Origin of the sequence: Pseudomonas sp. 91RF (assembly GCF_003576265.1) — a bacterium.
GTDB classification, from domain to species: Bacteria; Pseudomonadota; Gammaproteobacteria; order Pseudomonadales; family Pseudomonadaceae; genus Aquipseudomonas; species Aquipseudomonas kribbensis.
In genome coordinates this window covers 1-56,970 of record NZ_QWFC01000028.1, presented here as the reverse complement: position 1 = coordinate 56,970, position 56,970 = coordinate 1, and the positions used below count along the sequence as shown (strand labels likewise).

Genomic DNA, 56,970 nt, shown 5'->3' with positions numbered 1-56,970 from the left:
CGGTTGGCTCGATTGGGCGCGAGCAGTCCTGCAGGCGTTCGATACGTTCCAGTTACTGTGCGCCGTGCGCAAAGGGCCGTGGGGTGTCGAGGGGCTGAACCTGCGAATCACCGAAGCACTGCTCAAGGCACGGCTGATCGACAGCGACCAGCAGTGGTATGAAGGCCGTCCGGTCTTGATGACCCGCAATGACTATGGCCTGGGGCTGATGAACGGTGATATCGGTATCGCTCTCAAACTGCCCGAACGAGATGGACCGAACGCCGGTGAACCGGTGCTGCGGGTGGCGTTCCCGCGTAACGATGGGCGCGGTGGGGTGCGGTTTGTGTTGCCGAGCCGGCTCAATGATGTTGAAACCGTGTACGCCATGACGGTGCACAAGTCGCAAGGCTCGGAATTTGCCCATACCGCGTTGATCCTTCCCGACGCTCTGAATCCGGTGTTGACCAAAGAACTGATCTACACCGGCATTACCCGAGCCAAACACTGGTTCACCTTGATCGAACCGCGAGCCGGGGTATTCGAGGAAGCGGTGCAGCGCAAGGTGAAGCGCTTGAGCGGTTTGATGCTGGAACTGGAGGAGGGCGCGGCGCTTCGAGGGTGAAGTTGCCAGTGATTGCCGGCGTTATCTGACCGACCGGTCAGAGGGGGCTGTATCGCTGGCGTTCCAACGCTGTGCTATCGTTGCGGCATCATTTCGTAACGATCCAAGAGAATCCCTGCATGAAGCTGGCTGTCTGGGCGACAGAGCGCGTAGTTGGCAGCAAGCGAGCGTTGCTTGCCGTTCTGCTCTGTTTGCTCACAGGCGGGGTTGCTGCCCAGCCGCAAACACCGGTCGGGATGGCTGAACAACGGGCCAAATCCGTCACTCAGGTAGTCCTTGGCATCCTCAGTTATGCCCGTTGGCCGGTCGAGCCTGCCCAATTGCGCCTGTGCATCGTCGGTCCCACCGAATACACCGATGATCTGCTGAAAGGCACGACCCAGGCTACGGGCCGGCCTGTCACGGTGCGTCGCCTCCTGGCCGACAACCTGTCCATCGTCAGCGAGTGCGATGCGGTGTATATCGGCAAGCTCACCGCCGATGAGCGCAGCCGATTGTTCGCTTCGCTGATCGGTCACCCGGTATTGAGCATCAGCGAGGGCGGCGATCAATGCACGGTCGGCAGTCTGTTCTGCCTGCGGGTCGGTGATGAGCAGGTGTCGTTCGAGGTCAATCTCGACTCCGTCGCCCGCAGCGGCGTGCGCATTCATCCTAGCGTGCTGCAGTTGTCGCGCCGCAAGCCGGCGGCTCCATGAGACGCGACAAATCCACAGGGCGTCCGACCCTGGGTTCGGTCATCGGCCGCGGGCACTTGATCGTGGCGCTGGTTGCCGTGGCGATGGCCAGTGTGTCCCTGACCCTGCTGGGCGTGCTGGCGCTGCGGGTCTATGCCGATCACAACCTGCACCTGATCGCTCGTTCGATCAGTTACACCGTGGAAGCGGCGGTGGTGTTCAACGACAAGCCTGCCGCGACGGAGGCGCTGGCGTTGATCGCCTCGACCGAAGAGGTGGCGGACGCGCAGGTGCTGGACAGTCAGGGTCAGTTGCTGGCGCGATGGCAGCGACCGGAAAACGGTTTGTTTTCCGGGTTGGAAATGCAGATCACGCGGATAGTGCTGGAAAAACCGATCAGCCTGCCGATCCTGCATCAGGATCGCGAGATCGGCCGGATCCTGTTGATCGGTCACGGCGGCAGCCTGATGCAGTTTCTGTTGAGCGGTCTGGCGGGCATCATTCTCTGCACGGCGATCAGCGCCTGGGTGGCGCTCTTTCTGGCGCGCCGTCAGTTGCGCGGGATCATCGGCCCGCTGCACAGCCTGGCGGGAGTGGCCCACGCCGCCCGCAGTGAACGGGCACTGGACCGGCGGGTCCCACCGGCGAAAATCGCCGAACTCGACAACCTCGGCAACGACTTCAACGCTCTGCTCGATGAGCTTGAGTCGTGGCAGACCCACCTGCAAAACGAGAACGAAACCCTTGCCCACCAGGCCACTCACGACAGCCTCACGGGACTGCCCAACCGGGCGTTTTTCGAAGGGCGCCTGATTCGTGCATTGCGCAGTGCCAACAAACTCAACGAGCGCGTGGCGGTGCTGTTTCTCGACAGTGATCGTTTCAAGGAGATCAATGACAATTTTGGCCATGCGGCCGGCGATGCGGTGTTGGTGGCTGTAGCGAACCGGGTGCGCGCGCAGTTGCGCGAAGAGGACCTGGTAGCGCGTCTGGGCGGCGATGAATTTGCCGTGCTGTTGACGCCGTTGCACAAGACCGAAGACGCCGAGCGCATTGCCGACAAGATTCTCGCCAGCATGGACACCCCGATTGCATTGCCGGGCGACACCAGTGTGGTGACCTCGCTCAGTATCGGCATTGCGGTTTACCCCGACCATGGCGCCACGCCCGGCACCTTGCTCGATGCGGCCGACGCCGCGATGTATCAAGCCAAACGCCTGTCCCGCGGCGCCCAATTCACGGCCGGGTCGGAGCACCCGGTCGATCCCGTTCAAACCAGGAGCTGATGCCCGTGTTCTCACTTTCCTTTCGACTGATTTCCACCCTGTTACTGACCGCCATGCTGGCCCTTACCGGTTGCCAGACCGCTCCGCAAAAAGGCCTGACACCGGCGCAGATTGCCGTGCTCAAGCAGCAGGGCTTTGAACTGACCGACGACGGCTGGGAGTTCGGCCTGTCGGGCAAAGTGTTGTTTGGCAGCGACATCGAAAGCCTGAACAAGCAAAGTACCGAAATCGTCGAGCGTATCGGCAAGGCCTTGTTGGGTGTAGGCATCGAGCGGGTTCGCGTGGATGGCCACACCGATGCCTTGGGCAAGGAAGCCTACAACCAGCAGCTGTCGCTACGCCGAGCGAAGAGTGTGGGCAAAGTGCTGACCACGGTCGGCATGAAGGAAGAGAACATCCAGCTGCAAGGCCTCGGTAGCCGCGAGCCGGTAGCCTCCAACGACACCGCCGCCGGCCGCACCGAAAACCGCCGGGTGTCGATCGTGGTCAGCGCCGACTAGTCGGCGAACTGCATCTCCCGGGTCTGTCCCATCAACAGCGCCTGATTGCGCTCGGTCACTTCGCGGATGTAATCCCACAACAGGGTGATCCGCTTCAACTTGCGCAGGTCCTCCCGGCAGTACATCCAGAACTGCCGGGTGATGTCGATTTCCTCCGGCAACACCGGCAACAGGCGCGGGTCCTGGGCCGCGAGGAAACACGGCAGAATCGCCAGTGAACGCCCCTGCTGCGCCGCCACGAATTGCGCGATCACGCTGGTACTGCGCAAGTTCGCGCTGGCGCCGGGCACCACGTTCGCCAGATACAGCAGCTCCGAGCTGAACGCCAGATCATCCACATAACTGATGAATTGATGCTTGCCCAAGTCGGCGGGGCGGCGGATCGGTGGGTGTTTGTCGAGGTATTCCTGGGTCGCGTAGAGCTGCAGGCGGTAGTCGCAGAGTTTGCAGCACACGTACGGCCCGTGCTCCGGGCGTTCGAGGGCGATGACGATGTCGGCTTCGCGTTTGGACAGGCTGATGAAGTGCGGCAACGGCAGGATGTCCACCGAAATTGCCGGGTAGGCATCGACGAAGTGGCTCAGTTGCGGGGTGATGAAGAAGCTGCCGAAACCCTCGGTGCAGCCCATGCGCACATGCCCGGACAGCGCGACGCCGGAGCCGGACACCTGCTCGCAGGCCATGTGCAGCGTACTTTCGATCGACTCGGCGTAACTCAGCAGACGCTGGCCTTCGGCGGTCAGCACGAAACCGCTGGTGCGGGATTTCTCGAACAGCAATGTGCCCAATGCCGCTTCCAGCGAACTGATTCTGCGCGACACGGTTGTGTAGTCCACCGCCAGACGTTTGGCCGCGGTGCTGGCCTTGCGGGTACGGGCGACTTCGAGGAAAAACTTGAGGTCGTCCCAGTTCAGCGAGCCTAAAGACGTGATGTTTTTTTGCATGATGGACGGGCTTATATGTGCGTTCTTATTAGAAGTTTGCACATCTATACTCCAAAAACAGTCCGACAACCAATTCGCGACACACGCCTCATCTCAAGGCGAACCTTTCGCCTTGGCTCCCAAGATAAAAACAATTTCTGGAGACCAGCATGAACGCATCGCTTACGCCCAACGAAACCACGATCCAGAAGGTCAAGCTGCTGATCGACGGTGAGTGGGTCGAGTCGCAGACCACCGAGTGGCACGACATCGTCAATCCGGCGACCCAGCAGGTGCTGGCCAAAGTCCCGTTTGCCACCGCCGCTGAAGTCGACGCTGCCGTCAGCGCCGCCCAGCGCGCTTTCCAGACCTGGAAGCTGACCCCGATCGGCGCACGCATGCGCATCATGCTCAAGCTGCAAGCGCTGATCCGCGAACACTCCAAACGCATCGCCGTTGTACTGAGCGCCGAGCAGGGCAAGACCATTGCCGATGCCGAGGGCGATATTTTCCGCGGCCTGGAAGTGGTTGAGCACGCGTGCTCCATCGGCAGCCTGCAGATGGGCGAGTTCGCCGAAAACGTCGCCGGTGGCGTCGACACTTACACACTGCGCCAGCCGATCGGCGTTTGCGCCGGCATCACGCCGTTCAACTTCCCGGCAATGATTCCGCTGTGGATGTTCCCGATGGCCATCGCCTGCGGCAATACCTTCGTGCTCAAGCCGTCCGAACAGGATCCGCTGTCGACCATGCTGCTGGTGGAACTGGCCATCGAAGCCGGTATTCCGGCCGGCGTATTGAACGTGGTCCACGGTGGCAAGGACGTGGTTGATGGCCTGTGCACCCACAAGGACATCAAAGCGGTTTCGTTCGTTGGTTCGACCGCGGTCGGCACCCACGTTTATGACCTGGCCGGCAAGCACGGCAAGCGTGTGCAATCGATGATGGGCGCGAAGAACCATGCCGTGGTGCTGCCGGACGCCAATCGCGAGCAAGCGCTCAATGCCCTGGTCGGCGCCGGTTTCGGTGCGGCCGGTCAGCGTTGCATGGCCACTTCGGTGGTGGTGCTGGTGGGCGCGGCCAAACAGTGGCTGCCGGATCTGAAAGCGCTGGCGCAGAAACTCAAGGTCAACGCCGGCAACGAGCCGGGCACCGATGTCGGCCCGGTCATTTCGAAAAAGGCCAAGGCTCGGATTCTCGATCTGATCGAAAGTGGCATCAAGGAAGGCGCCAAGCTTGAGCTGGACGGTCGCGACATCAGCGTTCCGGGCTACGAGAAAGGCAACTTCGTCGGCCCGACCCTGTTCTCCGGGGTGACCACCGACATGCAGATCTACACCCAGGAAATCTTCGGCCCGGTGCTGGTGGTGCTGGAAGTCGACACCCTCGATCAGGCCATCGCGCTGGTCAACGCCAACCCGTTCGGCAACGGCACCGGCCTGTTCACCCAGAGCGGCGCGGCGGCGCGTAAATTCCAGACTGAAATCGACGTTGGCCAGGTTGGTATCAACATCCCGATTCCGGTGCCGGTACCGTTCTTCAGCTTCACCGGTTCGCGCGGTTCGAAACTCGGCGACCTCGGCCCGTACGGCAAGCAAGTGGTGCAGTTCTACACCCAGACCAAAACGGTCACCGCGCGCTGGTTCGATGACGACAGCGTCAACGACGGCGTGAACACCACCATCAACCTGCGCTGAGGAATGGCCATGAAAATCGCATTTATCGGTCTGGGCAACATGGGCGCGCCGATGGCGCGCAACCTGATCAAGGCCGGGCATTCGCTGAATCTGGTGGATCTGAACAAGACCGTGCTGGCGGAACTGGAGCAACTGGGCGGCACCATCCGCGCCTCGGCCCGTGAGGCCGCCGAAGACGCAGAGCTGGTGATCACCATGTTGCCGGCCGCCGTGCATGTGCGCAGCGTCTGGCTCGGTGAAGACGGTGTGCTGGCCGGGATCGGCAAAGGTGTGCCGGCGGTGGATTGCAGCACCATCGATCCGCAGACTGCGCGCGACGTGGCAGCCGCCGCTGCCAAGCAAGGCGTGGCGATGGCCGATGCACCGGTGTCCGGCGGCACCGGCGGCGCCACCGCAGGTACGTTGACCTTCATGGTCGGCGCCACTCCGGAACTGTTCGCCACCCTGCAACCGGTGCTGGCGCAGATGGGCCGTAACATTGTGCATTGCGGTGAAGTCGGCACCGGGCAGATCGCCAAGATCTGCAACAACCTGTTGCTCGCTATTTCGATGGTCGGTGTCAGCGAGGCGATGGCCCTCGGCGATGCGCTGGGGATCGATACCGGTGTGCTCGCCGGGATCATCAACAGCTCGACCGGTCGTTGCTGGAGTTCGGAAATGTACAACCCGTGGCCGGGCATCGTCGAAACGGCGCCGGCCTCCCGTGGTTACACCGGTGGCTTCGGCGCCGAGCTGATGCTCAAGGATCTGGGGCTGGCCACTGAAGCGGCGCGTCAGGCTCATCAGCCGGTGGTGCTCGGCGCGGTGGCGCAGCAGTTGTATCAGGCGATGAGTCAGCGCGGGGAAGGGGGCAAGGACTTCTCGGCGATCATCAACAGCTATCGCAAGCCGCAGTAATCGTCGTCAGGCCTGTGCTCGGCACAGGTCTGTATTGCCGGGAAATCACGTCGGGTGGTTTCCCGGCTTTTTTGTATCAGGCGAACACGAAATACTTGCGCACGGTCTCGACCACTTCCCAGGTGCCTTTCATGCCCGGCTCGACCACGAAGATGTCCCCGGCACGCAGATGGATAGGCTCCATGCCGTCCGGGGTGATGACGCAGTAGCCTTCCTGGAAATGGCAGTACTCCCACTTCACGTAGTCCACGCGCCACTTGCCTGGCGTGCAGATCCAGGTGCCCATGATCTTGCTGCCGTCTTCGCTGGTGTAGGCGTTGAGATTGACGGTGTGCGGGTCGCCCTCGAGCTTCTCCCATTTGCAGGCGTCGAGTACGGGCAGCGGGTGGGTGTCGCGCAGAACGGTGATAGGTGCGGGCATGACGGCTCCAGGTCAAAGGCAGTTTGAGTCGCCACCGTAACGTGGGTGAACACCGTCGGAATGTCTGGGTTCGACCTCCAGATGCCCGTTAGCGCTGAGCGGAAAAACCCGATAAAGCCGTAATTTGCACCAATGCTGTGCATATATGACGGTTTTAATACAAGCGCGCACCATAAAAGTTCAATAAATTTTTAGACCAAAACGAGATAACCATTCTGACACCTATTGCAAAACAAAATCGTCTGTACTATAACATTCGTACTAAAGGACAATCCCACCCTGATGGAGCTACGCGAGAGTCACGGACAGACTTGAATCGGCTTTTCTTCACATGTAACTGACTTGGCCTTCGGCACAAGCGTGAACGTCTACCTGTTGTTAATGAATAACGACAATTGAATGAACCGGTCAGTTAATAAGTTGCGCAGACGCAATGTCGTGCGTGCTTTGAATGGAAGCCCTAAATAAACAGTTAATTATTATTTGTGCTGCGGCGGAATTATATCTGCGGGATGCGCACGCCTATCGAATTTTTATGTGCCCGGCATCAATGGAATGAGGCTTTATTGTGGACGACATAAATGTAGTTGAAGTTTCGACGACCGTGAATGACGCGAGTGAGTTGGGCCGGCATGTCTGGATTCGTGCTGGCAGCCGCCTGCAAAACGTTCAGGTCGCCGATGATTGTTTCATCGGATTCAAGTGTGATCTGCAGTTCACTTCAGTTGGCGCGTCCAGCATGTTTGCCACTGGCGCACGTTGCCTGGGAACGGCGCAAGCACCGGTGCAGATTGCCGAAAACGTCTGGCTGGGCGCCAAGGCCACCGTGACCGCCGGGGTTTCCATCGGTGCGGGAGCGGTGATCGCAGCCGGGGCGCTGGTGACGGCGGATGTGCCGGCCGATGCCATCGTGGTCGGTCGCCCGGCGCGGGTCATCGCCCAGCGCACGGTCGTCGAGGACGGTCTGCCGAGCCCGGCACCTGTGCTGGCCAAAGTCCGGGACCGGGCGCGTCAGGGCTTGCCGTCGATGCTCGATCGTTCCACGCAGTCGGTGTCGCGCCTCAAGGCGTTGAACCCCGACACCGCGACCTGGGACATCAGCGACGAAGCCCTGATCGATGCCGAATTGCGCGGCGGTGCTTCGGTGGAAATCGCCCGGGACTGCATTCTGATCGGGCGCAGCAGCCGTCAGGGCGGCATGTCGCAACTGGGCGGCATCGAACTGGGCTCCGGCGCCCGACTGGCGCCGGGCGTGGTTATCGAAGCGGCTGGCGGAGTGACCATCGGTGCCTTCAGCGAGCTGGCCGAAGGCGTCACGATTGTTGCGTCCACTCATGATCATTCGTTCCGCTCACTGCCTTGGGAGGAGGCACCTGTGCGCATTGGAAGTCGTTGCGTAATTGGCGAGGGCGCCATCTTGGTAGGTCCACTGAATATCGGTGACGGTGCAGTTATCAAACCGTACTCAGTGGTGATAAGGGATGTATTGGAAAACACTGTGGTTCATGGCGTTGTTCAACTAATGGAGATTCAAGAATGATTTTATTTGCCCCTAATCCAACCGGTTCAGGCCACAACATGCGCGCGCTTTCAATCGCTCAGGCGATTAAAAAGCAACGTCCGGACATGCCATTGACCGTGGCACTGGCTTCTTTGCAGCCGACTTTTACGCCGATGTTCGAAAAGTCCGGCGTTGAAGTGGTGGATATTGCCGGCCGTCTGGTCGACTACTCGAAAAAGAGCAACTTGTCGAAAGAACTCGACTGGAATAATTACATCGGCGGTTATATCGCCAATACCTTCCTGTCTGGCGAGCGGATTCTGTCTTACCTGGCCCTGATTGACGAGTACAAGCCGACCGCCCTGGTGTCCGACTACAACATGGCCGCCTGCCTGGCCGCGATTTTCAGCGGCACGCCGCTGGTGTTCGTGACCGAGCGTTATGACTTCACCCTCTGCCAGCTGCAGGATCACGACCTGGCCGACGGCGGTTTCGAGGTCAACTCGCTGGAAATGGCCCGGGCCCGCACCGCGCTGCACAGCCAGTTCAACTGGATGATCAATCAGAGCCAACTGGTGCTGACCGACAAGCCGTACGTGGCTTCACTCGATCAGGGTACGCCGGTGGCCGAAGCACTGAACAGTGGCAAGGCGCATTTTGTCGGGCCGATGATCCGCGACATCAATGTGCAGACCGGCTTGAACGTACGTGAGCAATTGAACCTCGGCGATGCGCCGTTCGTGGTTGCCTCGATCAGCGGCACCACCATGTTTGCGCAGAACAAGGACGCGCTGCTCGCCGCCTACCTCGACAGCTTCAAGGTCCTGCGCGAACGCAATCCGGAACTGAAGCTGGTGTTGCTCGGCCGTCAGGATATCCAGGCCCAGGACGGCGTGGTTTGCGTGCCGTACTACCCGGACTGGATGGGCCTGCTGCGTGAAGCCAGTCTGCTGATTTCGGCGCCGGGCTGGATCACCGTGACGGAAATCGCCGCACTGCAGATTCCGACCCTATTCGTGCTGCCGTCCAAATCCGAGTACCACGAACTCGAAGCCCTGCGCCGTCTGGAGTTGCTCGGTTTCCCGACGCATCTGGGTCACGATCGCGACGCCATCGTCGAGCTGATTCAGGGCGAACTGGAGAAGGACACCCGCGCTTCGGCCTATTACGCGCCTCATCGCCAGGTGGCCGCACCGGACGGCGAAGGTGCCGCCCGCGCCGCGACGCGCATCATCGAGTTGTGCCAGGGCAGCGTTGTGTCGCTGACCGCAAGCAAAGCCGCTTAACCTCAAGGAAGAGGGATTTACCATGCCGCTGCATCCGCAGTTTGTATTTGATCAAGGCCTCAAGGACATTGAGTACGGCGGTTTTTTTGCTGTCACCGATGCCAGTGGCGAAGTCGCGATTTCCACTGACAAACAGTTGCAGGACCAGGTCGCGGCCACGCTCTACCAGGCCGACTACGGTGACGATGTTCAACTGCGTTTTGCCCACGACGGGCTGATGCGTTTGTACGATGCGCCGAACGCCGGTTTCCACGAGCTCGCTGACCGCTACTGGACGCCCCACGGTTCGGGGCGTTGCCGGACGCTGGCGCTGCAACTGGACGCATTGGCTGCGCTGATTGCCTATCAGCGTCGAGTGCCGCAGGACGCGGCGAACGATGCGGTGATCCACGGCATGCTGGAAAAGGTCGAAGCGCTTTACGCCCGTTCCACGGTTGCGGGTCTGTACAGCAGCGACTGGTCGACGCCGCTGGAGCTGGCGACCTCGATCGATCTCGACATCAGCGCCACGGCCTTGCTGGGGCGCATCGGCAACGAGCCGTTGGGTCTGGGGCTGGTCGGGCACTTGCAGATTCACGCAGAAAACCTTATCGGTCGCGTGGCCGGCAGTGACAGTGCATCCTGTGTCGATGTGTCCCTGACCCGCTGCGCCGTGCGCGCTCAGGTCAGCCTGGTGCTGGCGCGTCTGGCCGATGCGCGGGACGACAACGCGCTGTCGAACCTGGCTCGTTCATTCCTGCTGCAAACCCTGGCGCTGTTCCGCGATCCGGCCTACGGCGGCTACTGGGACCGGGTCGGGATCAACGGCAAAGTGCGTTGCGACTGGCACACCTCGTACAAAAATCACGAGTCGCCATTCCCGATCAAGACCGCCTACGACGTCGCGTTGCTGTTGCAGGCCATTCAGGCTTTGCCGTCCGGCGCGAGCGACGCTGATCGCGCTTCGGTGACGGCTGCTTTGCTGGAGTTTCACGACGCCCGCAATGGCGGACTGTTCATGGGCAAGGGCTACTTCTGGTCGACGCCGGATGACCCGACCGTGCCGTTCATCCGGCAGTTCTGGGCGCCGCCGCGTCAGTTGGGGATCTTCAGTATCGGCAACCTGACGTACCTGCCGTTGCACTTGAAGAGCCTGAAAACCCAGCTTGCCGCTGCCCACGCCTTGCAGGCCATCGCGCCGGCCGCTGCCGTTGCTCATCATGACGATGCGGCGTTGGTAAACCGTGAGCTGCAAGTGATCGATGGCGGTGGCGACGTCCAGCGCATTCACCCGAATGGCGTGCCGAGCATCAATGTCGATCTGCAGCGTTATCTCGCCTGGCTGGCCAAGGCCCGGGCGTCGAACGAAACGCCTTACGGGCTGACCGCCGAAACAGCGCCGCTGGGCTTCCGGGCCGACAAGACCTGGCAGGTGTTTTCCGGGCTGCACGTGATTTCGGACTTGCACGCCCTGGGCCTGCAAATCGAAAACAAGGCCAGCCTGATCGACTGCATCAGGGCTTCACAAAACACCGACGGCGGATTCGCCGAGCAGCCGGGGCATTTGAGCGATGTGTTCGCGACCTACTGCGCGGTGTTGTCGCTGCGAGTGCTGGGCGCGCTGCCGAACGATATCGGCGGTTGCGTGCGTTACCTGCAAGCGTGCCAGAACCCCGATGGCGGGTTCGGCGATGTGCCGGGTTTCGGCTCGGACATCTGGCACACCAACCTGGCAGTGCTGTCGCTGCATGCGCTGGAAGCCAAGGCGCCGGACGAGCAGGGCGTGATGGCGTTTGCCCTGCGCTGCCGCTCCACCGACGGCGGTTTCGCCAACAAGCCCGGATATCCTCCAGACGCGTTTTCGGTGTACCGCGTGGTGTCGACGCTGTTCATTCTTAACCGACGCATCGTCGATGCCGAACAGACCGTCGCCTGGCTGCAAAAGCTGCAACTGGCCAACGGTTCGTTCCATTACCGGCCGGGCAAAGCAGTCAGTCTGGTGGGCACTTACATGGCCATCGCGGCGATGTTTCTGCTCGACGCCCAGCCGACGTATTTGCAGGAATCGAAAGACTGGATCGCTTCCCATCAGAAGCAGGACGGTGGATTCGGCCCGCTCAACGCAACCTCGGCGACCACTGACGAAAGCTTCGTCTGCATCCAGACGCTGCTGATTCTCGAGCAAGGGCTGTCGCAATACTGGGTGGCATTGTTGAACTGACCCGCACATGACGGCGGGCAGCATCGAAGGACGTTAAATCATCATTCTGCCAGGGGAGGCGCTGATGAAAATTTTAGTGACAGGGGGCGCGGGCTTCATTGGCTCGGCCGTGGTGCGGTTTCTGATCGAAGAGACCGAATGCGAAGTGATCAACGTCGACAAACTGACCTACGCCGGCAATCTCGAGTCGCTGGCCGATGTGTCCGACTCGCCGCGTTATCGGTTCTGTCAGGTGGACATCTGCGACAAGCCGGCGCTGGACGAACTGTTCGCACGGCTGCAACCGGATGCGGTGATGCACCTGGCCGCCGAGTCCCACGTGGACCGCTCGATCGATGGCCCGCAGGCCTTCATCGAAACCAACATCGTCGGCACCTACACGATGCTCGAAGCGGCGCGTGGTTACTGGAACCGGCTGGACGCGACGCGTCAGGTGGCGTTCCGTTTCCATCACATTTCCACTGACGAAGTGTATGGCGACCTGGAACCCGAAGATCCGGCGTTCACAGAACGCACGCCGTATGCGCCAAGCTCGCCGTATTCGGCGACCAAGGCAGGTTCCGATCATCTGGTCCGCGCCTGGCATCGCACCTATGGTTTGCCGGTGGTGATGAGCAATTGCTCGAACAATTACGGGCCTTATCACTTCCCGGAAAAACTGATTCCTCACGTCATTCTCAATGCGCTGCAAGGCAAGCCGCTGCCGGTGTACGGCGATGGCGCACAGATCCGCGACTGGCTGTTCGTCGAGGACCACGCCCGTGCCCTGTATGCGGTGGTGACGCGCGGTGAGGTCGGGCAGACCTACAACATCGGCGGCCACAACGAGAAGACCAACCTGGAAGTCGTGCAAACCCTGTGCGATCTGCTCGAAGCGCGCGGTGCGGAAAAACCGGCAGGTATCGCGCACTTCCGTGACCTGATCACCTTCGTCAAGGATCGTCCGGGCCACGACAAACGTTACGCCGTCGATGCTGGGAAAATCCACGCGACGCTGGGCTGGACGCCGCAGGAAACCTTCGAAAGCGGCATGAAGAAAACCGTCGACTGGTATCTGGATAACCGCGCCTGGTGGGTGCGGGTGATGTCCGGTGCCTACGCGCTGGAGCGCCTCGGCGAGCAACGCAACGAAGCCCTCGTGGCCTGAACACTCAGTCATTCAAATCTCACTGCTTGAAAGGAAAAAAGCATGGCCAAGTACAAAGGAATTCTGCTGGCGGGCGGCGCCGGTTCGCGTCTGCACCCGATCACCCTGGGCGTCTCGAAACAGTCGCTGCCGGTGTATGACAAACCGATGATCTACTACCCGCTGTCGGTGCTGATGCTGGCAGAGATCCGCGAGATCCTGATCATCTCCACCCCGGAAGATCTGCCGGGCTTCCAGCGCATGCTCGGCGACGGCAGCCAGTTGGGTCTGAGCCTCAGTTACGCGGTTCAGCCGAGCCCGGACGGCCTCGCCCAGGCGTTCATCATCGGTCGTGAGTTCGTCGGTGAAGACAACGTTTGTCTGGTGCTCGGCGACAACATTTTCTACGGCGCCGGTTTCGGTGAGACCTTGCTGCAAGCCGCGTCTCGCGACGAGGGCGCCACGGTGTTCGGCTACTACGTGGCCGACCCCGAGCGCTTTGGCGTGGTGGAATTCGATGCCGCCGGCAAGGCCCTGAGCATCTGCGAGAAACCGAGCGATCCGAAGTCCAACTACGCGGTCACCGGCCTGTATTTCTACGACAACGAAGTGCTGCAGATTGCCGCCGACATCAAGCCGTCGCCGCGTGGTGAGCTGGAAATTACCGACGTCAACAACGTCTACCTGCAACGTGGCAAGTTGAACGTGTCGGTGATGGGCCGTGGCATGGCCTGGCTCGATACCGGCACCCACGATGCGTTGATGGAAGCCGGTAATTTCGTGCAGGCCATCGAGAAGCGTCAGGGCCTGAAAATCGCCTGCCTCGAAGAGATCGCCTACAACAAGGGCTGGATCGACGATGCGCAGTTGCTGGTGCACGCGGGCAGCATGAGCAAGACCGGTTACGGTCAGTATCTGGCGCGGCTGATCAACGATGATGTGGTGGTTTCGATGGACGCGCAGCGCCCGCTGAAAGGCGCTGCCTGACCAAATGTGGGAGCGAGCCTGCTCGCGACAGCGGTAGTTCAGTCAACTTTATTGTTGAGTGTATTGCCGTCATCGCGAGCAGGCTCGCTCCCACAGTGTCAGTGGCCGGTCACGCTATCGAGTTGGGCAGCTTTGACCGTGGCGCTCGGTTCGGTCGACAGGGACTGCAAACGAGCCAGGCGATTGGCGTGAGTCGGCGCGTCGGCCGCCAGTGGCGAGCGGCGTTTGCGGGTTTCCTCACGCAGCACCGGCAAGACCTCCTTGCCGAACATGTCGAGTTGTTCCAGCACGGTCTTCAGCGGAATACCGCCGTGGTCGAACAGGAACAGCTGGCGCTGATAGTCGCCGAAGTGCTCGCGGAAGGTCAGGGTCTTGTCGATGATTTCCTGAGGGCTGCCAACCGCCAGCGGGGTCATCTCCATGAACTCTTCCAGGGATGGACCGCGACCATACACCGGCGCGTTATCGAAGTAAGGACGGAACTCCCGACGCGCATCCTGGGAGTTGCGGCGCATGAAGATGTGCCCGCCGAGGCCGACGATCGCCTGCTCCGGTGTGCCATGGCCGTAATGGGCAAAACGCGTGCGGTAGAACTCGACCAGCGCCATGAAATGTTCCCGGGGCCAGAGGATGTGGCTGGCGAAAAAGCCGTCGCCGTAATAGGCCGCCTGCTCGGCGATTTCCGGGGTGCGGATCGACCCGTGCCAGACGAAGGGCGGCAGGTCGTCCAGCGGTCGCGGGATCGATGTGAAGTGGTTCAGCGGCGTGCGAAAGCGTCCGCTCCAGTTGATGTCTTCCTCGCGCCAGAGCCGGTGCAGCAGGCGATAGTTTTCCATCGCCAGGGGCAGGGCGTCGGCGATGCTCTTGCCGAACCAGGGATAGACCGGCGCGGTGTTGCCACGGCCGAGCATCAGGTCCATGCGACCGCCGCAGAGGTTTTGCAGCAGCGAATATTCTTCGGCCAGACGCACAGGATCGTTGGTGCTGATCAGGGTGGTGGATGTCGAAAGAATGATGCGTCGGGTCTTCGCTGCAATGTACGCAAGCAGCGTGGTGGGAGAGGAGGTGATGAACGGGGGATTGTGGTGCTCGCCGGTGGCGAACACGTCCAGTCCGATGTCTTCGGCCTTCTGCGCAATTTGCAGGGTGGCCTGGATGCGCTCGGATTCACTGGGGGTACGGGCGTTGGTAGGGTCCTGTGTGACGTCGCCAACGGTGTAGATCCCGAATTGCATAAAGCCTCCTTGCCTTGGGTAAAGGTACGTTTGAAACCCTTGCCGCGAAGAATGAATCAACGTGGCACTTGAAATGTACGCCTGTACACGTACAATCGCAATCGTGGGTCATTTTACAAACGGATTTGAAGACCTCATCGAGAGAGGAGCGCGACATGGAACTGGGATTTATCGGTCTGGGCACGATGGGTGCGCCGATGGTGCTGAACCTGCTGAAGGCCGGGCATCGGGTGCGCGTGTGGAATCGCTCGTCGGCACCGCTTGAAGCACTGATCACTGCCGGTGCTGAAGCTGTCGACACCCCCGAGCTGGCAGCGCAGGCCGAGGTGCTGATTTCGATGCTCGGTGATGACTCGGCGATCCGCTCGGTGTTTCTCGACGCCAAGGCGCTGGATGGTCTGCCGGCCGGTAGCGTTCACATCAACATGTCCACTGTTTCCGTGGCACTGGCCCGGGAGCTGTCGGCACTGCATGAATCCCGCGGCGTCGGTTACGTCTCGGCTCCGGTACTGGGGCGAGTCGATGTGGCGGCCGCCGGCAATCTGAATATCCTCGCCTCCGGGCCTGCCGAAGCATTGGCCAGGGTGCAGCCGCTGTTCGATGTGCTGGGACGCAAGACCTGGCACTTCGGTGAGGCCGCAGACGTGGCGTGCGCCGCCAAACTGTCGGCCAACCTGATGGTCGCTTCGGCGATCGAATCCCTGGCCGAAGCCTCGACCCTGGCCGGTGGCTACGGCATCAGCCGTGCGGCATTCATCGACATGATCACCTCGACCCTGTTCCCCGTTCCGGTCTATCAGGGTTACGGCAAGCAGATGGCCGATGACACATTCGAGCCGGCCGGCTTCAAATTGTCGTTGGGATTGAAGGACGTCCGTCTGGTGCTGGAGGCCGGGGAGGCTGCCCAGGTACCGCTGCCGTTTGCCAGTGTGTTGAAGGACAACTTGCTGGACGGCATGGCCCATGGTCAGGCTGATCAGGATTGGGCATCGCTGTCGCGGGTCAGTGACCGGCGTGCCGGTGTGAAGTAATTAAAAGATTCGAACAACGTAACTTGTTTGCAAGTTACGTTGGTCTCTTGCGCCTTGCGTTATTGTCGGACAGCGATTGCACTTTCATAGGAAAGTGAAAGAAGTCTGATAATAGTGCTTGTCAAATGTACGACTGTAGACGTACATTTTTATCGGGGTTTAACAACAATAAAAGTTCGTCTGTTTTTTCGTCTGCTGATCGTAAATAAATAATAGCTAGGAGCCGTTATGAAAAATCTAATGCAATGGAACAGCCTTCCCTCCGAATCCAATGAATGGCTCGAGAAGGTGCGTGCACTGAATCCGCTGATTGTTCAGCACCGCGATTACAGCGAGCAGACCAATGCGACGCACAAGGATGTGATGTCCAAGTTCTTCAAGGACGGTTTTGGCCGTACGTCGGTGTCCCGAGCGTTCGGTGGCTCCCAGGTCGATATCCAGACCACCTCCGCGCTGGTGCTGGAATTTGCCCGGTACGACGCTTCGCTGTCCTGGCAACTGGCGGTTCAGGTGGCGATGGGGCGCCTCTCGGACTACCTGCCGGAAGCCACTTCCGAAGCGATCTATAACCACTGCGACGGTTTTGTGATCGGCGCCATCCACTCTGGCGGCGAAGCGCTGCCAATGGGTGATGACTATCTGCTGAGCGGCAAATGGGCGTTCGCCAGTGGCTCGGCCCACGCCGACTGGCTGGTCTGCACCGCCACCGTCAAAGGCACCGAAAACAACACCACCCCGGAAGTGCGGATGTTCTTCGTCCCAGCCAGCCAGTGCACCGTTCTGCCGACCTGGGACACCCTGGGCATGCGCGGTACCGGCAGCCATCACTTCCAGTGCTCGAACGTCATCGTCCACAAGTCGTACTCGCTGGACGTCGAAACCCTGAAGAAATCCCCCGAAGCGCGCAGCTCCCGGGCCTACGCCACCGGCTACTACGAGTTCGGCACCCTCGCGGCGATGTCCACCGTGCTGGGCGTGGCCCGGGCGGCGGTGGATCACTTCCGCAACGACCGTGCGGTCAACACCGACCCGGGTCTGGAAGGGGTGATTTTCGAGAAGACCGGTCGCGCCATCTCCTCGGTGCACACCGCGCAATTGCTGCTGGAAGATGCGATTCACCAGGTGATCAGCCGTGGTGAAACCATCGGCGAACCGGTCAGCGCCCGTGTCGGTCTGGCAGCCTCGGTGCTGACTGAAAACTCGGTCAATGCGGTCAATCAGCTCTACTCGATGGCAGGCTCCAAAGCCGTCTACAAGTCGCACTTCCTGGAGCGTTGCTTCCGCGATATTCATACCGGTTCGAAGCACTTCACCCTGTCGCCTTTGAACTTGCACGGTATCGGCAAGTATTACCTGGATAAAACCAACGTACTGGCCGCGGCGTAATAGCCGGTAAATAAAAAACGGGTGCGTTATCAGTGAATGTTCACAGGGATCAATAACGCACCCGTTTCAAGTTGCACCTTTATTTTCTTAAATCTCAAACTTTTGTGCTCGCAGCAAAGAGTCAAGGGAGTGCCACATGCTTGCTCGAAATATTATCAAGTCGCTGATCTTTATTGTTCTGGTGGTGGTTCTTTCCGCCGCGCTGGGCTGGCGTTTCTGGTCGCCGCCACCGGCCGCGGCCGAGCAACGGATCCCCAGCACCCGGGTCGGTCTGGCCGTGGTCAAGAAACAACCCTACACCTACTACCTCGAAGCCATCGGCAAACTCGAGGCGCAGCGTCAGGTGCTGGTCTCGGCCGAAGTCAGCGGCAAAGTGGTGGACATCGATTTCGAGTCCGGCGATGAAGTGAAGGCGGGGCAGGTGCTGCTCAAGCTCAACGATGCGCCGGAGCAAGGTGAACTGGTGCGCCTGAAAGGCGAGTACGAATCGGCCAAGGCGCAGTTTGCCCGGGTCCAGGAGCTGGCCAAGACCGGCGCCGAAAGCCGTCGCGCCTTCGACAGTGCCCGCGCTCAATACGACGCGGCCAAGGGCGACATGGAACGCATGCAGGCGCAGATCGCGCAACGGCACATTCGTGCGCCGTTCGCCGGCACCCTCGGCATTCGCCAGGCGCACCTTGGCCAATACCTGCAAGCCGGCAGCGCGGTGGCGACCCTGACGGATCCGGGCCTGCTGCGCGTCAACTTCACCCTCGCCGAGCGCGATGGCTCGCAAGTGCAACTGGGCCAGACCGTACAGGCCAAGGTCGATGCCTGGGGTGACGTGACCTTCGCCGGCAAGATCGTCGCGGTCGATCCGCAGATCAACCAGTCCCACACCATCAACGTGCAAGCGGTCATCACCGACACGCAAAAACGCCTGCGTCCCGGCATGTATGCACGGGTCTCGGTGACCCTGCCGCAGACCGCCGAGCTGCTGATCCCGGAAACCGCGATCACTTACAACGCCTACGGCGAGAGCGTGTTCTCGGTGTACACCGACGAGACCGGCGTGCAGAAGGTCAAGCGTGAAAGCATCAAGGTCGGCGAGCGTCGCAATGGCTGGGCGGTGGTCGACAAGGGCCTGATCGAAGGCGTGCAGGTGGTGACTTCCGGTCAGCTCAAGCTCCACGACGGTGTGGCGGTGGAAGGCGTGCCGGACACGATTGCTCTTAAACTCAGTGGGCTGGAAAAATGAATTTCACCGACCTCTTTCTTCGCCGCCCGGTGCTGGCCGTGGTGGTCAGCACGCTGATCCTGCTGTTCGGGGTGCGTGCGCTGATGAACCTGCCGATCCGCCAGTACCCGATGCTGGAAACGTCGACCATCACGGTCACCACCCAGTATCCCGGCGCCTCCTCGGAGCTGATGCAGGGCTTCGTCACCCAACCGATCAGCCAGGCCGTGGCCTCGGTCGAGGGCATCGACTATCTGTCGTCGGCCTCGACCCAGGGGCGCAGCCAGGTGACGATCCGCATGGCACTGAACAGTGACTCCATCGCGGCGCTGACCGAGGTCATGGCCAAGGTCAACCAGATCAAATACCGCTTGCCCAAGGACGCTTACGACCCGGTGGTGGAACGTACTTCCGGCGGTTTCACCAGCGTGGCCTACGTCGCGTTTGCCAGTTCCAACCTGACCATCCCGGAGATGTCCGACTACATCTCCCGTGTCGTCGAACCGATGTTCGCCGGCATCGAAGGCGTGGCCAAGATCAACATCATGGGCGAGCAGAAACTGTCCATGCGCCTGTGGCTCGATCCGCAGCGTCTGGCCGGTTACGGCATGACCGGGCAGGACGTTTCGGCGGCCATCGAAGGCAACAACTTCCAGGCGGCACCGGGTCAGGTCAAAGGCCTGTACGTGGTCAGCAACCTGCGGGTGAACACTGACCTGAACAGCGTCGAAGACTTCCGCGACATGGTGCTGCGCAACGATAACGGCCACATCATCCGTGTACGTGACGTCGGCACTGTGGAACTGAACGCAGCCTCCACCGACACCAGCGGCGCGATGAGCGACGTACCGGCGTTGTTCCTCGGTCTGGACGCGGCACCGACCGGCAACCCGTTGGTCATCGTCAAACGCGTGCGCGAATTGCTGCCGCAGCTCCAGGAAACCCTGCCACCGGGCGTGACCGTGCAGATCCCGTTCGAAGTGGCGCACTTCATTCAGTCGTCGATAGACGAGGTGAGCTACACCCTGCTCGAAGCTCTGGTGATCGTGGTGCTGGTGATTTACCTGTGCCTGGGCACGTTCCGCACTGTGCTGATTCCGCTGGTGACGATTCCGCTGTCGATGCTAGGCGCGGCGATGCTGATGCAGATGTTCGGCTTCAGCCTCAACCTGCTGACGCTGCTCGCCATGGTGCTCGCCATCGGGTTGGTGGTGGACGACGCCATCGTCGTGGTGGAAAACGTCCACCGTCACATCGAAGAGGGCAAGAGCCCGTTCGAAGCAGCGCTGATCGGCGCCCGGGAAGTGGCCGGGCCGGTGGTGGCGATGACTTTCACTCTGGCGGCGGTGTACGCGCCGATCGGTCTGATGGGCGGCCTCACCGGCACGCTGTTCAAGGAGTTCGCACTGACCCTGGCCGGCGCCGTGGTGATTTCCGGCATCGTCGCCCTGACCCTGTCGCCGATCATGAGTACCCGTCTGCTGGACGCGAAAACCAGCGAAGGCTTCATGGCGGTCAAGGCGGATCGTTTCTTCCAGTACCTGTCCCGTCGTTATGGCGCGCTGCTCGGCGGTTCGCTGTCGCGTCGCTGGATCAGCCTCAGCGTGGCGCTGGTGATCTTCTTCAGCCTGCCGTTCCTCTATCGCTCGGCGCAGACCGAACTGGCGCCGCTGGAAGACCAGAACATCCTGCTGACCGCGATCAAGGCACCGCAACACGCCAACCTGAATTACCTCGAGGCCTACGCCCACGAGCTGTACAAGACCTTCAACGAAATCCCCGAGGGCTACAGCAACTGGGTGGCGAACGGTTCCGACGGCCTGTCCAACAGCGTCGGCGGGATCAACCTGGTGGACTGGGAAAAACGTGGCCGCGATGCCAACACCATCCAGCCTGACCTGCAGGCACGGGTGAACCAGATCGAAGGCACGAGCATTTTCGTGTTTCAGATGCCGCCGCTGCCGGGCTCCACCGGTGGTCTGCCGGTGCAGATGGTGATCCGCAGCGATCAGGATTATCTGGCGCTGTACAACGTGATGGATCAGCTCAAGCAAGCGGCGCAGGCCAGCGGTCTGTTCGCGGTGGTCGACAGTGATCTGGACTTCAACAACCCGGTGGTGGAAATCCAGGTCGACCGCGCCAAGGCCAACGCCCTCGGCATCCGCATGCAGGACATCGGCGAGACGCTCAACAGCCTGATCGGCGAGAAGTACGTCAACCGGTTCTCGTTCCACGGTCGTTCCTATGACGTGATCCCGCAGTCGGTGTCGGCGGATCGCCTGACCCCGGAAACCCTGAAGCTGTATTACGTGAAGGACCAAAAGGGCAATCCGGTGCCGCTGTCGACGCTGGCTACCCTCAGCGTCAAGGTCGAGCCGAATCGCCTGACCCAGTTCAACCAGCAGAACTCCGCCACGTTCCAGGCCATTCCGGCACCGGGCGTGACCCTGGGTGATGCAGTGGGCTTCCTGCAGAAGCAATCGGAAGGTTTCCCGGCCGGCTTCAGTTTCGACTGGCAGTCCGACGCCCGCCAATACGTGCAGGAAGGCAACAGCCTGGCGTTCACCTTCGGCCTGGCCCTGGTGATTATCTACCTGGTGCTGAGCGTGCAATATGAGAGCTTCCGTGACCCGTTCATCATTCTGATCAGCGTGCCGCTGTCGATCTGCGGGGCTTTGGTGCCGCTGGCGCTGGGCATGACTTCGATGAACATCTACACCCAGATCGGCCTGATCACGCTGATCGGTCTGATCAGTAAGCACGGGATCCTGATGGTCGCGTTCGCCAACGAGTTGCAGCGCCAGCAAGGCATGGACCGCGTGCAAGCGATCCAGCACGCCGCGCAGGTGCGTCTGCGGCCGATCCTGATGACCACTGCAGCGATGGTGGTCGGCCTCGCGCCGCTGTTGTTCGCCAGCGGTGCCGGCGCCAACAGCCGCTTCGGCCTGGGCCTGGTGATTGTGGTGGGGATGCTGATCGGCACCTTGTTCACCCTGTTCATTCTGCCGTCGGTGTACACGCTGCTCAGTTCGATCAAGCAACCGAGCCACGCACCCGAAGCCGAACCGGCCGGTGTGCCGCAACCCATCCTGTGAGGACGTGACATGTATTCGATTACACGTTTGATGCTGGCGCCCCTGGCGGCGTCCATCCTGTTGGCGGCGGGTTGTGTGAACTACGCCGGGATCGATCATCAGGGCAAATTGCTGGTGGTCGGCGATGCGCCATCCGACAGCCTGAAAGACAAGTTGCCACCGGCCCAATGGCCCCGTGCGGACTGGTGGACATCGCTGGGTGATCCGCGTCTGGGCGCGTTGATCGAAGAGGCGTATGCCAGCAACCCGGACTTGCAGGAAGTCGCTGCCCGGGTCGCCAAGGCCAACGCCTTTCTCGACCTGCGCGATGCCGAGCGTTACCCGGAAATGGACGCGTCGGCGGGTGTCACTCGCGGTCGGCTGTCGCGCTTCGAGGACTACAGCGGCGAGGGTGAAAAGTACTTCACCGCACGCAATCTGGCGGTGAATTTCAGCTACACCTTCGACCTCTGGGGCGGCCAGCGTGCCGCCTGGGAATCGGCGCTCAACAGCGCGAGAGCGGCGGAAGTCGATCTGCAATCGTCGCGACTGATTCTGGCGGTCAACGTGGCCAAGGCCTACAACCAGCTGGCGTATGCCTGGCAGGTGTCGGAGCTGAATCAGCGCGATCTGGAACGCTTGAGCAAACTGGTGGAACTGACGGATTCGCGCTACGGCTCGGGGCTCGACAACCTGTCGCAACTCAAGCAGGTGCAGAGCCTCAAGGCGCGTTCGGAATCGACGCTGATCGGCGCCAACGAAGACATCGAAATCGCCCGGCTGCAATTGTCGGCGCTGATCGGCAAGGGCGTCGATCGTGCGCACACACTCGAGCGGCCATCGAATCTGCAAGCCAGCGTGGTGGCTTTGCCGGCGCAGTTGCCAGCCCAGTTGCTTGGCCGTCGTCCTGATATCGTCGCTGCGCGCTGGCGGGTGGAGGCCGAGACCAAAAACGTCGCGGCGGTGAAGACCACGTTCTACCCGAATATCAACCTGGTGGCGGCGGCAGGTTCCCATGCCTTGATCGGTGATGCGATGTTCGCCGGGGTCAGCAAATTCTGGAACGTGGCGCCGACGGTGTCGCTGCCGATCTTCGATGCCGGGCGTCTGCGCTCGGATCTGAAGGCCGGCAATGCCGAGCTCGACAGCTCCATCGCCCAGTACAACCGGGTGTTGAATTCGGCGCTGCATGAGGTGGCGATTTCGGTGACGCAGCTGCGTTCTTTCGAGCAGCAGATCGTCGTGCAGCGCGATGCCTGTTCGATTGCCCAGTCGTCTTACGATCTGTCGCAGTCGCGCTACAAGGCCGGGGAAGACACGTTCCTCGATGCGCTGAACATCGAGCAACAATTGATTCAGGACGAAATGCGCCTGGCCTTCCTCAACAGCAAGCACATCGACAGCTCGGTTTCGTTGATGGCAGCGCTGGGCGGCGGGTTCCAGGCCCCCGCGCTGGAGACGGCACAGAGCAGTGCTCTGTAGTGTTTTCCGGGACGCCGCCTTCGGGGCGGCTGTCGCGGGAAAAAAGCATCTTGTGTATAGTCTTACTGTTCTCGTATAGACGAATACAAGACGGATTTTTCCCGCCTATATCATCAAGGGTACCTACCTATGAACGTCCCGAATCATCCCAATCAGGATCAGATCCTTCTGGAAAATGTGCTGAACGCATTGGGAAGCCCGCTACGCCTGACCGTGTTGAAAGTGTTGTCCGATGGCCAGGAACATCCATGCGGCCGGATCCTCAAGGGCGCATCGAAGTCGACCATGACCCACCACTGGCGGGTTCTGCGTGACAGCGGTCTGATTTGGCAACGCCCCTACGGTCGGGAAAACCTGCTGTCCTTGCGTCGTGAAGACATGGACGTGCGTTTCCCTGGCCTGCTCGACTCGCTGCTGTCGGCGGTCAAGACCGATGAACAGACCATCAGCGTGATCAGCAAACACGAAGTGACCGAAGAAAACGGAACCGAGTGACAGACACCGCCGGTGAAGGGTTGGCCTTCCACGGCAACCAATCAATTCACCATCACCAGGAAGGTGTGTGCGGGTATGGATACAAGTCATTACTGGTCGTCGCGACCCCTGTCGGATTTGACCGGCTCCGAGCATCACTGGCTGTTTTTGCCCGGGGCCCTGACCCCGCGTCTGAAAGCCATGGGCGACTATTCAATTGAAGTGGTCGAGCAGTCCCATGGCCCGCTCAATCCAGAAGAAGCGCAAGCGCTGAACGTGCCGCCGATGACCATCGGCTGGGTGCGCGAGGTGGTGATGAAACTGGATGGCGAGGCCTGCGTCACTGCGCGCAGCCTGACCAGCGTGCCGGCGCTGAACGGCGACTGGGCGGATCTGAACGGCTACGGTCATCGACCGCTGGCCGAAATTCTCTACACCTCGGAGCAGACGCTGCGCGAGCCCTTCCAGTGCGCCGTGCTGCCCCCCGGCGCACCGTTGGCGGCGCTGTCCCAGCGCTACGCGCCGCAGGCCAAACGTCTGCTGGCCCGGCGTTCGCGCTTCACCCGCAATGGCTCGGCGCTGCTGGTCAGCGAGTGCTTCCTGCCGGCGTTCTGGGCCCGGGTCGAGTACGCTCAGGCGCGCAAATCGGCCTGACAAAATAAAACCTGCGGGAGCGAGCGCCCGCAGGTTTTATTTCGCCGGTTTTTCAGAGCCGGATGACCGCTTCGATCTGCTTGATTGCCGGCGTCAGCGCCTGCGCCAGTTCCTCGGCTTTCGAGGTCGGGCGCATGGTTCGGGATGAACGCAAAAACAGAGGATCATCGAACCGCTTGCGCAGCCGTGCCAGCGATCCACTGATGGCGGGTTGTTTGACGTGCAGGCGCTCGGCCGTGCGTGACACGCTGCGTTCGCGGAACAGCACCAGGAAAATGATGATCAGGTTCAGGTCGATATCCGCGAAGTTGTCTTCATTGAATAGCATGGTTACATCCCTGTCATGACCCGCCGGCTGGCGTCAGCCGAGGCCGGCGGGTGTCTGGATCACTGCTCGGGTGCCAGGCGCAGTTCGTCGTTCAGACGGTAGTAACTGCGGTTGAAATAGACCAGGCCTTCCGTGGCCTCGCTGTGTTGCTGCAGCTCGAGGATTTCACAGTAGAAAATGCTGTGAGTGCCAACCTCGTCGACCTTGCTGACCCGGCAATCGAGGCTGACCAGCGCTTCTTCGATCACTGGCGAACCGGTCTTCAATGTCTGGCAGTTCACGCTGGAAAAACGCTCCTGCATGCTTAACTGCCGATTGGCGAATGCCCCTGATGTCGACTGGTGATCGCCGGTCAGGACGTTCACGCACAGCACGCCATTGGTCTTGAAATGCTCGTGATTGGACGACGAGCGATTGACGCACACCAGCAGCGTCGGCGGTGAATCCGTCACGCTGCACACCGCCGACGCGGTAAAGCCGAAACGCCCCGCAGGGCCATCGGTCGTGACGATGGTGACGGCACTCCCCAGCATCGCCATTGCATTACGAAACTCCGTTGAATCAACCATCGCGTCACCTCATTCCATGTAGGTTTAATGGAGCCGATCCGTTCTTCCTTGTCCGTTGTCGTTGTGCGAAAACGGGTATCGGGCAACACGTTCGCTCTGGCGATATAGTACGTATGTATTCGTACCTTGAAAACTATTCCGTGTGCTTATTTTGCAGTCGGTACGCTCGACAGGCATTGCTGTTGCGCGTGTTCAAGGCTGGCCTCCAGCGCGCTCAGTTGCTCTTGCTGTCGGGTGAGTGTGAGGAGTTGCGCTGCGATCTCCTGCTGCTTGCCGGCAATCGCGCGGCGGGCCTTTTCGTAGGGCGACAATTCTGGTTGGCCGGCAAAAATCGCCTGCAATTCCCTGAGGCGAAAACCCAGCGCCTGCGCGCATTTGATAAAGCTCAGCAGCTCGACTGTCTGCGGATCGTAAACCCGGTATTTGCCCTGGCGCCGGGCCTCGGGCAGCAGGCCGATCGACTCGTAATGGCGGATGGTCTTGATCGTGGTTCCCGAACGTTGTGCGGCCTGGCCGATGTACATGTGCAAATCCCTTTTCTCCGTCAGCGGGCATGCGCACAAATAGCGGAAAACTCAATGGCGGGCAATCGATCCGGCCTGCTTCAGCCAGGTTTCACGCTGATGGTCGCTGGCGCCGAGCACTGGTCCGAAGGTCAGCGTCCGGCGGGGTTCGATACCGCAGAACGCCAGTGTGTTCTTGCGCACCTCGTGCAGGCCGGGCATGCGATAGATCCAGCGGTAATACCAGGGCGGCGTGTCCATGGTCACCAGCAAATGGGCGCTGCGACCGCGCAGGAGTTTGTCGGGAAACGCTTTGCCCTGGCGGTATTTGAAAGCGAAACCGGGTAGCAGGACCCGGTCGAAAAAACCTTTGAGCAGCGCCGGAATCCCGCCCCACCAGATCGGGTACACCAGCGTCAGGTGTTCGGCCCACAGGATGTCGGCCTGGGCCTGGAGCAGATCCGGTTCAAGGGCCTGAACCTGGCGGTATCCTTCCCGCAGGATCGGGTCGAAATCGATCTGGCCGAGGGACAGTTGCCGCACCTCGTGCCCGGCCTCGCTGGCTGATTCCAAGTAACGTCCGGCCAGTGCCGCACAAAAACTTTCGCTGGATGGATGGCCGAGAATCAACAAAATCCGCTTGCCCATCATGACTGCCCCTGAGGAAGAAACCCCAAGGGTAAAGTCTGCCCCTCAGGGCAGAGTCAAGGCGTCGAGCAACGCGCGGGCATAGGCGGGGAGGGCGGCGAAGTTGCGGGCGCACAGCAACAGTTTGCGCCTGGCCCACGCTTCATTCATCGGCAGGGTCTTGAAGGTTTGCGGCGCGGCACGCTGAACCGCCGCCAGCGGCACGATACCCAGACCGGCACCCCGAGCGACCATGCGCATCACGCCGTCGAAGCCATCGGCGCGGATACGGATCTGCATCCGCGAGCCGCTGTGCAGGGCCTGTTCTTCCAGGTACACCGCCAGCGCGCTGTCGGCATGCAGACCGACGAAGTCATGGCGCAGGGCGTCGCTGAAACTGACTTCAGTCGCGTCAGACAGCGGATGTTCCAGCGGCAGAATCAGCACCAGCGGATCATCGCGAAAGGCTCGGGTCTGCAAGTCGGTGGTGTCGATCGCGTCGGACACAATGCCCAGATCCGCCGCCCCCTGGCGCAAGGCATGGGTGATGCGGGCGCTGGGCCATTCCTGCAAATCAATGTCGAGATTGGGATGCTCACGCAGGAAATCCGCCAGCACCTCCGGCAGGTATTCGCTGAGTGCCGTGGTGTTGCACAGCAGACGCACCTGGCCTTTGACGCCCCGGGCGTATTCGGCCAGATCCTGTTGCAGGCGTTCGGCCTGTTGCAACAACACACGCGCATGTTGCGCCAACGCTTTACCGGCTGGTGTCGGCGTAACGCCACGGCGCCCGCGCTCCAGAAACTCGGTGCCCAGCGACGCCTCCATGGCCCGGATCCGCGCACTGGCCGCCGCCAGCGACAGATGACTGCGCGCGGCGCCGGCGGTGATGTTGCCGCTGTCGAGGATGTGCAGGTACAGGCGCAGGTCTGTGAGGTCGAAGTGCATGGCGGGTGACTCTTGCTGAAAGAGAGGCTGCCTCAGTGTATGACAGATTTTCAGTTCATCCGCGCAGGCGCACAGTATCGCCATGAACGCACTCGCAGATTTCTATCAGAACCTCGGTCTGGCCCTGTCTTTGCTGGTGCTGATGACCTTCGTCCTCGCCGGTCTGGTGAAAGGCGTGATCGGCCTCGGCCTGCCCACTGTCGCCATGGGCTTGCTCGGTCTGGCTATGGTGCCGTCGCAGGCTGCGGCGTTGCTGATCATTCCGGCGACCTTGACCAACATCTGGCAACTGGCGTTCGGCGGGCATTTGCGCGGGCTGGTGAAACGGCTGTGGCCGATGCTGCTGGCGATCTTTCTCGGCACGGCCATCGGCACGTTGTGGATCGGCATGGCGGGTGGGCATTGGGTGGTGCGCGGGCTCGGCGCGGCGTTGTTGCTCTATGCGCTGAGCGGATTGTTCCTGCCGACGCAGAGTGTCAGTCGCCGCCATGAGGCGTGGCTGGGGCCGCTGTGTGGGGTGATCACCGGCGTCATCACTTCGGCCACCGGTGTATTCGTGATTCCGGCGGTACCGTATCTGCAGGCACTGGGTTTGAGCCGCGATGAACTGGTGCAGGCGCTGGGCCTGTCCTTCACCGTATCGACCCTGGCGCTGGCCGGTGGATTGCTCTGGCGCGGGTCACTCGGCGGCGCGGAATTGAGCGCTTCGCTGCTGGCGCTGATCCCGGCGATGCTTGGCATGCTGCTCGGGCAATGGCTGCGTCAGCGCATCAGCGCCGTGCTGTTCAAGCGCGTTTTCTTCATCGGTCTGGGCGCGCTCGGCGCCCATATCTTGATCAGCGGCTAGCGGACGAATCGCTGAGCATCTCGATCGGGCGGATGTCGAAATCCCGCTCCAGATACTCCATGCGCTGCGCGAGAAACTGCTGCATGTGCGGCAGGTTCGAGTGCACGTCCAGATGCGCCTGGCTTTCCCAGATCTCGTAGAAGATGAACAGGGTCGGGTCTTCCTTGTCGCGCAGCATGTGGTACTCGATGCAGCCGGGTTCTGCGCGGCTCGGCTCGACGTACGCGCGGAAAAACGCTTCGAAGGCCTCGGCTTTTTCCGGGCGGGTCTTGGCGTGCAGGATGAAACCCTGGCGTTCGCTCATCGCAAAAAACTCCTCAGATTCAGATGGCGGCCAATCCTACGGCAACAATCTGCACTCGATTCGTGCGTTTTACTCAAATGAATTTTGCGCAACCGCGGCTTATTCCGCGCGAGGCGCATCGTTAATCTGCCGCCATCCAATTTCTCCCCTTGTCCATCCGGCGCTTTGCGCTGTGCATCGGCATCCGATCGAGGCTGTCTCATGAAAAAAGTACTGTTGCTCAACGGCGGCAAAAAATTCGCCCACTCCGACGGTCGCTACAACACCACCCTGCACGAAGCGGCGCTGAGCGTGCTGGATCGCGGCGGTGTCGACGTCAAGACCACCTTCATTGACGAGGGTTACGACATCGCCGAAGAAGTCGCCAAATTCCTCTGGGCCGACGTGATCATTTATCAGATGCCGGGCTGGTGGATGGGCGCGCCGTGGACCGTGAAAAAGTACATCGACGAAGTCTTCACCGAAGGCCACGGCAGCCTGTACGCCAGCGATGGCCGCACCCGTTCCGACTCCTCGCAGAAGTACGGCAGCGGCGGTCTGATCCAGGGCAAGCAATACATGCTGTCGCTGACCTGGAACGCTCCGCAGCAGGCGTTCGATGATCCGACTGACTTCTTCGAAGCCAAAGGTGTGGACGCTGTTTACTTCCCGTTCCACAAGGCTAACCAGTTCCTCGGCATGACCGGCCTGCCGACCTTCCTCTGTGTGGACGTGATGAAACGCCCGAACATCGAAGCCGACGTGGCGCGTTACGAGCAGCATCTGAGCGAGGTGTTTGGCCTCAAGGCCTGACGCTCGGCTACTATCGAAGGCCTGAGCCTGTGCAGCAGGCCTTTCGATTCGAGGACACCCGTGAAAGCCAGATCCGATGAGTTGCAGATTTTCGTCTGCGTGATCGAATGCGGTTCGATTTCCGCCGCCGCCGAGCAGGTCGGGCAGACGCCGTCGGCGGTCAGCCGCACGCTGTCGCGGCTGGAAGCCAAGCTCGACACCACGCTGATCAACCGCACCACACGACGCATGGACCTGACCGAGGAGGGCAAGTATTTCTTCGAACAGGCCAAGCTGATCCTCGACCAGATGGATCAACTCGAAGAGCGTCTTTCTTCACGTCAACAGACGCCATCAGGACGGCTGCGCATCAACGCCGCCTCGCCGTTCATGCTCCACGCCATCGTGCCGTACATCGACGAATTCCGGCGTCTGTACCCGGACATTCAGCTCGAACTCAACAGCAACGACCTGATCATTGACCTGCTGGAACAAAGCACCGACGTCGCCATTCGCATCGGCACCCTTGCCGATTCGACGTTGCATGCCCGGTCGCTGGGCTGCAGTCCGTTGCTGATTGTCGCCAGTCCTGCCTATCTGGAAAAACACGGTGCGCCGCTCCAGGTTGCCGATCTGAGCGAACACACCTTGCTCGGCTTCACCCAGAACGAAGGCCTCAACCAGTGGCCGCTGCGTTACGTGCACGGCGACCGTTGGCCGATCACCCCGGCGATCAGCGCCTCCAGCGGTGAGACGGTCCGGCATCTGGCGCTGGAAGGGCAGGGCATCGCCTGCCTCTCGCATTTCATGACCATCGACGACATCCGTGCCGGGCGCCTCAAGGTGTTGCTGGCGGAATTCAACAGCGGTTATCGCCAGCCGATCAACGCGGTGTACTACCGCAACTCGCAGCTGGCGCTGCGCATCCAGTGCTTCCTGGATTTCATCCAGAGCAAACTGGCGGCTTACGCCAGCGCCGATTTCAAGGGCTGATTCGTGCCCCCTGCGCAACAGTGATTTGGTTGTGGGCGGGTTTTTCCACCGGCCCCGGCGGTCGATACTCGCTGCATCACTTATTCACGCAGGGAGTTTCTCCATGAACGTATTCGTTACCGGCGCTGCCGGTTTTATCGGCGGCTCCATCGCCACCGGTCTGGTCCAGGCCGGCCACACCGTCACCGGTCTGGTGCGCAGCGCTGAACAGGCCAATGAGCTGAAAGCACTGGGCATCACCCCGGTGATCGGCACCCTTGACGACAAGGCACTGCTGACCGAACAGGCTCGCGCCGCCGACGCGGTGATCAACGCTGCCAGCAGCGACCACCGCGGCGCGGTCGAAGCCTTGCTCGATGCCCTGCGCGGCTCGAACAAAGTGTTCCTGCACACCAGCGGTTCGAGCATCGTCGGCGATGCCTCGGGCGGCAAATCCAGCGACGTCATCTACTTCGAAGACAACCTGCCGGAGCCGACTGTCGACAAAGTCGCACGGGTGGCCATCGACAACCTGATCCTCGCGGCAGCGAAGGATGGCGTGAACTCGGCCGTCATCTGCAACACCCTGATCTACGGCCACAGCCTGGGTGTCAATCGCGACAGCGTGCAACTGCCGCGCCTGCTGAAACAGGCACGCAAAAGCGGCGTAGTGCGTCACGTCGGTACTGGCCAGAACATCTGGTCCAACGTGCACATCGAAGACGTGGTGGCGCTGTACCTGCTGGCCCTGACCAAGAACGTCCCGGGTACGTTCTACTTCGTCGAAAGCGGCGAAGCGTCGTTCATCGATATGACCACCGCCATGGCCCAGGCCCTGAATCTGAGCGAACCGCAGGACTGGCCGCTGAAAGACGCCGAAGCCGAGTGGGGCTACGAAATGGCCAACTACGGCCTCGGCTCCAACAGCCGGGTACGCGGCAAACACGCCCGCGAACTGCTGGGCTGGGCGCCGAAGCGTACGTCGGTGGTTGATTGGATTCGCAACGAAATGGTGTGAGCCCACACACCACACTTGAACCTGTGGGAGCCAACTGGCTCCCACAGGTTTTTTTTATGCCCCGGAAAAGAAGGACAGAGTGTCGAGGCTCATCGAAACGTTCAGACATTTCCTACTAGTCTGATCCCCGCACAGACATGGCCAACGCAACTGGCCGGTTTGTAGGATAGCGGGCACCCACTGGTTGTCTGGCCATGAGGCCGGGTCGGTGGGTAACGCCCGTGGAATTTTTCTGCAAAAAGGAATTTGCGATGGCAATACGCACCTCTGCTGCCTGCACGTAAAGGCATATCCCGGGCGAACCAGACGACTTCGCCTCCTCACGGTTCATGACACGGCGCCAAGCGCCCTGGCCGGAGCATTGCGCTCTTCGGTCACGGGCAAACTCATCCGCGAAATTGGCAAGAACAAGGAGTAGTTATGGTCATTTTGGGCATTACCAATAACGATTTGTCGGGCGCTTGCCTGGTACGCGATGGTCAGATTCTCTCGGCAGTCAGCGAAGAGCGTTTCACCCGGATCAAGGACCACAAGATCTGGCCCGCCAAATCCATCGAGTTTGTGTTGAGCCAGGCTGGCGTGTCGCTGGAAGATCTCGACTACGTGGCTTACGGATGGAATGCCGGTTTCAACGCCGATAAACACCTGGAGCTGTATTTCGACCGGATTGTCGAAGAGGTCCGGAACAACGCCGAAGGCCTGGCGCAGTTCCGCCAGCGTGTCACCGATGAGGTCCGCAACGACAAAGAGAAGCGCGCCGAATTCGACCAGTACATTTTCGCCAATGGCCTGGCCGGCAAGGCGTATTACATCGATCACCATGAATGCCATGCCCTTGGTGCTTATGTCTGCTCGCCGTTCGATGAAGCCTTGACCCTGACCTGTGACGGGCGCGGTGACTTCCAGTCCTTGACCGTGACCTGGTACAGCCCGACCGAAACCACGGTGTTGCAACGCGAAACCAGCATCGACAGCCTGGGTTACTTCTACGGCCGGATCACCCATTTGCTGGGCTACAAACCCAACCGGCATGAAGGCAAGGTCACGGGCCTGGCCGCGTTCGGCGATCCGCAGAAGCTGCTGGGGGTGATGCAGCAGATGATCCGTTTCGAAGACGGGCGCATCAAGGCGAGTTGCGGCGACCTGTTCGTGCCGTCCTACAACAACTACAGCGAATCACTGGAAACCCTGTTCTCCCGGGAAACCCCCGAGGACATCGCCGCCGCCGTGCAGCGCCATTCCGAAGACTTGCTGGTGGCGGTCGTCAAACATCATCTGGAACAACGCGGCAGCACCAACCTGTGCCTGGCCGGCGGCGTGTTTGGCAACGTCAAACTCAACCAGCGCCTGCGCGAGATTCCCGGGGTGAAAAACGTCTACGTGCTGCCATGCATGGGCGATGGCGGGCTGGCACTGGCGGCGGCTGTCGGGGCGGCGTATCTGGAGAACGGTACCCGCTTCAAGAACCCGGTAATGACCCTCGGCCCGGAGGCGCGCAGCGTTTCGCAGAACATCAACCTGATCCATCGCGACTATCCCGAGCTCGGTTATCACACCCCGTCGAACATCATCGACGTGCTGACCGACGCACTGATGGAAAACCAGGTGCTGGGCATGTTCAAGGGCAAGATGGAGTTCGGCCCGCGCTCACTGTGCAACCGCAGCATCGTCTATCACGCGCAGGATAGCGAAGTGAACGACTGGCTGAACAAACGCATGCACCGCACCGAGTTCATGCCGTTCGGCCCGGTCACCGCCATTGAACAGGCCGCGGCCTGCTACGTCGGCTGGGATGAGGGTCAAGTCGCGGCAGACACCATGACCATGACCTACGATTGTCATCCGCAGTTCAGCGAGGCCAGTCCGGCAGTCGTGCACATCGACGGCACGGCGCGGCCGCAGATCATTCGCCCGGAGCGCGATGGGTTCATGCATCGCCTGCTGAATGCCTGGCATGAGCGAACCGGTCAGGCTGCGTTGATCAACACTTCGTTCAACCGACACGAAGAGCCGATCGTGTGCTCACCACAGGATGCACTGGATGCGCTGAAAGAAGGGATGGTCGATCTGGTGGTGATGAGTGAGTCGTTGATTGTCTGGCGTAAAGGCAAAAACAGCTTCACCCAGCAACGCTTCGAATAACGGAAGGATGGTTACAGGGCTCCGCTGGAGCCCTGCTCAGGAGTATCGAGCGTATGGTTGATTCATGTATCTGATCTTTTTCGGGTTCTTTGCGGCAGAAGGGATCATCTATCCGTTCTGGCCGACCTGGCTGAATACGCTGGGTTTCAGCGCCAGCCAGATTGGCTTGCTGATCGCGGCGGTCTATTGGCCCCAGGTGGTGACCGGAGTGTTGATCACCTACGTGGCCGACTGGCGCGTGGACCAGCTTCGGCTCGCGGCTTTTCTCGGTTTCTCGGCAGCGTTGTGTACGTTGCTGTTCTATTTCATGCCGGTGCACCTGTGGGGATTCGTGTGCCTGAGCATTCTGTTCGGCGGGCTGTGGATGGTGGTGTTGCCGCTGTCCGAGTCCTATCTGCTCAAGCGTGACAAACAAGCCCTGCAGAACTATGGCTGGGTGCGCGCGGTGGGCTCTTCGGCCTTTATCCTGACATCGACCCTTGGCGGCCTGCTGTTTGCGCAGTACAGCCAGTCGTGGGTGCCGGTGGTGATTGCCGCGTGCATGTTGCTCACCGCGCTGGCGTGCCTGTGGCTGAAGCGTCAGGTCACGCTGGCGCCTCTGCAACCACCCGGGCGTGTGACGAAACGCCCCGACTGGAAGGCGCTGTTTGCCCAGAAAGGCCTGCTGATCGCGATTGCCGCCGCCAGTTTCATTCAGCTGAGTCACACCCTGTACTTTTCCACGGCGTCGATCGGCTGGGGCGTGAAGGGCTACTCTTCAACCGCCATCGGGGTGTTCTGGTCAGTGGCGGTGATTGCGGAAATCACTTATTTCGCGTTCTCCAACAAAGTCCTGTCGTTCTGTTCGCCGTTGTCCATCGTGATGTTTTCCAGTGTCTGCGCGGCGGCGCGCTGGGCGCTGTTTTCCGACAGCGATGCGGTGCCGGTGATCCTGTTGGGGCAATGCCTGCACGCCTTGAGTTTTGCGGCGTATCACTCGGCAATCATGCGCTGCATTCGTGACCATGCCCCGGCGGATATCCAGGTGTTTACCCAGGGGGTCTATTACTCGCTGGCAGTTGCCTTGCCAATGGGTCTGGCCACACCCTTTGCCGGGTATCTGTACGAGACGCAGCCACAATGGTCCTGGTATGTCATGGCGCTGTTTGCCTTGATGGGGACCGTGCTGGCATTCATTGCTCACCAGAAAATGCGAAGTGCAACCGATGACACAACGAACGTTTACAGCCGTCTGCTTTGATATGGATGGCGTGCTGATCCAGTCGCGCCAGGTCATCGAACGGGCCTGGACCACGGTGGCGCGCCAGTACGGTGTGACGGTCGATCAGGCCTTCATCGACGACCACATTCATGGCCGCCCGGGCGGTTACACCCTGCAGACGCTGTTTGGTCAGTTCGACGAACAGCAGCGTGTGGTGATCAAGCAGGAAGTCGATGCCATCGAAGAGGTTTCGATCTGCGCGCTGGTGCCGGGCGTTGCTGCGTTCATCGCCCGATTGAATGGGCGCGTGCCGCTGGCGTTGGTGACCAGCAGCTGGCGAGCGCGAGTCGACCACGTTTTGCAACAACATGACCTGACGTCGGTTTTCGACTGCATCATCTGCCGCGACGATGTGCGCAGCGGCAAACCGGCTCCCGATCCCTATCGCCTGGCCGCCTCGCGACTGGAGCGTCAGAGCGATGAATGCCTGGTCTTCGAAGACTCTGTCAGCGGTGTGCAGTCGGCGGTCAGCAGCGGCGCGTTGTGTATCGGTATCGGCGACGACCCGACGCTGAGTGCTCACGGAGCACTGCGTACGTACGCGGATTTCACGGCGCTCCCGGTTTCCCAGGGCGGGGTGGATGCACACCTCTATGCTGACGGTGGATTGTTTATCAGCGGGCAGGTTGCCCAGAGGTTCGCACGCTCATGACACCGACCTTGCGACACGCGACCGTCCTGTGGAATTTCCTCGGAGCAGGGCGCCAGCACAGCGATTGTGAGCTGATCGTGGTGTGCGGTTCCTACGATCTTCGGGTCTGTGATTACGCCTGTCAGTTGCTGAAAAAAGGCGTCGCCCCGCATCTGTTGTTTACTGGCAATACCGGCAACTGGACGAAGCATTTGTGGGAACGCACCGAAGCCGATATTTTTGCGCAACGGGCCATGATTCAAGGTGTTTCGCCGGATCAGTTCACCCTCGAATCCCGCGCCACCAACTTCGCCGAGAACATCGCGTTTGCCAGGGAGTTGTTCCCGGACGTGCGCCGGGCGACGTTCCTGACCAAGCCGAATTCGATCCGGCGTGTGGCGCTGACTTTGCCCGTTCAATGGCCAGGGCTTGAGGCCTGGGTGGATGCGCCGTCGTTCGGTTTTCCGGGGGAGGTCAGCAATCTGATCGGGGTCCTGGGGCTGATCGACGAAATGGTCGGGGATATCCACCGGATCATGGTTTACCCTTCGCTGGGCTTTCAGGCCGAGCAGGTGATTCCCGAGGACGTCGAGGTAGCCTGGCGCTACCTGATCGAACAAGGATTCGATCACCATTTGATCAAAGGCAGACACTGACGCCGCGCTGCCGCCGGAGACTGACATGTTGTACGACACACTGATTCGCAACGCCCTGGTCATCGACGGCAGCAACACTCCCGGTTACGCCGCTGACGTGGCAATCCTCGATGGCCGCATCGCGCGCATCGGCGATCTGTGCGATGCCCGTGCCACCGAAGAGATCGACGCCGCCGGCCGCGTGCTGGCGCCGGGCTTCATCGACGTGCACACCCACGACGACACCGTGGTGATCCGCCAGCCGCAGATGCTGCCCAAGCTCAGCCAGGGCGTGACCACGGTGATTGTCGGCAACTGCGGCATCAGCGCGGCCCCGGTCAGTCTCAAGGCTGATCCACCGGATCCGATGAACCTGCTCGGCACGGCCGCCGCCTTCGCCTATCCGCGTTTCAGCGATTACCGCGCGGCGGTCGAAGCGGCCAACACCACGTTGAATGTCGCGGCACTGGTGGGGCACACGGCGCTGCGCAGCAATCACCTCGATGATCTGTTTCGCACGGCGACCGACGATGAAATCGCCGCGATGCGCGAGCAGTTGCGTGAAAGCCTGGAGGCGGGCGCCCTTGGTTTATCCACAGGGCTGGCGTATGCGAGCGCGTTCTCGGCTTCCACCGATGAAGTCATGCAACTGACTGAAGAATTGAACGCGTTCGGCGCCGTGTACACCACTCATCTGCGCAGTGAGTTCGAACCGGTGCTGGAAGCCATGGATGAAGCCTTTCGCATCGGCCGCCACGCCCGCTCGCCGGTGATCGTTTCCCACCTCAAATGTGCCGGCGTGGGCAACTGGGGACGCAGCCCACAGTTGCTCGCGTCGCTGGAAGAGGCGGCGAAAACCCACCCGGTCGGCTGTGATTGCTATCCCTACGCGGCGAGTTCTTCGACGCTGGATCTGAAGCAGGTCACCGACGCCCACCGCATCACCATCACCTGGTCGACGCCTCACCCGGAAGTCAGCGGCCGCGACCTGACCGCCATCGCGGCCGAATGGACGATGCCATTGCTCGATGCCGCCAGACGCCTGCAACCGGCGGGTGCGGTGTATTACGGCATGGACGAGAAGGACGTGCGCCGGATCCTCGCCCATCCGCTGACGATGGTCGGCTCCGACGGCCTGCCGGAAGACCCGTTCCCCCATCCGCGCCTGTGGGGCGCTTTCCCACGGGTGCTCGGCCATTTCAGTCGCGACGTCGGCCTGTTTCCGCTGCATACCGCCGTGCACAAGATGACCGGTCTGTCGGCGGCGCGCTTCGGCTTGAAGGAGCGCGGCGAGATTCGCGAAGGACACTGGGCGGATCTGGTGTTGTTCGACCCGGCAACCGTGCATGACGTGGCGGACTTCAGCGACCCGCAACGTGCCGCGCAAGGCATCGACGGCGTGTGGATCAACGGCGTGCTGAGTTATCGCGAGGGGCAGGCCAACGGGCAAAGGGCAGGGCGGTTTCTGGCGCGTGAGGGTGATCTGCGTGACAACTTTCACTGAGTTTCGCGGATTACGTCACGGTGATGGCACATTGCGATTAAAGAAAGCCATCACCAAGCCGAATTGCTGACATCTACCCCGGCTACACTGCGGGGCCAATCAGTCAGGGAGCACCCCATGAGCTTCGGCAAAACCACCCCGATCCTGCGGATTTTCGATGAAGCCAAGGCCTTGGAGTTCTATGTCGACTTCCTCGGTTTCAAGATCGATTGGCAGCATCGTTTCGAACCCGGTTTCCCGTTGTATCTGCAAGTCTCCCGGGGCGAATGTGTGCTGCACCTGTCCGAGCATCATGGCGATGCAACACCGGGTTCGGCCCTGCGGATCGAGACCGATGAGCTGGAGGCCTTCCAGCAGCAGTTGATCGCCAAGAACTACAAGTTCTCCCACCCGGGGATTCAGGCCATGCCGTGGGGCAGCCAGGACATGACCATCGCCGATCCGTTCGGCAATCGTCTGGTGTTCACCAACGCGATCAGCCTCTAGCTGTCGTTCGCTACCCGGTGAGTCTGCCGAAACTCACCGGGCGGCATCCCGCGCCGACTCTTGAAGGTACGGTGAAACGAGCGTGGTTCGGTGAAGCCCAGATACTGCGCAATGTCCTGAATCGGCAACGTGCTGTTGAGCAGGTAATGCTCGGCCAGCTCCTGGCGCAAGTCATCGAGAATCTGTTGATAAGAGGTGCCGGCCTGATGCAACTGGCGTTGCAGCGTGCGCACCGAGACGGCGAGATGTTCGGCCACCTGTTCCTTGCGCGGCAGACCTTCCTTGAGCAACTGGCGCAGGATGCTTTTGACCCGCTGCTCCAGCGACGCATCCTCCAGCGTCGCCATCAGACTTTGCGCGTGTTCCTCCAGCGTGCGCAGCAAATGCGCATCGGCCTGGCGCAACGGCAACTGCAAATACGGCAACGGCACGATCAGCGCTGAATACGGCTGATCGAACAGCACCGGGCATTCAAAAAACTGTTCGTACTGTTCCTGCGTGGTGTCCGCCGGGCGTGAATGCTCCAGCCACACGGCGGCCGGCGACAACTGGGTGTCGGCGATCCAGCGTGCATATTGCAGCCAGGAGCCGAGCACGTTTTCCACCAGATGCCGGCGGATCCGCGGGCGTTCGAAGCGGCAGCTCCAGATCAGGTGCACGTGGCTGTCCTGCACCTCGGCGCGGCTGACGCCCATGTCGCCCACCAGTTTTTCGAACGGCATGATGCGGCTCATGGCATCGCCCAGTGTCGCGCAGTTCATGGTGATGTAACCCAGCACGCTCCAGGAGTTGGGCAGCACGAAATTCGCCGCGTTGAGGCCGAACAGCGGATCGCCCGAGTGTTCGCAAAAGTAGTCGAGCAACCGTTCATGGGTTTCACCCGGCAGGCGCAGGCTGTTGTCGCTCAACTGCTGCGCCTGCAACCCGGCCGCCGCTAACGCAGGCTCGATGGCCAGGCCCAGATGTTCGGCATGACGCAGGTACTTGAGCAGTGGCGGAACGGAGGTGAAGCCGAGCGATTGCATGACCGAATTCCCTTGATCGAGGCCGCCACGGGCGGATGAGCGCCCTGAAAGGTAATTTGAATCCACGACTAAAGTAAATGGCTGACGCTTGCGCGACGTTTGACTCAATTGGCTACTCGAACTGGCCGGATGCGACCGTGACACTTTCGGCCGGCTGACTAGTATGAGGGCCTGAAATCTCACTGATCAGACTGCACAGAAGGACACACGCATGCGACGCTGGAACGGCTGGGGAGATGCAACCACGGTGGTCGAACTGCCGGCCCAGGGCGCAAGGTTTCTCCATGAGCGACTGGGGGAGGGACGCGCGTTGCCCGACGCAACGCTGGAGGCGGCGCTGGCCCGGGTGCCGGCCTCGCGGCTGCCTGAACACGTGTTGTACAGCATCAATGCCCATGACCGTCTGCTGCATGCCCGGGGCCAGAGCCTGCCGGACTGGCTGGCATTGCGTGAAGGCGCGCTGGGCAATTATCCCGACGCCGTGGCGTTCCCGGAAACCGCCGAACACATCCGCCAGTTGCTGGCGCTCGCCCAGGCGCAGGACCTGTGCCTGATTCCCTACGGCGGCGGCACGTCCGTGGCCGGACACATCAACCCGCCAGACTCTGCACGGCCTGTGGTGACAGTGTCGCTGGCGCGGATGAATCGTCTGCTCGACCTCGATGAACAAAGCCTGCTGGCGACTTTCGGCCCCGGCGCCAGTGGCCCGCAGGTGGAAAGCCAACTGCGCGCCCGAGGCTACACGCTGGGACATTTCCCGCAGTCGTGGGAGCTGTCGACGCTGGGTGGTTGGGTGGCCAGTCGCTCCAGCGGTCAGCAGTCATTGCGTTATGGGCGGATCGAGCAACTGTTCGCCGGCGGAACCCTGGAAACCTTTGCCGGGCCGCTGCAGATTCCAACCTTCCCGGCCTCGGCGGCCGGCCCGGATCTGCGCGAAGTGGTGCTGGGTTGCGAAGGGCGTTTCGGGATCATTTCCGAGGTCAAGGTGCGGGTCAGCGCGTTGCCGGCCGATGAGCGTTTCTACGGCGTGTTTCTGCCCAGCTGGAGCAAGGCGCTGCAAGCCATTCAACAACTGGCGCAAGCGCGGGTGCCGCTGTCGATGCTGCGCCTGTCCAACGCGGTAGAGACCGAAACCCAACTGGCGCTGGCTGGCCATCCGCAGCAGATTGTCTGGCTGGAAAAATACCTGAGCCTGCGCGGCGCCGGGCAGGGCAAGTGCCTGCTGACCTTCGGCGTGACCGGCAATCGCAAGCAGAATGCGTTGTCCCTGACTCAGGCCCGTCAGCATCTGAAGGCGTTCGGTGGGGTGTTCACCGGCACGCTGCTCGGCAAGAAGTGGGCGCAGAACCGCTTTCGCTTTCCGTATCTGCGGGAGAACCTGTGGAACGCCGGTTATGTGGTCGACACCCTCGAAACCGCCACCGACTGGAGCAACGTCGACAACCTGCTCAACCGGATCGAAAACAGTCTGCGGGATGCCTTGGCGGCGGAGGGGGAGCGCGTGCACGTGTTCACGCATCTGTCCCACGTCTACGGCGAGGGCTCGAGCATCTACACCACCTACGTATTTCGCCCGGCGGCGGACTATCCCGCGACGCTGGCCCGCTGGAAGGCCCTCAAACACGCGGCCAGCCAGACCATCGTCGACAACCACGGCACCATCAGCCACCAGCACGGTGTGGGCAAGGATCATGCGCCGTACCTGTTACGCGAGAAAGGCGCGCTGGCGATGGACACCTTGCAGGCGCTGAGCCGGCACTTCGACCCGGCCGGGCGCCTGAACCCCGGCACGCTGCTGCAGGAGTGACTGCCATGAGCGCGGACTGGAACGCCGATTGGCGCCAGCAAGTCCTGCCGACGTTGGCGGGTGAACCCTGGGACTTGATCGTGATTGGCGGCGGTATCAGCGGCGCTGGCATCTTGCGCGAAGCCGCGCGCCGTGGCTGGCGTTGCCTGTTGCTGGAGCAGCGTGATTTCGCCTGGGGCACGTCCAGTCGATCCTCGAAAATGGTCCATGGCGGTTTGCGTTATATCGCCAAGGGCCAGTGGCGCCTGACCCGGGATTCCGTGCGCGAACGCCAGCGTCTGCTCGACGAAGCGCCGGGCTTGGTGGAGCCGATGAGTTTCATGATGCCGCACTATCGCGGCGGCTTTCCCGGGCCTCGGGTGCTGGGTGGTTTGTTGTCGGTCTATGACGCATTGGCCGGGCGCCGCGACCATCGTTTCCATGACGCGCAGCAGCTGCGTTATCTGGCGCCGGGCGTGAAAGAACATGACCTGCTGGGCGGCACCTGTTTTGTCGATGCGCTGACCGATGACGCGCGGCTGGTGATGCGCGTGTTGAGCGAAGCACGGGCCGACGGCGCGGTGGTACTCAACGGCATGCGTGTCGAACATCTGCTGCGGGAAAACGGGCGGGTGTGCGGGGTTCAGGTCGAGGACTGTGAGGCCGGCGCCTCACTGCAATTGCGATGTGGCGTGCTGGCGGTGGCCACCGGGGCCTGGGCCGAACGCTTGCGTCCACCCGAGGCGCCCCGCCAGCTGCGCCCGTTGCGTGGCAGTCATTTGCTGCTGCCGGGCTGGCGCTTGCCGGTGGCTCAGGCCTTTACGTTTATGCACGAGCAGGATCGGCGACCGGTGTTCGTTTTCCCGTGGGAAGGCGCCACGGTGGTCGGCACCACGGATCTCGATCACCGCGAGAATCTGGACCAGAGCGCGAGCATCAGCGGTGAAGAACTCGACTATCTGCTGGCGGCCTGCCGACAGCAGTTTCCCGGCGCTGAAGTGACAGCGGCCGACGTGCTTTCAACCTGGTCCGGCGTGCGCCCGGTGGTGGGCAGTGCGGCGGGTGAGCATCAGGACAAACCGTCGAACGAAACCCGTGAACATGTGCTGTGGCAGGAGCCGGGTTGCGTCACGTTGGCCGGCGGCAAGCTCACGACGTTCCGCCCGCAAGCCATCGAAGTGCTCAAGGCGTGCGCCGACATGCTCGGCCGTTCTTTCGATGACGATGCGGCACCGGTGTTTGCCGCCGTGCCGCCACTGGCGATCCCCGGTCTCAGCCCCGGCCAGTGGCGACGTCTGGCCGGGCGACATGGCCGGGACCTGCCGAGACTGGCGCAACGGCTCGCCGAACTGGGCCATGAAACGGTCGGCGCCACCGACACCTTGTGGGCCGAACTGGCCTTCGCCTGCGAAGCGGAGATGGTCCTGCACCTGGATGACCTGCTGCTGCGTCGAACCCGTCTCGGCCTGTTGCTGCCCCATGGCGGCGCCGATTATTTCCCGGCCATTCGCCGACTCTGCCAACCACGGTTGGGCTGGAGTGACGAACACTGGCAACAGGAACAGCAACGCTACCAGGCGTTATGGCAACGCCATCACGGCCTGCCGGATATTGCGCAGTGATGCCCCTCGAAGAGAGCTCCATGGACAACCACCCGAACAAGCGTTACCTGCTGGCCATCGACAATGGCACCCAGAGCGTGCGCGCGCTGCTCTTCGATTTGCAGGGCAATCTGCTCGGCAAGGGCAAGGTTGAATTGCAGGCCTATTACTCGACGCAACCGGGCTGGGCCGAACAGGATCCGGAATATTACTGGGCGAAACTGGGCGAGGCCTGCCAACAGGTGTGGGCGCAAACCGGCATCGATCGTTCGCAGATTGCCGGGGTTTCCCTGACCACCCAGCGTGGCACGGTGATCAACGTCGATGCTCAGGGCAAGCCGCTGCGCCCGGCGATTCTCTGGCTCGATCAGCGCCAGAGCGAAGTCGAAGGCGGGATCAAGGGGCCGTGGGGCTGGCTGTTCAAACTGGCCGGCGCGCAGGCCACCGTGGATTACTTTCGCGCTCAGGCCGAGGCCAACTGGATCGCCCGTCATCAACCCGAAGTATGGGCGGCGACCGACAAGTTTCTCTTGCTCTCGGGGTTTCTCACGCATCGCCTGTGCGGGCGCTTCGTCGACTCGGTGGGCTGTTGCGTCGGTTACCTGCCGTTCGACTTCAAACGCCTGCGCTGGGCCGCACCACGTGACTGGAAGTGGCAGGCGCTGGCAGTGCGTCCCGAGCAACTGCCGACCTTGCACAAACCCGGTGAAACCCTCGGCCACATAACCGCCGAAGCGAGTCGTCACACCGGCATTCCCGAGGGCATTCCGCTGATCGCGGCGGGCGCCGACAAGGCTTGTGAAGTGCTCGGCTCTGGCGTCGTTGACTCGGGCACGGTGTGCCTGTCCTACGGCACCACGGCGACGATCACCAGCACCCGCTCGCGCTATCTGGAAATCGTCCCGTTGATTCCGCCGTACCCGTCGGCGGTGCCGGATCAGTACAACTGCGAGGTGATGATTTATCGCGGCTACTGGATGGTCAGCTGGTTCAAGAACGAGTTCGGCCTGCGGGAAATGCAGCAGGCCAAAGAGCAGGGCATCGAGCCCGAGCAGCTGTTCGATGCGCTGGTCGAGGCGGTGCCCCCGGGGTCGATGGGATTGATGCTGCAACCCTACTGGTCGCCGGGGATTCGCGAACCGGGCGTGGAAGCCAAAGGCGCGATGATCGGCTTCGGCGACGTGCACACCCGTGCGCATATCTACCGGGCAATCCTCGAAGGCCTGGCCTATGCGCTGCGTCAGGGCATGGAGAAAATCGAGAAGCGCTCGAAGATCTCGGTCACCCGTCTGCGGGTGGCTGGCGGCGGCTCGCAAAGTGATGCGGCGATGCAACTGACGGCGAACATTTTCGGCCTGCCAGCGGAGCGTCCGCATGTCTATGAAGCGTCCGGTCTGGGCGCAGCGATTTGCTGCGCGGTGGGGCTTGGGTTGCACGCGGATTTCCCCACGGCGATAGCGGCGATGACCCGGGTTGGCGCGGTGTTCCAGCCGCAGCCTGAGGCGCAGCAGGTCTATGAACGACTTTACAAGGACGTGTATCTGCGCATGTATCGGCAGCTCAAACCGTTGTACCAGAGCATCCGCAAGATCACCGGTTACCCGGCCTGAATGAACAGCGCACGTGGCGCTATCGGAGAACTTTTCTGGTGAGATCGGACAGTGTCAGAGGCGGGGTCGATTGTTAGGCTCGATCCCCACGGCACACATAACAAGAACCAGAAGCAATGAAGCTGATCTCCCTCCTGCTGCTTTGCGCAATGGCCCCGACGGCGTGGGGCTGGTCGAACCATACGGTGGGCAGCTACCTGGCGTTGCAGGACTTGCCGGCGTTGCGCGATGCGTCGCCCGTCGAGGTCGAACCGCTGGAGCGGTTTCTCTCCGAGCAATACCCGGCCATCGTCGCGTTGCTCGATGAGCAGGAACGCTTCGCCCGCGAACACTTCAAGCAGTACCCGCCGCGCCCCGACAACCTCAAGTTGCCTGGCGCGCCGAGCGACAATCTGCGCCACGACTTCCTCACTGCATTGCGGATCAATCCGCTGATTCATCTGGCGATGGTCATTCAGCCATTGCCGGGCAAAGACCTGCCCGAGCGCGAGCATCTGCAGGCCGATCAAGTCATGGTTGAGCAGACGCTTTCGCCGTGGAATCGCCAGCGTTTCATTCGCATAGCCGATCACGAAAAAGTCGCGCCCCTGGCCGTGCTGGCGAGCGCCGCCGATGAGCCGGACTACGGCCACGACATCAATCTGTTCAGCGACAACCCCGGCGAAGTCGCCGCGTCGTACGGCTTCGGCCCGCAGCCGTTTGGCGATGCACGCTTCCAGTACAGCTCCCAGGCGCCGTTTCACATGGGCTTCTTCCATGAGAGCCCGGTGGTGTATGCGGCTGCCGGATTTCTCGAGCGCAGCTGGCCGGACTGGCGCGCATATCAGTACATGGGGCTGGCGCGACTCGCGTTTGCCACGGGGCATTCTTATTGGGGGTATCGCTTTCTCGGTTGGGGCCTGCACCACGTTCAGGACCTGACCCAGCCGTATCACGCCAAGCCATTGCCCGGCGTCGAACTGCCGAGCCTCCTGCTGCTGGAGGGCAAGGCGCTGGCCGGTTTTGCGCAGGACAAACAGGCGTCCATCGAACGGGTCGCGACCCGCCACATGGAAGTCGAGAAGTACCAGTCGACCTGGCTGCGGCGCGTGCTGCGCGCCGGTCAGCCGCATCCGATGCTTGACGCTTACGCCGATGCCGCCGGGGACGCGCATTACCCGCCGTACTCCGTGGACTATTTGCGCGAAGTGGTGAGTGCCGAGTCCGTCGACGACTCTGCCGCCTTCGATGAAGCCATCGGCCAATGGCTGGAAACGGCGCCGGTCACCAGCGATTTCAGTGCCGGCAATCAGTTGCAGCTAGAGAACTTCGAGCATCCGGAACTGAATCGGCAACTGCTCAGATTGCTCGGCCATTTCGGCGCCCACAGCCGGATTTATGTCAGCGCGGGACTGGCGCCCTGAGCATCGCGGCAACACACAACAATAAGAACAGGGAAGGAGGAACAGATGATCAACACTCGATTGCGCCTGTCTGGCGTAGCGCTCCCCGGTGTCGGTTTGGCAGGGCTGCTGCAACTCTGCGCAGTCGACGCGGTGCAGGCTGCCGAGTTCAGCGTGCTGGACAATCAGGTCACCGGCTCGCTCGACACGACCCTGTCCTATGGCCGCTTGTGGCGGGTTCAGGGCCGGGACAAGAACAACGATGACGTCAACACCAACGACGGCAATCGCAACTTCGACACCGGGCTGGTTTCCGAGGTGTACAAGATCACCTCGGAGCTGGAGGCCAACTACCAGAACTACGGGATGTTCCTGCGCGGCACGGCGTTCTACGACACCCAGTTGATGGACAAGCGCAACGACTACTACCACAACAACAGCCCGTCGCAGCCGAGCCAGAGTTATCCCCAGGACGACCGTTTCACTGGCCAGACCCGCGACATCGCGGGCAGCCGGATCGAGATGCTCGACGCCTACGTCCATGGCAGCTGGGACGTCGCGCAAATGCCGGTGACGGCACGGGTCGGGCGTCAGGTGTTCAACTGGGGCGAGGGAATTTTCTATCGCGGCGGGATCAACACCACCAACCCGGTGGACGCCGCCAAGTACCGCTTGCCCGGCGCCGAGGTCAAGGAAGTGCTGATGCCGGTGGAGGCGGTCAGCTTCAACATCGGCCTGACCGACAGCCTGACCATGGAGAGCTTCTACCAGACCAACTGGAAAGAAACCCGCATCGACCCGGTCGGCACCTTCTACTCGCAGACCGACCTGTTCGCCGATGGTGGCAACACCGCCTACAACAACTTCAGCGGCACCGCCCTCGACACGCCGGTGCCGGGCTTCGGCAACGTCATCGGGCTGTACAGCGCACTGGGCAACAACCCGCTGCTGGGGCCGGCGCTGAAATCCACCGGTCTCTACGCCAACGGTGTGACTCCGGCCTATGGCAACACCCTGAAAGTGGCGACCATCGGCAAGGACTACAACGCGCGCAACGACGGCCAGTTCGGCTTTGCCTTTCGCTACATCGCCGAAGAACTCAACAGCACCGAGTTCGGCCTGTACATGGTCAACTACCACGCCAAGGAGCCGACCATCGCTGCCGACCTCGGCGGTTACAAGGGCATCGACATGAATGCCCTGACCAACATGCTCTCCAGCGTCGCCGGCAGTCAGGCCGGGGCTCTCGCCAACGGGCTGGCGACCGCCGATGTGATGGGCAACATCCAGGCCCATCGGCGCTATGCCGAAGACATCCGCATGTACGGCTTCAGTTTCAACACCACCCTGGGCAATGCCTCAGTGTTCGGTGAACTGGCCTATCGGCCGAACCTGCCCATCGGCATCGCCGCCACCAACGACTTGATCGGCGATCTGGCCAATGGCGCTGCGGCGGCGGTGTCCGGCAAGGCCATCAACGTCGGCGGGCAAATGGTCACCCTCGACAGCCAGATCAACAACGCCGAGCGGGTGGAAGCGTTCAACACCTCGCTGGGCAGTATCTACAACTTCGGCCCGACCCTGTCGTTCGACTCGATGTTCGGCATCTTCGAACTGGCCTCCGAGCACCTGCGCGGCAGCAGCCTGCAATACACCGCCTACGACGGCAGCAACCGTTACTACGCCGGCACCGGCAACACTTCGTACGTGTCCGGCGGTGATCGTGACGATCAGGTCAACCGCAATTCCTACAGCTACACGGTGATGTTCAACGGCACCTGGAACGACGTGTACGCCGGGATCAACGTCTCGCCCTACGTCGTCTACAAGGACGACTTCAAGGGCAACAGCTATCAGGCCGGCAATGCCATCGACGGGCGCAAGGCCTACACGCTGGGGGTCAAGGCCAACTACCAGAACAAGCTCGAAGCCGAACTGCAGTACACCGAGTTCTGGGGCGGCGGGCAGAACAACGGCATTCGCGACCGTGACAACGTCGGGTTCAACCTCAAGTATTTCCTTTGATATCCAGAACACCGGTGTCCCCCTGTGGGAGCGAGCCTGCTCGCGATGAGGACGGCACATCCAGAAGTTGTGTTGCCTGACTCACCGCCATCGCCAGCAGGCTGGCTCCCACAGGGGATTCACTGGTTATGCAGACCTGGTTTTATTTCGGAGAACGATCATGTTTCAAGCTTCACGATTGACCAAAACCACGCTGGCGCTCGTCCTCGGCCTGGCCACCGGCAGTGCACTGGCCGCTATCTCGCCCCAGCAAGCCGAACAACTGAAAACCTCGCTCACCCCGATGGGCGCCGAGCGCGCCGGCAACGCGGCCGGCACCATTCCGGCCTGGACCGGCGGCATCACCCAGGCCCCGGCGGGCTTCAAACCCGGTCAGCATCACCCCGATCCCTACGCGGCGGACAAACCGCTGTTCATCATCACCAAGGCCAATCTCGACCAGTACAAGGCGCATCTCACACCGGGCCAGATCGCCCTGTTCAACAGCTACCCCGACACCTTCCAGATGCCGGTCTATCCCTCGCGTCGATCCGGTTCCGCGCCGCAGTGGCTGTATGACAACACCCTGAAAAATGCGACCTCGGCCAAACTGCTGGAGGGCGGCAGCGGATTCGCCGATGCCTATGGCGGCGTGCCGTTTCCGGTGCCCAAGGACGGGGTCGAAGTGCTGTGGAACCACATCACTCGCTATCGCGGCATCTACGTCGTTCGTCGCGCTTCCGAAGCACCGGTACAGCGCAACGGCAGCTTCGCGCTGGTGACCTCGCAGCAGGAAGGCTTCTTCAACTACTACCGCCCGGGCGGCCAGTTCGCCGACCTGAAAAACGTCCTGTTCTACTACCTCGCCTTCGTGAAAAGCCCGGCGCGCCTCGCGGGCGGTGCCGCACTGGTTCACGAGACGCTGGATCAACTCAAGGACCCGCGCCAGGCCTGGATCTACGACGCCGGCCAACGCCGCGTGCGTCGCGCGCCGAACCTCGCCTACGACACGCCGATCGCTTCCTCCGATGGCCTGCGCACCGCAGACGACACCGACCTGTTCAACGGCTCGCCGGATCGCTTCGACTGGAAGCTCAAGGGCAAACAGGAAATTTACATCCCCTACAACAACTACAAAGTCGGCAGCCCTGACGTGAAATATGCCCAGCTGCTCACTCCCGGCCACCTCAACCCGCAATACACCCGCTACGAACTGCACCGGGTCTGGGTGGTGGAAGGCACACTCAAGCCGGGCGCGCGGCATGTCTATTCCAAGCGAGTGCTGTTCCTCGACGAAGACAGCTGGGGCGCCGCACTGGTGGATCAGTATGACGGGCGCGGGGAGTTGTGGCGCGTGTCGATGGCCTACCTGAAAAACTTCTACGACCTGCCCACCACCTGGAGCGCACTCGACGTCTTCCACGACTTGCAGGCCCGGCGTTACTACGTGCAGAACCTGGATAACGAAGAGGCCTCCACCGTCGACTTCTCGCAACCGATGCCGGAGGACGCGTATTTCATGCCGTCGGCGTTGCGGCAGCGGGGGACTCGGTAAGCTGTAATCCGTTTCTTCTAAAGAGCAGGCAGAGGTTTTCGAGTTGGTTTGTTAGTCTGCAATCACTCATTTCACGGATTGAAGGAAGCCTTATGACCAGCATCACTATTCGACTCGATGAGCAGATGACAGAGCTACTGCGTATCGCTGCCGCCCAAAACGGCCATTCCATGGAAGACGAAGCGCAGCAGATTCTGGAGAACGCGTTGGCTTACGTTGATCAAGCCGGCGGGTTAGGTACTCGGATACACAATCGATTTGGCGCCATGGGTGGTGTCGAACTCGATCTGCCATCACGTTCAGAAAACCTCAGCGGCTGATAAACACCGCTCACAAAAAGCCCGCCGCCACACCAAGACTTGTGTGGCGGCGGGCTCTTTATAGGGTGCAAAAAAGGCGAGTGCACCGCACTCGCCACATCCCGCATCAATCCCTCGGCACGACCTTGTCCAGCGCACGGTTAACGGCCATTTCGGCGATCATCACGATCTGGGCGATGCCTTGCAGGGTCTTGCGGTGGCTGCCCTCGACCAGTGCCACATGATTATTGAGCATGACGGTGGCGGAGCCGAGGGATTCGCTGGCGTCTACCAGCAGGGATTTGGTGTCGGCTTCGGGGTGAGCCTGATAGAGGGTGTTGGGTTTGTAGGGCGCAGCCATGATGTGGGCGCTGAGTGGGCCCAGGTGATAATCGAGGGCGCGTTCGGCGGCTTCGTTGAAGCGTTTCGAGCCGGGGCATTCGTAGGGGGATGCCGGATCCGGGAGGGTTGTGGGTTCGGTGAGGGGTGGGTTTGGCGTTACCTTGAACATGGATGTTTACCTTTTATGAGGCTGCATCCATTTCGCCGCTAAGCAAAAGGGAGGCAGCTGTGCGCAAGTTAGCGGACCGGTAAGCATCCAAACCCGGTGCATCCGAAGATGCCATGCGCACAGCCACCATCAAGTGCAGGCGAGTGCCTGACTGGATCGTACTTGTGCAACCGAGGATACAACCGAGCCGCTAAGCTCGATCACTGGAAATCAGTGACGCAATCAAATTACGCAGCCAGCCCAAGGCGCACAAGCCGGCGGATTCTGGCGTAGCCGTAGGCAACGGCGCAAGGTTTTGTGGGCTTCGGGACGTATCACGGCGTGTCCTTAAACACCACTGACCAACCGTGTGTAATTGCGTTTCAGAGCGTGTCATCCAATTCCTGAACATGGCAATTTCAGGGCAAAAAAGTAGGGCAGCTTTTCAGCTGCCCTTCTTTGTACATCGGCTTTCGTGTGCAGGGTTTACACGCGGAAATGGCTCACCATCTGCTGCAACTGCCCACCCAGTCGCGCCAGTTCAACACTCGACTTGGCGGTCTCATCGCTCGCCGCTGCCGTCTGCTCCGACACGTCACGGACGTTGATGATGCTGCGGCTGATTTCTTCGGCCACGGCGCTTTGCTGTTCGGCGGCTGCGGCGATCTGCTGGTTCATCGACTGGATGTTCGACACCGTGCGGGTGATGTTTTCCAGGGAGTCGCCGGCCTTGCGGGTCAGGGCCACGCTGCTGTCTGTCAGGGCGCGACTGTTGTTCATCACGGCGGAAACCTGCTGCGTGCCGTTCTGCAGACCGGCCACCAGGCCTTCGATTTCCTCGGTGGATTTCTGCGTGCGCTGGGCCAGGCCACGGACTTCGTCGGCGACCACGGCAAAACCGCGACCGGCTTCACCGGCACGGGCGGCTTCGATGGCGGCGTTGAGGGCCAGCAGGTTGGTCTGTTCGGCCACGGCCTTGATCACGTCCATGACGCTGCCGATCTTGTCGCTTTCCTGTTGCAGCACGCTCATGGCTTCGGTGGAACGCACCACTTCGCTTGCCAGACGCTCGATCTGGGCGATGGCTTCGTTCACCACTTTGTCGCCTTCGCGGGCTTCGCCGTCAGCGGCGGCTGCGGCTTGCGAGGCTTCTTCGGCGTTGCGCGCGACTTCCTGCACGGTGGCGGTCATCTCGTGCATGGCGGTGGCGACTTGATCGGTCTCGACCTTCTGGCTGTTCACGCCGGCGCTGGTCTGTTCGGTCACGGCCGACAGCTCTTCGGCGGCGCTGGCGATCTGGGTCACACCATCGCGGATGCCGCTGATCAGGTCACGCAGGGTCACGCCCATGCGCGCAATGCCTTGTTGCAGCACGCCGAGTTCGTCGCGACGGGTCACGACCACGTTCTGGCTCAGGTCGCCGCTGGCGATGCGCTCGACCACGGCCATGGTTTCCTGCAGCGGACGGGTGATCTGGCGGGTAATGATGAACGCCGCAATGACGCCCACCAGCAACGCCAGCAGCGTGCTGATCAGTTGCAGGGTGCGGGCCTGGGCACTTTCCATGTCACGACGGTCGAGCTGGATCTGATACATCTGCTCGCTCAGGGTCACGATGTTGGCGCCCTGATCGGTCATTTCCTTGCGGGCCTGCACGGCTTCGCTGTTGGCGTTCTTGAACGCCTGCAAGGCACTGCGGTAGTTGGTCAGCGCGGTTTCCAGCTGACGCAGGGTGTCTTGCTGGGTGCTGGAGAAATGCACGCTCAACTGTTTCAGGCTGGCGATGGCGACATCCAGTTGGCCGACGGCTTTCTGCTCGGTATCGGCATTGGTGGTGGCGGTGTAGCCGCGCACTTCGTAGCGGGCCAGGATGAACGCTTCCTTGGCTTCGGTGATGGCCTGGAATTGCTCGAAGCGCTCCTCGCTCATCGCCATCTGCCGCACGCGGTTGCTGATCGATTCGATCAAGTTGTAAGCGGTCTCGGCATTGGCGGCCATGGTGTCGCGCGCCGTGTTGCCGGTGCGGTAGGCGTTGCGCATCTTGTTCAGGGAGGTCTGGTACTCGGCGATGGTCGCGGCCTGCTCCTTGAGCAGTTTGACGTTTTCCGGGCTCTTGAACTTGCCCAGCAGCGCCTGCTGTTGCGCGGCGAAACCGTCGAGGGTGGTCTGCACGTTCTGCGCGGCGGTTTCATCGCCATTGGTCAGCATGTATTGCAGGCGCACCACGCGCAGCTTGGTCAGGCCGGCGTTCAGCTGGGTGATGTCGCTCATCCAGTTGCTGCGGTCAATCAGGCCGCCGAGGCTGGTCCAGCCGGTGAGCGCCAGGATGCAGGTCAGGGCCAGGACGAGACCGAAACCCAGCCCCAGTTTGAGGTTCACGCTGATGTTGCCGAACCAGCTATTCATCACAATTCCTCCAGAAAACGTTGTGCGTCTTGATCGTCGGTCAGGCTGGAAGATTGTTGTTTTTTTGAGCCAGCAAGGGTGTTAGCAGGACTGTATCGGCCGCAAATCCGAGAGCTGAAAGGATTTTGTCCGACGGAATTTGTAACAAGGGATCCCAAGACTTTTTTCACATGACTTTCACTGGCTGCCCACGGGGGCCTCTGTACCTTCGCCGGATCAAATGACAGTGCTGCGAGCTGGCGAGGCGGATTTTTGTGGAATTGAGACTGAGTCTGTTCGGCGTCAAACGCTCGATCGACCTGAGCGGTTTGGCCCGTTTTCGGAACGCCGGGGTTGTCCTGGCGACCTTGGCGCTGGTGGTGCCATTGACCCTGTGGCTGCTCGCCCCGGCGGCGGTGCCTGATCTGGCCCACGGCAATGTGGCCGGCGCGCAGGCGTTGGCGGCCGGTTGGGCCAAGGGCGACATGATCGTGCTGGTGCGTCATGTCGAGCGCTGCGATCACTCCCCGGCGCCATGCCTGAGCGGCAATGACGGCATCACCGACCGTTCGCGCAGTGTCGCGGTCGCCGTCGGCGCACAGTTCGAACATCTGGGCCTGAACCATGCCGACATCTACAACAGCCCGATGACCCGCACCGTGCAGACCGCCGGTTACATGTTCAACCACGCGACGGCCGGTGAAGACTGGCTGATCAGTTGCAAGGGGCGCATGTTGCAGGATGCGCTCGCGCACAAGATCCCGGGGCGAAACCTGATCCTGGTCACCCACAGCGAATGCATGGCGCAGCTGGAAAAAGACCTCAAGGTGCCGGCCTCGACCCTCGGTTATGGATCCTCGCTGTTCGTTTCCGCGGCCAACCCGGCGGCTCCAAAAATGCTCGGCTTCATCGAAGCCTCCGACTGGCGCACGGTGTCCACCCGATGAGTGCTCGCTTTTACGCTTACAACTTCGGTATCCCGCTGTTTTGTGCTGCTGTGGTGTTTCTGATGTTCGACATGACGAACATCGACATTGCCTTCAGTAATCTGCTGTTCGATCCGCTGACCAATACCTTCCCCCTCGACAAGATTCACTTCTTTGAAAAGCTGACCCACAAGTGGGCGCGGATCATTCCGAACTGGACTGCTGAAATTGCCTTGGTCGGTGCGATGCTGTCGGTGGTCTGGCCGCTGGTCATTCCGCAGAAACGCCCGGGCTTCGCCGGGTTTCTTGAGCGCTGCAAAGTGGCGCCTGTGCTGCGCTTTGCCGCTGACCATCGCCGGGATTTTCTGTTTGTGGTGGTGGCGTTCGCGGTGTGTACCGGCGTGATTCACTTCCTCAAGGCCCATACCAGCGTTTACTGCCCGATCGAGACGACGCTGTACGGCGGCAAGATGGCGCACATCGAGTGGTACAACAATTTCCAGCTGTTCCATGAGGCCGGTGACGGTCGCTGCTGGCCGGGCGGACACGCTTCCGGCGGCTTCACCATGCTGGCGCTGTATTTTGTCGCGCGTCGTTATCAGTGGCGCTTCTCCAGCGCCTTGTTGTGGGGCTCGCTGCTGCTCGGTTTCGTCTACGGCACCACACGCGTCCTGCAGGGCTGGCACTACATGTCCCACACGTTCTGGGCCGGTATCTTCGTATGGCTGGCGTGTCTGCTGACGGCGCTGGCGTTTTATGGCCGGGCTCGTCTGGAACTGCCGGTATTGAGCAAGCGTGAGCGACAGGTATTCGGTGCGCAGCCTGAGGCTGCTCTCTGAAGTATCGCCATTGAAATGAAAAACCCGCCATCACTGGCGGGTTTTTCGTTTGTGCATCGCTGTATCAGTAGCCTACGAAGTAGTACGCCTGGCGCCCGACCATCATGGTCTTGAGTACTTTCAACGGGGCGGCGGGCTCGCTGTCGCCCGACATCACCGCGATGTTCGAAGGCGAGGCACTGAGGTAATCCTTCAGTTGCGCATCGGTATCCAGGCCCTTGAGGACGCTCTGGGTGTAGAACACGCTGGCACCGCCGACCCGTTCGTTGGCCTGGAACAGCGCGACCTGATGGCCGCTGGCTTGCAGGCTCTGGATATGTTCGGTCAGTGGCAGGAACGACAATTCCTTGTCCGCCTTCGGCAGTGCCCATTGTGCGGCACCGAGGTAGCTGGCGATCACCACCGTCAGGATACCGGCCGCCAATGCCTGACGATGACGGGCGATCCATCCGACAAACCCGCTGTTACGGTCCTTCAACCTCTCGAACAGTACACCCGCATATTCCGCCGCAATCACTGCCGCTGCCGGCGTCATCGACATCAGGTACACCGTGCGCTTGCTCGACGCCAGGGTCAGCATGATGAACTGCGCAACGATCCACAGGCTGAAAAACAGCAGGTAACGATTGGCCTTCAATTGTTTGCGGAAGTGCCACAGCCCCAGGTACACCAGAATATTCCACGGCAGGAACGCTTCGGGCAGTTTGGCGATGTAGTAGTAGAACGGCTCATAGTGCCCGGCTTCGACGAACGACCCGCTGAAGCGCCCGACACTGTTGGTCAGCAAGACTTCTCTGACGGCCTGGGCGCCGCCGTGCTGATAGAGCACCGCGAGCCAGATCAGCAGCGGAATCAGCCCGAGCGCGGTCAGCAAACCGGGCCGCAGCCACTCGGTCAGTTTGAAGCGCTTGTCCATCAGGTTGTCGGCCAGCAGGTAAGCGAAAATCACCACCCCCGGCATCGCCAGACCGAGCACGCCTTTGCTCAGGGTAGCGATGGCAATCCCGACGATAAACAGCAACGAATTACCCGGCGTCGAAGCGCGTTGTGCCTGGAAAAACGCCAGCAGTGCCGTGGTCACGCCGAGCGCGAGCAACGCATCCTCGCCAACCCCGCGCACGTTGCTCCAGTAACTGGCCATGGTTGCCAGCAGGATTCCCGCGGTCCACGCAATCGCTTTCGGCCGTCCGAAGCGCCGCAGCATGCCGTACAGAATCATCACGCTGAGCAGGCCGGCCACCGCCGACGCCAGCCGCACCGCCCACGGCGAAACACCGAACACGCGCATGGCGCCGGCGTCCAGCCACAGACTCAGCGGTGGTTTTTCCAGAAACGGTTCGCCGAACAGACGGGGCGTCACCCAGTCATCGTCCAGATGCATCTCCATGGCGATGCCGGCGACGCGGGCCTCGGTGGAGCCTTGCAATTGATGGTTACCCAACGCGAAGAAAAACAGCAGGGCGGCAAGCAGGAACAGGGAAGTGACGGCACGCGACGACATAGGTTTCAGATAACCGGAAGGGGCGAGAGGCGTGAGCATACTTCGTCAATGCTTAACAAATTGTGAAACTCACGCGAGTCGTCGCGACCAGCGCTGATCTGGCGCCTCAAACCCCGGATTGACCAGTGCCGTCAGCACATGATCCTGCCAGCGTCCGGCAATGTTCAGGTAGGCCTTGGCGTAGCCTTCTTTCTCGAACCCAAGGCGCTCAAGCAGCCGCGCACTGCGTTCATTGCCGGGAATGTAGTTGGCCATGATCCGGTGCAGATTCTGGGCCTCGAACATGTACGCGATGGCGGACTCCAGCGCTTCCTGCATCAAACCCTGGCCCTGATGGGCTGCATCGATGTGATAACCCAGATAACAGGCCTGGAACGCACCACGAATGATCCCGCTGAAATTGCAGGCGCCGATCATTTGCTGGCCGTCGGGAGTCAGCAGCGCCATGTGCACCGCCAGCCCAGCTTCGAAGGCGCTGGCCTGAACTTCAAGGCGTCGGCGAATCTGTTCGGTGGAGAAGTAGTCTGTGGTGCGGATCGGTGACCACGGGGCGAGATGGCGCTGGTTGCGTTGGTAGAAATCACTTTCCAGAGACGCCTGCTCCGGGTCGAGCACCGCGAGCGTCAGGCGTTGGCAGGGGAGGGTCAACAGCGGCATTGGGGGCTCCGGGGATCGGTGTTGATCGCCAGAATTGCCCGGCAGGCAGGAAAATACAAATCGCCGCCAGATTCCGGGCGAAAAAAAGCCCGCAGGAGAGCGGGCGAACCGTAGTTTCTTGAATGAGCGAGCGGACTTTACAGCTTTGGCGGAAGCGGGGCAGTGAAGAAAAATTCATCTCGCTGCACCGTCGTTCAAGACGCCAGGTCCCCTGATTTCGGCTCTTTCAAGAGGGTCAGTGGCAGATAACCGGCTTCGAATCGGCCGTCTGCTGCAATGGATCAAGCTTGCTCAGGGCGCTGCTGACCAGCATCTCCGCCAACCCCGCCAACTGATGCATCGCAACGATCCGCGCACGTTGCACCTCATCCGGTCGATGGACCAGATCATGCGCCATCATATTGAGTGCCGCGAGATTCTGGCTGGCGTGGGTCAACAGAGTGACCAGGTCGACGTCGGGACGCACGCTGAAGATCTGATCAACCGGAAGAAGCCGGGAATTGCGCCTGCGGGTAACGGTAATTGGCCGTTCGGAAGTCGAGATCGTCCTGGACTCGGTAACCGGGGGATTTTCGGATGGATCGGGGGTGTCTTTTTTCATGACCGGACTCCATGTGAGGGGTGATCCTTGCGCTTCGGCGGGGTAGTGCCGTTCACCTGTTTGTTGCGAGGGGTGGAGGGTAACCGGGTGCTGTCTCTTATACACATCT

52 protein-coding genes and 1 pseudogene (1 of these 53 only partly in view) are annotated in these 56,970 nt (G+C 61.2%); 37 read left to right on the top strand and 16 right to left on the bottom strand.

Features of this window, described 5'->3' with window-relative positions; genetic code table 11:
- From recD to DXT77_RS14525, 4 genes are all read left to right on the top strand, one after another.
- Positions 1-604, top strand: the end of a protein-coding gene (recD, locus tag DXT77_RS14540; protein ID WP_119428100.1) for an exodeoxyribonuclease V subunit alpha. Its footprint begins 1,502 nt before the window's first position; only the last 604 of its 2,106 coding nucleotides appear in the window; the start codon falls outside the window, past its left edge; it ends in the stop codon at positions 602-604.
- A 119-nt stretch (positions 605-723) separates the two neighbouring features.
- Entirely contained in the window at positions 724-1,299 is a 576-nt protein-coding gene (locus DXT77_RS14535) for a YfiR family protein (protein ID WP_119428099.1), read from the top strand.
- On the top strand, positions 1,296-2,564 hold the full coding sequence (locus DXT77_RS14530; protein WP_119428098.1) for a diguanylate cyclase domain-containing protein: 1,269 nt from the start codon (positions 1,296-1,298) through the stop codon (positions 2,562-2,564). Before DXT77_RS14535 ends, DXT77_RS14530 begins: the two co-directional genes overlap by 4 nt.
- Complete coding sequence (locus DXT77_RS14525; RefSeq protein ID WP_178083469.1) at positions 2,564-3,064, top strand: OmpA family protein; 501 nt, start codon at positions 2,564-2,566, stop codon at positions 3,062-3,064. The genes DXT77_RS14530 and DXT77_RS14525 overlap by 1 nt, the downstream gene beginning before the upstream one ends.
- Here DXT77_RS14525 and DXT77_RS14520 read toward each other — a convergent pair.
- Positions 3,061-4,008 (bottom strand): LysR family transcriptional regulator, encoded by a 948-nt coding sequence (locus DXT77_RS14520; protein ID WP_114881330.1) that lies wholly within the window; start codon positions 4,006-4,008, stop codon positions 3,061-3,063. The two genes, DXT77_RS14525 and DXT77_RS14520, sit on opposite strands and share 4 nt — an antisense overlap.
- 149 nt (positions 4,009-4,157) lie before the next feature.
- On the opposite strand from DXT77_RS14520, the gene DXT77_RS14515 reads away from it, so the two are divergent.
- Positions 4,158-5,684 (top strand): CoA-acylating methylmalonate-semialdehyde dehydrogenase, encoded by a 1,527-nt coding sequence (locus DXT77_RS14515; RefSeq protein WP_011332335.1) that lies wholly within the window; start codon positions 4,158-4,160, stop codon positions 5,682-5,684.
- 9 nt (positions 5,685-5,693) lie between these two features.
- Positions 5,694-6,581 carry a 3-hydroxyisobutyrate dehydrogenase gene (gene mmsB, locus DXT77_RS14510; RefSeq protein ID WP_085713193.1) on the top strand — a complete coding sequence of 296 codons (888 nt, stop codon included), beginning with the start codon at positions 5,694-5,696 and terminating at the stop codon, positions 6,579-6,581.
- A gap of 76 nt (positions 6,582-6,657) precedes the next feature.
- Here mmsB and DXT77_RS14505 read toward each other — a convergent pair whose 3' ends face one another.
- The gene (locus tag DXT77_RS14505) at positions 6,658-7,002 is read right to left on the bottom strand and encodes a cupin domain-containing protein (RefSeq protein WP_007953863.1); all 345 of its coding nucleotides are present in this window, start codon (positions 7,000-7,002) and stop codon (positions 6,658-6,660) included.
- A gap of 739 nt (positions 7,003-7,741) precedes the next feature.
- Between DXT77_RS14505 and DXT77_RS14500 the strand changes: the two genes are divergently transcribed.
- From DXT77_RS14500 to rfbA, 5 genes are all read left to right on the top strand, one after another.
- Positions 7,742-8,542, top strand: a complete 801-nt coding sequence (locus DXT77_RS14500; protein ID WP_256662946.1) for a DapH/DapD/GlmU-related protein — start codon at positions 7,742-7,744, stop codon at positions 8,540-8,542.
- 38 nt (positions 8,543-8,580) lie between these two features.
- Positions 8,581-9,789 (top strand): hypothetical protein, encoded by a 1,209-nt coding sequence (locus tag DXT77_RS14495; protein WP_225739940.1) that lies wholly within the window; start codon positions 8,581-8,583, stop codon positions 9,787-9,789.
- 22 nt (positions 9,790-9,811) lie between these two features.
- Entirely contained in the window at positions 9,812-11,989 is a 2,178-nt protein-coding gene (locus DXT77_RS14490) for a prenyltransferase/squalene oxidase repeat-containing protein (RefSeq protein WP_119428095.1), read from the top strand.
- A gap of 64 nt (positions 11,990-12,053) precedes the next feature.
- Positions 12,054-13,136 (top strand): dTDP-glucose 4,6-dehydratase, encoded by a 1,083-nt coding sequence (gene rfbB / locus DXT77_RS14485; RefSeq protein ID WP_218568654.1) that lies wholly within the window; start codon positions 12,054-12,056, stop codon positions 13,134-13,136.
- 42 nt (positions 13,137-13,178) lie between these two features.
- Positions 13,179-14,102, top strand: coding sequence for a glucose-1-phosphate thymidylyltransferase RfbA (rfbA, locus tag DXT77_RS14480; protein ID WP_085734075.1), 924 nt, complete (start codon positions 13,179-13,181; stop codon positions 14,100-14,102).
- 98 nt (positions 14,103-14,200) lie between these two features.
- Here rfbA and DXT77_RS14475 read toward each other — a convergent pair whose 3' ends face one another.
- Positions 14,201-15,337, bottom strand: a complete 1,137-nt coding sequence (locus DXT77_RS14475) for an LLM class flavin-dependent oxidoreductase (RefSeq protein WP_119428093.1) — start codon at positions 15,335-15,337, stop codon at positions 14,201-14,203.
- A gap of 14 nt (positions 15,338-15,351) precedes the next feature.
- Between DXT77_RS14475 and DXT77_RS14470 the strand changes: the two genes are divergently transcribed.
- The 7 genes from DXT77_RS14470 to DXT77_RS14440 all read left to right on the top strand — a co-directional run bounded on the left by DXT77_RS14470 (position 15,352) and on the right by DXT77_RS14440 (position 24,654).
- Positions 15,352-16,368 carry an NAD(P)-dependent oxidoreductase gene (locus DXT77_RS14470; protein WP_305955966.1) on the top strand — a complete coding sequence of 339 codons (1,017 nt, stop codon included), beginning with the start codon at positions 15,352-15,354 and terminating at the stop codon, positions 16,366-16,368.
- A 228-nt stretch (positions 16,369-16,596) separates the two neighbouring features.
- Positions 16,597-17,754 (top strand): oxidoreductase, encoded by a 1,158-nt coding sequence (locus DXT77_RS14465; protein WP_119428091.1) that lies wholly within the window; start codon positions 16,597-16,599, stop codon positions 17,752-17,754.
- 136 nt (positions 17,755-17,890) lie between these two features.
- On the top strand, positions 17,891-18,991 hold the full coding sequence (locus DXT77_RS14460; protein ID WP_085713201.1) for an efflux RND transporter periplasmic adaptor subunit: 1,101 nt from the start codon (positions 17,891-17,893) through the stop codon (positions 18,989-18,991).
- Entirely contained in the window at positions 18,988-22,065 is a 3,078-nt protein-coding gene (locus DXT77_RS14455) for a MexW/MexI family multidrug efflux RND transporter permease subunit (RefSeq protein ID WP_119428090.1), read from the top strand. The genes DXT77_RS14460 and DXT77_RS14455 overlap by 4 nt, the downstream gene beginning before the upstream one ends.
- A gap of 9 nt (positions 22,066-22,074) precedes the next feature.
- Positions 22,075-23,526, top strand: coding sequence for an efflux transporter outer membrane subunit (locus tag DXT77_RS14450; protein ID WP_119428089.1), 1,452 nt, complete (start codon positions 22,075-22,077; stop codon positions 23,524-23,526).
- Between the two features lie 129 nt (positions 23,527-23,655).
- A complete protein-coding gene (locus tag DXT77_RS14445) occupies positions 23,656-24,021 on the top strand; it encodes a helix-turn-helix transcriptional regulator (RefSeq protein ID WP_085713204.1) in 366 nt (121 codons plus the stop codon).
- Between the two features lie 75 nt (positions 24,022-24,096).
- A complete protein-coding gene (locus tag DXT77_RS14440; RefSeq protein WP_119428088.1) occupies positions 24,097-24,654 on the top strand; it encodes a chorismate lyase in 558 nt (185 codons plus the stop codon).
- Between the two features lie 52 nt (positions 24,655-24,706).
- On the opposite strand, the gene DXT77_RS14435 is transcribed toward DXT77_RS14440, so the two are convergent.
- The 5 genes from DXT77_RS14435 to DXT77_RS14415 form a co-directional block, all read right to left on the bottom strand.
- Positions 24,707-24,982, bottom strand: a complete 276-nt coding sequence (locus tag DXT77_RS14435; RefSeq protein WP_085713206.1) for a LysR family transcriptional regulator — start codon at positions 24,980-24,982, stop codon at positions 24,707-24,709.
- A 59-nt stretch (positions 24,983-25,041) separates the two neighbouring features.
- A complete protein-coding gene (locus DXT77_RS14430; protein ID WP_007953834.1) occupies positions 25,042-25,551 on the bottom strand; it encodes a flavin reductase in 510 nt (169 codons plus the stop codon).
- Between the two features lie 146 nt (positions 25,552-25,697).
- Complete coding sequence (locus DXT77_RS14425; protein WP_119428087.1) at positions 25,698-26,075, bottom strand: MerR family transcriptional regulator; 378 nt, start codon at positions 26,073-26,075, stop codon at positions 25,698-25,700.
- Positions 26,076-26,126: 51 nt separating this feature from the next.
- Entirely contained in the window at positions 26,127-26,705 is a 579-nt protein-coding gene (locus DXT77_RS14420) for an NAD(P)H-dependent oxidoreductase (protein WP_178083468.1), read from the bottom strand.
- A gap of 42 nt (positions 26,706-26,747) precedes the next feature.
- Positions 26,748-27,629 (bottom strand): LysR substrate-binding domain-containing protein, encoded by an 882-nt coding sequence (locus DXT77_RS14415; protein WP_119428086.1) that lies wholly within the window; start codon positions 27,627-27,629, stop codon positions 26,748-26,750.
- 82 nt (positions 27,630-27,711) lie between these two features.
- Between DXT77_RS14415 and DXT77_RS14410 the strand changes: the two genes are divergently transcribed.
- On the top strand, positions 27,712-28,476 hold the full coding sequence (locus tag DXT77_RS14410; RefSeq protein ID WP_119428085.1) for a sulfite exporter TauE/SafE family protein: 765 nt from the start codon (positions 27,712-27,714) through the stop codon (positions 28,474-28,476).
- Here DXT77_RS14410 and DXT77_RS14405 read toward each other — a convergent pair.
- Positions 28,466-28,780 carry a putative quinol monooxygenase gene (locus DXT77_RS14405; RefSeq protein ID WP_114881344.1) on the bottom strand — a complete coding sequence of 105 codons (315 nt, stop codon included), beginning with the start codon at positions 28,778-28,780 and terminating at the stop codon, positions 28,466-28,468. The genes DXT77_RS14410 and DXT77_RS14405 overlap by 11 nt on opposite strands.
- Positions 28,781-28,981: 201 nt before the next feature.
- On the opposite strand from DXT77_RS14405, the gene DXT77_RS14400 reads away from it, so the two are divergent.
- From DXT77_RS14400 to DXT77_RS14360, 9 genes are all read left to right on the top strand, one after another.
- Complete coding sequence (locus DXT77_RS14400; protein WP_119428084.1) at positions 28,982-29,572, top strand: NAD(P)H-dependent oxidoreductase; 591 nt, start codon at positions 28,982-28,984, stop codon at positions 29,570-29,572.
- 60 nt (positions 29,573-29,632) lie between these two features.
- The gene (locus DXT77_RS14395) at positions 29,633-30,544 is read left to right on the top strand and encodes a LysR family transcriptional regulator (protein WP_007953823.1); all 912 of its coding nucleotides are present in this window, start codon (positions 29,633-29,635) and stop codon (positions 30,542-30,544) included.
- Positions 30,545-30,647: 103 nt separating this feature from the next.
- Positions 30,648-31,541 carry an NAD-dependent epimerase/dehydratase family protein gene (locus DXT77_RS14390; RefSeq protein ID WP_119428083.1) on the top strand — a complete coding sequence of 298 codons (894 nt, stop codon included), beginning with the start codon at positions 30,648-30,650 and terminating at the stop codon, positions 31,539-31,541.
- Between the two features lie 420 nt (positions 31,542-31,961).
- A complete protein-coding gene (locus tag DXT77_RS14385) occupies positions 31,962-33,683 on the top strand; it encodes a carbamoyltransferase C-terminal domain-containing protein (RefSeq protein WP_119428082.1) in 1,722 nt (573 codons plus the stop codon).
- 64 nt (positions 33,684-33,747) lie between these two features.
- A complete protein-coding gene (locus DXT77_RS14380) occupies positions 33,748-34,923 on the top strand; it encodes an MFS transporter (RefSeq protein WP_119428081.1) in 1,176 nt (391 codons plus the stop codon).
- On the top strand, positions 34,889-35,596 hold the full coding sequence (locus DXT77_RS14375) for an HAD family phosphatase (protein ID WP_119428080.1): 708 nt from the start codon (positions 34,889-34,891) through the stop codon (positions 35,594-35,596). Before DXT77_RS14380 ends, DXT77_RS14375 begins: the two co-directional genes overlap by 35 nt.
- Positions 35,593-36,231 carry a YdcF family protein gene (locus DXT77_RS14370; protein ID WP_119428079.1) on the top strand — a complete coding sequence of 213 codons (639 nt, stop codon included), beginning with the start codon at positions 35,593-35,595 and terminating at the stop codon, positions 36,229-36,231. The genes DXT77_RS14375 and DXT77_RS14370 overlap by 4 nt, the downstream gene beginning before the upstream one ends.
- Before the next feature lie 25 nt (positions 36,232-36,256).
- On the top strand, positions 36,257-37,714 hold the full coding sequence (locus tag DXT77_RS14365; protein WP_119428078.1) for an amidohydrolase family protein: 1,458 nt from the start codon (positions 36,257-36,259) through the stop codon (positions 37,712-37,714).
- A 117-nt stretch (positions 37,715-37,831) separates the two neighbouring features.
- Positions 37,832-38,200, top strand: a complete 369-nt coding sequence (locus DXT77_RS14360; RefSeq protein ID WP_114881352.1) for a glyoxalase superfamily protein — start codon at positions 37,832-37,834, stop codon at positions 38,198-38,200.
- Here the strand turns inward: DXT77_RS14360 and DXT77_RS14355 are convergent.
- Positions 38,197-39,225, bottom strand: coding sequence for an AraC family transcriptional regulator (locus DXT77_RS14355; protein ID WP_119428077.1), 1,029 nt, complete (start codon positions 39,223-39,225; stop codon positions 38,197-38,199). The two genes, DXT77_RS14360 and DXT77_RS14355, sit on opposite strands and share 4 nt — an antisense overlap.
- 211 nt (positions 39,226-39,436) lie before the next feature.
- Between DXT77_RS14355 and DXT77_RS14350 the strand changes: the two genes are divergently transcribed.
- From DXT77_RS14350 to DXT77_RS14320, 7 genes are all read left to right on the top strand, one after another.
- Positions 39,437-41,032 (top strand): FAD-binding oxidoreductase, encoded by a 1,596-nt coding sequence (locus DXT77_RS14350; protein WP_119428076.1) that lies wholly within the window; start codon positions 39,437-39,439, stop codon positions 41,030-41,032.
- A gap of 5 nt (positions 41,033-41,037) precedes the next feature.
- Positions 41,038-42,633, top strand: a complete 1,596-nt coding sequence (locus DXT77_RS14345) for a glycerol-3-phosphate dehydrogenase/oxidase (protein ID WP_119428075.1) — start codon at positions 41,038-41,040, stop codon at positions 42,631-42,633.
- A gap of 20 nt (positions 42,634-42,653) precedes the next feature.
- Positions 42,654-44,222, top strand: a complete 1,569-nt coding sequence (locus DXT77_RS14340) for an FGGY-family carbohydrate kinase (protein ID WP_119428074.1) — start codon at positions 42,654-42,656, stop codon at positions 44,220-44,222.
- A gap of 116 nt (positions 44,223-44,338) precedes the next feature.
- Positions 44,339-45,625: a phospholipase gene (locus DXT77_RS14335; RefSeq protein WP_119428073.1), complete on the top strand. Its 1,287-nt coding sequence runs from the start codon at positions 44,339-44,341 to the stop codon at positions 45,623-45,625.
- A gap of 45 nt (positions 45,626-45,670) precedes the next feature.
- Positions 45,671-47,629, top strand: a complete 1,959-nt coding sequence (locus DXT77_RS14330; RefSeq protein ID WP_119428072.1) for a DUF1302 domain-containing protein — start codon at positions 45,671-45,673, stop codon at positions 47,627-47,629.
- 160 nt (positions 47,630-47,789) lie between these two features.
- On the top strand, positions 47,790-49,163 hold the full coding sequence (locus DXT77_RS14325; protein WP_119428071.1) for a DUF1329 domain-containing protein: 1,374 nt from the start codon (positions 47,790-47,792) through the stop codon (positions 49,161-49,163).
- 92 nt (positions 49,164-49,255) lie between these two features.
- Positions 49,256-49,483: a TraY domain-containing protein gene (locus DXT77_RS14320; protein WP_119428070.1), complete on the top strand. Its 228-nt coding sequence runs from the start codon at positions 49,256-49,258 to the stop codon at positions 49,481-49,483.
- Positions 49,484-49,589: 106 nt separating this feature from the next.
- Here DXT77_RS14320 and DXT77_RS14315 read toward each other — a convergent pair whose 3' ends face one another.
- From DXT77_RS14315 to DXT77_RS30395, 3 genes and pseudogenes are all read right to left on the bottom strand, one after another.
- Entirely contained in the window at positions 49,590-49,973 is a 384-nt protein-coding gene (locus tag DXT77_RS14315; RefSeq protein ID WP_119428069.1) for a DUF6124 family protein, read from the bottom strand.
- A gap of 465 nt (positions 49,974-50,438) precedes the next feature.
- Complete coding sequence (locus DXT77_RS30400; RefSeq protein WP_371850997.1) at positions 50,439-51,152, bottom strand: methyl-accepting chemotaxis protein; 714 nt, start codon at positions 51,150-51,152, stop codon at positions 50,439-50,441.
- Between the two features lie 144 nt (positions 51,153-51,296).
- Positions 51,297-52,223 (bottom strand): annotated as a pseudogene (locus DXT77_RS30395) (methyl-accepting chemotaxis protein); the annotation flags it as partial.
- A gap of 389 nt (positions 52,224-52,612) precedes the next feature.
- Here DXT77_RS30395 and DXT77_RS14305 point away from each other — a divergent pair.
- Entirely contained in the window at positions 52,613-53,284 is a 672-nt protein-coding gene (locus DXT77_RS14305) for a histidine phosphatase family protein (RefSeq protein ID WP_119428067.1), read from the top strand.
- Positions 53,281-54,102 (top strand): phosphatase PAP2 family protein, encoded by an 822-nt coding sequence (locus tag DXT77_RS14300; protein ID WP_119428066.1) that lies wholly within the window; start codon positions 53,281-53,283, stop codon positions 54,100-54,102. The genes DXT77_RS14305 and DXT77_RS14300 overlap by 4 nt, the downstream gene beginning before the upstream one ends.
- Before the next feature lie 64 nt (positions 54,103-54,166).
- Here DXT77_RS14300 and DXT77_RS14295 read toward each other — a convergent pair whose 3' ends face one another.
- The 3 genes from DXT77_RS14295 to DXT77_RS14285 form a co-directional block, all read right to left on the bottom strand.
- Positions 54,167-55,642 (bottom strand): ArnT family glycosyltransferase, encoded by a 1,476-nt coding sequence (locus DXT77_RS14295; protein ID WP_372238677.1) that lies wholly within the window; start codon positions 55,640-55,642, stop codon positions 54,167-54,169.
- 30 nt (positions 55,643-55,672) lie between these two features.
- Positions 55,673-56,260 (bottom strand): ribosomal protein S5-alanine N-acetyltransferase, encoded by a 588-nt coding sequence (gene rimJ / locus DXT77_RS14290; protein WP_119428065.1) that lies wholly within the window; start codon positions 56,258-56,260, stop codon positions 55,673-55,675.
- Between the two features lie 235 nt (positions 56,261-56,495).
- Positions 56,496-56,861 carry a DUF6124 family protein gene (locus tag DXT77_RS14285; RefSeq protein ID WP_119428064.1) on the bottom strand — a complete coding sequence of 122 codons (366 nt, stop codon included), beginning with the start codon at positions 56,859-56,861 and terminating at the stop codon, positions 56,496-56,498.
- Positions 56,862-56,970: the final 109 nt, after the last annotated feature.

Excerpts from the sequence above, each read along its gene's own strand:
- DXT77_RS14455 (WP_119428090.1), top strand. The coding sequence starts at position 18,988 with ATGAATTTCACCGACCTCTTTCTTCGCCGCCCGGTGCTGGCCGTGGTG.
- DXT77_RS14380 (WP_119428081.1), top strand. The coding sequence starts at position 33,748 with ATGTATCTGATCTTTTTCGGGTTCTTTGCGGCAGAAGGGATCATCTAT.
- rfbA (WP_085734075.1), top strand. The coding sequence starts at position 13,179 with ATGGCCAAGTACAAAGGAATTCTGCTGGCGGGCGGCGCCGGTTCGCGT.
- DXT77_RS14340 (WP_119428074.1), top strand. The coding sequence starts at position 42,654 with ATGGACAACCACCCGAACAAGCGTTACCTGCTGGCCATCGACAATGGC.
- DXT77_RS14520 (WP_114881330.1), bottom strand. The coding sequence starts at position 4,008 with ATGCAAAAAAACATCACGTCTTTAGGCTCGCTGAACTGGGACGACCTC.
- DXT77_RS14530 (WP_119428098.1), top strand. The coding sequence starts at position 1,296 with ATGAGACGCGACAAATCCACAGGGCGTCCGACCCTGGGTTCGGTCATC.
- rfbB (WP_218568654.1), top strand. The coding sequence starts at position 12,054 with ATGAAAATTTTAGTGACAGGGGGCGCGGGCTTCATTGGCTCGGCCGTG.
- DXT77_RS14285 (WP_119428064.1), bottom strand. The coding sequence starts at position 56,861 with ATGAAAAAAGACACCCCCGATCCATCCGAAAATCCCCCGGTTACCGAG.
- DXT77_RS14420 (WP_178083468.1), bottom strand. The coding sequence starts at position 26,705 with ATGATGGGCAAGCGGATTTTGTTGATTCTCGGCCATCCATCCAGCGAA.
- DXT77_RS14495 (WP_225739940.1), top strand. The coding sequence starts at position 8,581 with ATGCGCGCGCTTTCAATCGCTCAGGCGATTAAAAAGCAACGTCCGGAC.
- DXT77_RS14350 (WP_119428076.1), top strand. The coding sequence starts at position 39,437 with ATGCGACGCTGGAACGGCTGGGGAGATGCAACCACGGTGGTCGAACTG.
- DXT77_RS14320 (WP_119428070.1), top strand. The coding sequence starts at position 49,256 with ATGACCAGCATCACTATTCGACTCGATGAGCAGATGACAGAGCTACTG.
- DXT77_RS14475 (WP_119428093.1), bottom strand. The coding sequence starts at position 15,337 with ATGCAATTCGGGATCTACACCGTTGGCGACGTCACACAGGACCCTACC.
- DXT77_RS30400 (WP_371850997.1), bottom strand. The coding sequence starts at position 51,152 with ATGCACGAGATGACCGCCACCGTGCAGGAAGTCGCGCGCAACGCCGAA.
- DXT77_RS14335 (WP_119428073.1), top strand. The coding sequence starts at position 44,339 with ATGAAGCTGATCTCCCTCCTGCTGCTTTGCGCAATGGCCCCGACGGCG.
- DXT77_RS14330 (WP_119428072.1), top strand. The coding sequence starts at position 45,671 with ATGATCAACACTCGATTGCGCCTGTCTGGCGTAGCGCTCCCCGGTGTC.
- DXT77_RS14325 (WP_119428071.1), top strand. The coding sequence starts at position 47,790 with ATGTTTCAAGCTTCACGATTGACCAAAACCACGCTGGCGCTCGTCCTC.
- DXT77_RS14515 (WP_011332335.1), top strand. The coding sequence starts at position 4,158 with ATGAACGCATCGCTTACGCCCAACGAAACCACGATCCAGAAGGTCAAG.
- DXT77_RS14365 (WP_119428078.1), top strand. The coding sequence starts at position 36,257 with ATGTTGTACGACACACTGATTCGCAACGCCCTGGTCATCGACGGCAGC.
- DXT77_RS14360 (WP_114881352.1), top strand. The coding sequence starts at position 37,832 with ATGAGCTTCGGCAAAACCACCCCGATCCTGCGGATTTTCGATGAAGCC.
- DXT77_RS14315 (WP_119428069.1), bottom strand. The coding sequence starts at position 49,973 with ATGTTCAAGGTAACGCCAAACCCACCCCTCACCGAACCCACAACCCTC.
- DXT77_RS14490 (WP_119428095.1), top strand. The coding sequence starts at position 9,812 with ATGCCGCTGCATCCGCAGTTTGTATTTGATCAAGGCCTCAAGGACATT.
- DXT77_RS14535 (WP_119428099.1), top strand. The coding sequence starts at position 724 with ATGAAGCTGGCTGTCTGGGCGACAGAGCGCGTAGTTGGCAGCAAGCGA.
- DXT77_RS14385 (WP_119428082.1), top strand. The coding sequence starts at position 31,962 with ATGGTCATTTTGGGCATTACCAATAACGATTTGTCGGGCGCTTGCCTG.
- DXT77_RS14405 (WP_114881344.1), bottom strand. The coding sequence starts at position 28,780 with ATGAGCGAACGCCAGGGTTTCATCCTGCACGCCAAGACCCGCCCGGAA.
- rimJ (WP_119428065.1), bottom strand. The coding sequence starts at position 56,260 with ATGCCGCTGTTGACCCTCCCCTGCCAACGCCTGACGCTCGCGGTGCTC.
- DXT77_RS14435 (WP_085713206.1), bottom strand. The coding sequence starts at position 24,982 with ATGCTATTCAATGAAGACAACTTCGCGGATATCGACCTGAACCTGATC.
- DXT77_RS14445 (WP_085713204.1), top strand. The coding sequence starts at position 23,656 with ATGAACGTCCCGAATCATCCCAATCAGGATCAGATCCTTCTGGAAAAT.
- DXT77_RS14505 (WP_007953863.1), bottom strand. The coding sequence starts at position 7,002 with ATGCCCGCACCTATCACCGTTCTGCGCGACACCCACCCGCTGCCCGTA.
- DXT77_RS14415 (WP_119428086.1), bottom strand. The coding sequence starts at position 27,629 with ATGCACTTCGACCTCACAGACCTGCGCCTGTACCTGCACATCCTCGAC.
- DXT77_RS14370 (WP_119428079.1), top strand. The coding sequence starts at position 35,593 with ATGACACCGACCTTGCGACACGCGACCGTCCTGTGGAATTTCCTCGGA.
- DXT77_RS14390 (WP_119428083.1), top strand. The coding sequence starts at position 30,648 with ATGAACGTATTCGTTACCGGCGCTGCCGGTTTTATCGGCGGCTCCATC.
- DXT77_RS14425 (WP_119428087.1), bottom strand. The coding sequence starts at position 26,075 with ATGTACATCGGCCAGGCCGCACAACGTTCGGGAACCACGATCAAGACC.
- DXT77_RS14400 (WP_119428084.1), top strand. The coding sequence starts at position 28,982 with ATGAAAAAAGTACTGTTGCTCAACGGCGGCAAAAAATTCGCCCACTCC.
- DXT77_RS14375 (WP_119428080.1), top strand. The coding sequence starts at position 34,889 with ATGACACAACGAACGTTTACAGCCGTCTGCTTTGATATGGATGGCGTG.
- DXT77_RS14460 (WP_085713201.1), top strand. The coding sequence starts at position 17,891 with ATGCTTGCTCGAAATATTATCAAGTCGCTGATCTTTATTGTTCTGGTG.
- DXT77_RS14430 (WP_007953834.1), bottom strand. The coding sequence starts at position 25,551 with ATGGTTGATTCAACGGAGTTTCGTAATGCAATGGCGATGCTGGGGAGT.
- DXT77_RS14410 (WP_119428085.1), top strand. The coding sequence starts at position 27,712 with ATGAACGCACTCGCAGATTTCTATCAGAACCTCGGTCTGGCCCTGTCT.
- DXT77_RS14525 (WP_178083469.1), top strand. The coding sequence starts at position 2,564 with ATGCCCGTGTTCTCACTTTCCTTTCGACTGATTTCCACCCTGTTACTG.
- DXT77_RS14440 (WP_119428088.1), top strand. The coding sequence starts at position 24,097 with ATGGATACAAGTCATTACTGGTCGTCGCGACCCCTGTCGGATTTGACC.
- DXT77_RS14295 (WP_372238677.1), bottom strand. The coding sequence starts at position 55,642 with ATGCTCACGCCTCTCGCCCCTTCCGGTTATCTGAAACCTATGTCGTCG.
- DXT77_RS14450 (WP_119428089.1), top strand. The coding sequence starts at position 22,075 with ATGTATTCGATTACACGTTTGATGCTGGCGCCCCTGGCGGCGTCCATC.
- DXT77_RS14355 (WP_119428077.1), bottom strand. The coding sequence starts at position 39,225 with ATGCAATCGCTCGGCTTCACCTCCGTTCCGCCACTGCTCAAGTACCTG.
- DXT77_RS14345 (WP_119428075.1), top strand. The coding sequence starts at position 41,038 with ATGAGCGCGGACTGGAACGCCGATTGGCGCCAGCAAGTCCTGCCGACG.
- mmsB (WP_085713193.1), top strand. The coding sequence starts at position 5,694 with ATGAAAATCGCATTTATCGGTCTGGGCAACATGGGCGCGCCGATGGCG.
- DXT77_RS14465 (WP_119428091.1), top strand. The coding sequence starts at position 16,597 with ATGAAAAATCTAATGCAATGGAACAGCCTTCCCTCCGAATCCAATGAA.
- DXT77_RS14500 (WP_256662946.1), top strand. The coding sequence starts at position 7,742 with ATGTTTGCCACTGGCGCACGTTGCCTGGGAACGGCGCAAGCACCGGTG.
- DXT77_RS14300 (WP_119428066.1), top strand. The coding sequence starts at position 53,281 with ATGAGTGCTCGCTTTTACGCTTACAACTTCGGTATCCCGCTGTTTTGT.